Raw genomic sequence first — 57,671 nt, forward strand, 5'->3', positions numbered from 1 at the left:
CGGGCCAGAGGGGCGAGCGGCGAGGTCTTCTGGCTGCTGGACGGCAAGCTTGCGGCCCAGACCGAGGCCGACGCGGCCTGGCTGCTGCGCTTCACCGAAACAGGTCCCCATGTCCTGACCGCGGTGAGCGGACAGGGCGCTTTCCAGCGTATTTCTGTGGTTGTGCAGTAGACCGGCATTCTGGTATCGTGCCAGCGCTCTGCACCCTGTCTGGCCCGCATTTCCGGCCAGATCTGATTGATCGGATAATACCATGAAAAAATTCATAAAATTTCTGAAGTACAGTTTTCTGTTCTGCTTCATCCTGGGGCTTTTGCTTGCAGCGGGCGGCGCCTACTGGCTCTACTACCAGATTGTGAAGGTCCCGGCGCCTGAAATGACCGAGGCCAACATCAGCGCCATTCTGGGCCGGGAAAGCCCGGTATATTACAGCGACGGCGTGACCCAGTTCGGCGTCCTGTTCGAGGATGTGCACCGGCAGTACGTCAAGTACGATGAGATTCCAAAGCACTTCATCCAGGCCCTGATCGCAGCCGAGGACGACCAGTACTTCAACCACTTCGGCGTGGATCCCATGGGCATTGCCCGGGCGCTGCTCGCCAATTACCGGGCCGGCAGAGTGGTGCAGGGCGGCAGCACCCTGACACAACAGACCGCCAAGAACCTGTTCAAGCGCGAATCCCGCAGTCTCAAGGCCAAGATCAAGGAGCTGATGCAGGCCTTCCGGCTGGAGTATTATTTTTCCAAGGAAAAAATTCTCGAATTTTACTGCAACCAGTTCTACGTGAGCGGCAACGGCCACGGCCTGGGGGTGGCGGCACGCTACTTTTTCGACAAGGAGCCCGCTGAACTGACGCTGGTGGAGGCGGCGTTCATCGCGGGCTGTGTCAAACAGCCCAACTACTACAATCCCTTTCTGAAGAAAAACCGGGAAGACCCGATCGAGGCCAGAAAACGTGCCATGATCCGGGTGCGCTATGTGCTGGGCCAGATGCGGGAAAAAGGCATGCTCTCGGCCGAGGACTTTGCTGTCGCCCGTACCACGGAACTCGAATTCCGCCAGGGTAAGATGTCCTACGGGCAGAACGCCACCATGGATCTGCTCAAGGAGGGCCTTGGCTCGCCCATCCTGATGGAATTTCTCGAAGAAAACGGGATTTCCAATATCTCCACCTCAGGCGCGCGCATCATTACCACCCTGGACAAGGACCTGCAGGATCAGACCGTGTACGCCCTGCGCCGGCACCTCTCCCGGCTGGATGTCCAGCTTCGGGGCTACAGGCGTGAGGCTGTGCAGAAGGAATATGCGGAACTGGAGTATCAGGGCGATGAGGAGATCGTGCCCCGCGCCTTTGTGTTCGGCACTCTGGGGGCAGTGGATGCAGACAGCGGTCTGTTCACCGTAGAGCTGGCCGACGGCACCCAGGGGCTGCTGGCGCGGGACGGGCTGGCCAAAACGGCCAAAGGCCAGCTCAAGCCAGGCGACAGGGTGTACGTCAGCGTGCAGGACAAGCGGGCCGAGAATGGCGAGTTCCTGCTGGATCTGGAGCGCTATCCCAAGGTGGATGGCGGCGCGATTGTGCTGCAGAAGGGCGCGATCCGGGCCATGAGCAGCGGCATGTCCAACGTGCACTTCAACCGGGCCACCAGCGCGGCCCGCAACATGGGTTCCACCTTCAAGACCCTGGTGTATGCCGCAGCCATTCAGCTCGGCTGGAGTCCGGCGGATCTGCTCAACAACCGGCCCAACACCTTTACCTTCAACGGCGCTGTCTATACGCCCGCGGCCAGCCACCGCGGCGCGGCCCCGGATGTCACCATGAGCTGGGCCGGCGTCAAGTCGGAGAACCTGGCCAGCGTCTGGCTGCTGTATCATCTGACCGACAAGGTGGATAAGCCGGGGCTCAGGGAAATGGCCCTGCAACTGGGCATGGCGCCCTGGGAGAACGGCAGCAGGCAGGAGACTGTGGCCCAGTACCGGGCGCGGCTGCATAACCGCTTTCACTTCAACCTGAAGGTTTCCGACAGCATGATGGAGCAGGCCGTCTACGATACGGCCGTGCGGGCCCTGAAGGCGGATTTCCTCTTTGCCGGTCATCAGGAGGAATACGATCGTCTGAGCCGGCTGCCCTACGATGCCACCAGCGCTTTCGGCGGGGAAGACGGCAGTTTTCTGCGCATCCGCCAGTGTCTGAAGGACATGATCGCCTACCGGCAATACCTGGAACACTATCAGCCCATTGATCCGGATCAGGCTTTTGACATGCCGGATTATGTGCTCTCCATCGGCGAGAGTTCCAGGCAGGAGGAAAGGGATGCTGCCCGGGAAAACGCCTTCAGCCGGGGTGGACTCTACCGGAGCAGCGACGGTGCCTTGATCTTCAGCCTGCACGGCAACATGGCCGAAGGCTGGCAGTTCATGCCGCCCGGCGAAGTGCAGCGGCTGCTGACCGGCAAAAGCCATGCGGAGGAGCTGGCCTTCTGGCAGGGCGTGCTGCTGGAAGGCTGGATCAACGCCGAGTCGGTTGCCGAGGTGGAAGAGCAGATCAAGGTGGAACGGCAGCGCTTCGACAAGCGCAACCTCTACTCCCTGAACGTGCTGTGCGAGATTCGGGAGTTTCGGGTCATGGTCGGCCTGCAGTATCTGATGGCCCTGGCCCGGGCCTGCGGCGTGGACAGCCACTTCGAGCCGGTGCTGCCCACGGCGCTGGGCGCCAATGTGGTCACGCTGTCGGAAATCGCCCGCATCTACGAGGCCATGGTGACCGGCAACCGTTATGACCCGGCGGACGCCGCTTCCATGGAACGTCTGGAAGGGGAAAACCGAAGCGATCGCGACGGCCTGTCGATTATCGAGCGGATCGTCACCCCGGACGGCCGTGAAGTGTACACGCGGAGTCCCCACGCCACCCGGGTTTTTGACGGCCGTACCTCGGCCGCCATTGGCAGCATTCTGCAGAACGTGGTGCGTTACGGCACCGGCAGGAGGGCGCAGGCGGTGCAGCTGCACGCTCAGGATGCAGACCAGAGCGCCAGACTGGCCAGACTGAAGCACCATCTGCCCCTTCTGGGCAAGACCGGCACAGCCAACGAAAACCGCAATGTCGCTTTCCTGGGCTATGTCCCGGTGCTGGCACAGGACGACAGCTCGGTGCTGGCCCTGGAAAACGGGTACACGGTTGGGGTGTATGTGGGCCATGACCGGAATCAGAAGATGTCCCGGGGCATTGACGGCGCCCACGGCGCCCTGCCGGCCTGGACGGTCATTGCCCAGGCCCTGGTCGACCACGAACAGATAGGCGACAAGGCGGATCCGGTTGACCTGCAGTTCAATTCCGGCCTGCCGCTCCGCTATCCGGATGTGGGACAGGTTTTCCTGCCGGTGTCCGAACAGTCGGGCGTGCCAAGCGGCCCTCCCGGCAAGCATCAGTTGATTGCGCCGGACTATGCGGCGATTCTGGACGTGGGCGGGCAGGAAAAGGGCAGGTTCGCGCCACAGCGAAATTTCCTGCCCTTCTGGCGCCTGCCGGAAGAGAGCAAGGCTGAAAAATAGGGCAGTGAGCCTTCTGGCTCCCATTCTTTTCATGTGGAGCGCCTCCTGCAGTCCGGTATACCGGGCTCTGCGAACAGCCTGATAAAACCGGCAATTCGCGGTTCAGGTGCCCTGACCATGTCACGGGGCGCTCCGTGCAGGGCACCCGGCTGCCGAGCTGGGCTGGTTGGGCGCGGCGGATGTTGCTGTTCCGTATTCTGTTCCTGGCGCCGGACAACCGCGGACTCTGGCCTGGTTAATGCCATCATGGGCCGCAGCCTTGATATGTTGAAAATCAGAGAAGGTATCGCAAGCAGTGTTCCGGCGATGAAACAATAAAATTTGTTCAGATATTTGTATAGAATAAAGGTTAAAGATTTTAGTTACGCCTTAAAATATTTTATGTCTCTATTATTTACCCGCAAAAAAATAAAATAATGATTGAGGATTGTCAGAAAGCGTGTATACCTATCTCATGAAAGAAATGCATGGGTCCATATAATCGGGTGACCCAATCTGCATTGTGCAGGCAGGCAGTCAGGATTCGCACGGGGCCAACAAAGAGACGGAGGAGATTGTCGGCATCCGTGACAATCGGCCGGAAGCGTAAAAAGGTTCGTGGTCCTGAATCATTTGTCGTGCACAGTCCCTGCATATCTGGACTGCCTGTTTCACTGCGCAAACCCCTGCCAAAGGGCCCTGCGAGCATGAGGCGGGAGCCAAAGCTCTGACCAGGATTGTCCGGGGATTGCCACCCGGACGAAGCGAGGGAAGGCGGAGATGCCTTGGGGGGAGAAGGAACCCGAATGTTCGTGAAAATTTTACTGCGAGAACCTGCCACATCAGAAATTGTTTCGTGCCTTGGGTACTATGCTGCATGATTTCGATATGTATTCACTCGAAGTAATGACAACCTGTGAACCGTACTTCCAAAGGCCAGTCTTGGCCACAGTGCGATGAACAGGAGGGGCGCATCGCTCCGACAGGATGCCCCCGTGGTCTGTTTTTGTCCTGATGCCTGGGACAAAAAAACTTTCAATGTTACCTCTTGAGGAGGAGAATGCCATGCAACAATTCACAAACCCGAGATTTGTCTATCACGGAGAAGATGCCCTGAGCACTCTCAAGAAGCTGAAGGGTAAAAAGGCCATGATCTGCATTGGCGGCGGTTCCATCAAACGGAACGGCTTTCTGGAACTGATTGAGAAGAACCTGAAGGAAGCCGGTTTTGTGACAAAACTCTTTGAAGGCATTGAATCCGACCCGTCCGTGGAAACCGTGAACAAGGGTGCAGCCGCGTTTCAAGAATTTCAGCCGGACTGGATCGTCGCGGTGGGTGGCGGCTCACCGATCGATGCGGCCAAGGCCATGTGGGTCAAGTACGAATACCCGGACATCACTTTCGAGCAGATGTGCACACCGTTCGGCCTGCCTGAGATGCGGAAAAAGGCCCGTTTTTGCGCCATTCCCACAACCTCGGGTACAGGAACCGAAGTGACGGCCTTTGCGATCATCACCGACTACCAGAAGGGTATCAAGTACCCAATGGCCGATTTCGAGATTACCCCGGACGTAGCCATTGTTGATCCGGCCCTGGTGCAGAAGCTGCCGGCCAAGTTGGTAGCCTTCACCGGCATGGACGCCCTGACCCATAACATCGAAGCCTACGTTTCCACCGCGCACTCCTGCTATACCGATGCCATGGCCCTGCACTCCATCCGCATGATCCAGGAGAGCCTTGTATACTCCTATGCAGGCGACCCTGAGGCCCGCAGCGCCATGCACGATGCCCAGTGCCTAGCTGGTATTGCCTTTTCGAGCGGCCTTTTGGGTATTGTCCATTCCATGGCCCACAAGACCGGTGCAGCCTTCAAGAACGGGCACATCATCCATGGTGCAGCCAATGCCATGTATTTGCCCAAGGTTATCAAGTTCAACGCGGGTCGACGAGAAATCGCCCTGCGTTATGCCCAGATCGCAGACGCCATCAATCTGGGTGGCTCGACCGTGTGCGACAAGGTGGATAATTTGATCGGCTTTTGCCGTCGACTCAACACGGAACTGAACATCCCGATGGCAATTCAGAGTTATGGCGAAGGCGGTCTGAAGGTCGAGGCGGGCAAGGGGATTGTGCCGGAAGACGAGTTCCAGGCCAAGCTCTCCGACATTGCGGCCAACGCCCTGACCGATGCCTGCACCGGCTGCAACCCGCGGCCCATCAATCAAAAGCAGATGGAGCAGATGCTGAAATGCTGCTATTATGATGAAGACGTGCTGTTCTGATTAACCTGTTTTTTTCGTTGCAAGGAAAGGGCCTGCCTTACGCAGGCCCTTATAAAATTCCGTGTTTCAATTCACGCCCCTGTGAAGGGGCGACTGGTCAAGGAGCCAATTTCGAGCCGGACGCATGGGTTTCAATTCACGCCCCTGTGAAGGGGCGACCAGCCTACCCTGCATGCTGACCATCAGCAGCCTGTGTTTCAATTCACGCCCCTGTGAAGAGGCGACGTCCCTTGACCTTTCCAGCTTGTGAGTCATCTCCTTGTTTCAATTCACGCCCCTGTGAAGGGGCGACTGCATCCTGTAAGGCAATATGAGCAGGTTTGAATGTTTCAATTCACGCCCCTGTGAAGGGGCGACCACAACCCGTCTTTTGTTGCCCTTGCCCAGCACTGTTTCAATTCACGCCCCTGTGAAGGGGCGACGATGGCTGGCATATCTGCGCCACCTGCGCCAGAGAGTTTCAATTCACGCCCCTGTGAAGGGGCGACCCTGCAGGAATTTTTCCATTTCTGGGAATTCCCAGTTTCAATTCACGCCCCTGTGAAGGGGCGACGATGGATTTGTCCGAGAAGCATGTCAGCAAGCTCTTGTTTCAATTCACGCCCCTGTGAAGGGGCGACTGGGCCAGCATATAGAACTGAAACGGCAGCAGGAGTTTCAATTCACGCCCCTGTGAAGGGGCGACGATCCCGCACGTTTTTGGTCTGGACAAATGTCGGCGTTTCAATTCACGCCCCTGTGAAGGGGCGACAATTCCCGGAATCCTTCAAAGCGGAAACAGGGGCGTTTCAATTCACGCCCCTGTGAAGGGGCGACTTAGACCTGCTGCACATCCCCCGCTGACACTTCGGGTTTCAATTCACGCCCCTGTGAAGGGGCGACCATGACCGTGCCAGGTTTTGTCCGGTACCGGAGGGGGTTTCAATTCACGCCCCTGTGAAGGGGCGACAGGTCTCCCCGGTGTACATGCTAGGCTCAGGCCTCATTAATCGAGATAGAATATGACGGAAGCCGCGAGGCATAGAGCTGAAAAGAAGGTATGTGCGCAGCGGTCATAACGCATGGCTATTCTCCGCCAGTCCTTGATCCTGCCAAACATGATCTCGATCTTGTGCCGCTGTTTATACAGATTTTGATCGTACGAGCAGGGTCGCTTCCGGCTCCTTCTGGGCGGGATGCAGGGCGTAATGCCTCTGGCACGCAGGGCATCACGGAACCAGTCGGCGTCATAACCACGGTCCGCCAGCAGCGCCCTGGCCTCGGGCAAAGCATCTATGGCATCCATAAGCAGGGCGGCTCCTTTGTAGTCGCTTACCTGGCCTGCCGTGAGCTTCATGGCCAGGGGCCTGCCGTGGCCGTCGCAAAGGGCATGGAGTTTGGAGTTCAGCCCGCCCTTTGTGCGGCCGATGCAGCGGGAAAGAGCCCTTTTTTGAGCAAACTGGCGGCGGTACGATGCGCCTTGAGGTGGGTCGCATCGATCATCACCTGGCCATCCTGTCCCGCTGTTTTTGCCAATTCGGTAAAAATGTTGTTGAAGATGCCCATCTGGCTCCAGCGCAAAAAACGATTGTAGAGCGTCTTGTACGGGCCATACTCGCGCGGCGCATCTTTCCACTGCAGGCCATGCTTGATGACATAAATGATGCCGCTGATGACTTTCCGGTCATCGACCCGCGGAATACCATGTGAACGTGGGAAGAAGGGCTTGATACGTTCGAGTTGTTCGGCAGAAAGGTAGAAAAGTTGGCTCATGGCGTCCTCCTTGAGCACAACTAACCAACTTTTCTGCTTTTTGGCAATTAATGAGGCCTGAGCCTAGAAAATACTGCCGCAAAAGCCCGTTGCTGTTTTCGTTCGTCCCACGTTGCCACGGGGCATGTGGTTTACAAAAATACGTGCGCAGGCCAGTGGCTGCCTCCAGCGCCCTGAAGCCTGCCATTTCCGAACCATTATCAAGCGTCAAGGTCTGCCGCAGCTTTGACGGCACAGCACGCAGGCAGGGAATGAGTGCCGCATTGAAGGACGCGGCTGTCTTGTCTTGTACCTTGGCCAGCAGGAGAAAGCGGCTTTTGCGTTCGGTACAGCTGAGCAGCGCCGCTTTTCCTCTGGAGGCACAGACAAGGTCGGCTTCCCAGTCACCAAAGCGAGTTCCGAGTTCCACAATCCCCGGGCGGCAGCTGATATCAATACGCCCGGGAAACAGGCGCCGGCCCTGGCCATACCTGCTTTGCCGCCTCCGGCCTTTGTGGGCGCGGCGCAGATGGCGGTAGCTGGTATCGCCAAATTGTGCCGCTGCATAGACCCGGCGGTAGATAGTCTCTGTACTGATACGCATGCTTTGATCCTCTGGATACTCCAGACGGATGCGGCCCGCAATCTGTTCGGGAGACCAGTTTGCACGCAACTTTTCATCGGCCCAGGCAACCAGTTCGGGCCGATTCATACAGCGGTAATGCCTTGCTCTCTTTCGTCTTTTGTGGGCACGCCGCTCTGCGCACGATAACCTTTTTTTGCAGAGCCTGCGTTGCGGCGCAGCTCCCGGGAAACAGTGCTGTGACTCCTGCCCAGGCGTCTGGCCATTTCCCGGCAGCTCAGGCCCATGGACACAAATATTTTGATACTGATGCGTTCTTCCAGAGTAAGATGGCTATGGGACATGGCGGGCTCCTTCTGGCTGAGTGGTTGTTGGTGCTGCCAACTCGACCAGAATCCCGCCCTGTCCTTTAACTCTTCATGCCCCTACCAAGTGGTGCGTTTGGAATGAGAATCTACCCCCTACCACGTGGTGCATTTGGAATGAGAATCTACCCAGCAACGAGAACGAAGGTGGTCTTTTGCGACAGTATTTTCAAAAGGGTGCTTCTGCTTAATCATGTTATTTAACGGCCTACTTGCAATTTGAAGGCACCATACTTTATTTCAATGAGCACATTTTAGGGGTAAACCCATGGTTTCAGGTAGAAGATATAAAGCTATAATTTGTGTTGTAAATTTTTTGAAAAAGTTAGATTATTTACGCCGTTTAGGATTTCTTATAGGATTTTTTGCAGTTTTATTTATATTTTCAAATGGAATAAGTGAATTCTCTACCGCCTAAAGGCGGTAGCTTCGAACCATTGCCGCCTGCAAGGCGGCTTACGGAGCCAGGGTAAAATCGTCATCGTGGGCTCGCTCCTCCAAGTCCTGCTCTGCAATATATTGCATGATGACATCGTCTGTGACATTGCCTGAACTGGCGGCAAAATATCCGCGACCCCACAGATGACGGCCCCAAAATTGCCCGGACAAACGTCGGTTTTCTGCAAGCAGCTTGCGTGAGGTTTTCCCTTTTATGCGGCCAACCAATTTACTCACAGAAATCTGTGGAGGAAGCGAAACAAACAGATGTACATGATCTTTGGAGACGTGCCCTTTCAAAATATCTATATCCATGGATCGGCATATTTCTCGTATCAGATCCCGTAAACGCACGGCCACGTCTCCAAAGAGAACCGGTTTGCGATACTTGGTAATCCATACAATATGGACCTTGAGGGAATAAATTGAATGCGAGCCTTTGCGATACGCATAGTCATCCATAGTATCGCAAACCTACTGAAGTCTTCGCCTCAAGGCGAGGGATTTTCTCCCATTCCCAGAAAGAGACATTAAAGAGAAGCTAGCCTTCCAGCCTTTATTATGGACTTATATCCTTTATAGTGATACTTAGTGTGCAGTGCTATCAAATGTAATCTTGTCATTTCTAAATGAAAATCATGCAACAATAAAAACACTTTGAGACATTTGTACAAAAGAACAACGATTGGCAATTGTTTATTGTATTGAACGATTGCATAAAAAATTTTTATCAGATCGAATGCCCTTAAATTTTGAAAGTGGCTTAGATCTTTCTGAAGAAATTGAAAGAGTTTCTAGCGTATTAGAATTTTGGAGGATCAAGCACCAATGAAGAGTTCACCGGCTTGCCCGGTGTAACGGCTGGCTGCATTACGCGAGCCGTTCAGGAGGACTGTGGCGCGGGATATTGCGGCATTGATGAAATCAAGAGGGAAGAGCGTGCATTCAGTTCAGGTGGACGTGGTCCAGAAACAGTGCCAAAGGCGCTTTCTGCTGCACCACAAAGAGGCTGAAGCCCGCTATGTGGCTCATGTCCATGCGCCGGCCTTTGGGCGCTTTTTCCGCCTCTTCCAGGTCAATTGCCAGGTCGTTCCACCCGGGTCTGAGCACGAGCTGGGTGTTGAAGCGGTCGCTGTAGGGGCCATGCGTGCGCCGGTGCCGGCTGTCGTCCAGCCGGCAGTTCAGTTCGAGCGGGCCGTTCAGCGGGTTATAGACGCTGAAGCGCAGCCAACGATAACCATGCCAGTCGTGCGGAAAATGGAGCAGGGTCACGCCGGAGATCCTGGCGGTTGAGAGCTGCACCCGGGCCGAACAACTGCCGTGGCGCACGATGCCTTTTTCCTGCCGCAACTGGTTTGCGTGGTACCAGCGGCTCAGCTCCCCCTTGCTTTCAAAATCCGCCAGCACCGGGAATTCCCGCCAGGCCCGGTCTTCATCCCGCACGCTTCTGAAAAGAGGCCAGAGCGCGCAGCACAACAGGACGAGTGATGCCGCCCGCAGGACTCCGAGGCAGAGCCGCTGCCGGGACTCCTGCAGCGGCCAGCACTGGAACACCAGCACCAGCAGGATGCCCAGCGTGTTTCTGAACAGATCGTCCATGCCGGGCCTGCGCCCGTTTACGGCAAATTGCAGACACTCGATGATGAGGCCCGCGACAAAGGGCAGCAGCACGAGGAGGGCCAGACGCCTGCCCCTGGACAGCGCCGCCTGCCAGTCCGAGGCCAGACCGGTCAGCCACAGGGTGAAGAGGCCAAAATAGAGGATATGGCCCAGATCCCAGAGATGCACCCGGGAGCGGGCCGAATAGAAGCCCGGCCCTCCCACAAAGAAGAAGGGCAGGCCGATGACGAGCAGTACCGGAATGCTCCGTCGTACTAGCGTGTGCAAAGCAGATACCTGCCTCTGGACTGCCGCGCCGGACACCCCTGCCCTTTCGCAGCGAACCATGAACATTCAGCGGGAGCTATCATACCGCATTTGCCGGGGCTTTGCCAGCGGGCCCGGGGCACTCGTCCGGATCACCCGAACTTGCGTTTCAGGGCCGCTTCCACATGTTTCGGCACCAGTCCCGTGATGTTGCCGCCAAAGCGGGCCGCATTTTTGATAGCCGTGGAACTGATGTAAATCCAGCGGAAGCCGGTCATGAGGAAGACCGTCTCCACCTGTGGCGCCAGACGGCGGTTCATCAGGGCGAGCTGGAATTCATAGTCGAAATCCGAAATGGCTCGCAGCCCGCGGATAATGGCGGGAACATTGTGTTCCAGGGCATAGTCCACCACCAGTCCGCTGGTCCAGCCCACCGTCAGCCGATCATGCAGGTCCGCAAAGCACTCGCGAATGAGCTGGCAGCGTTCCGTCAGCTCGAAGAGCGGTTCCTTGTTCACGTTGATGGCGACCAGCACGGTGATGCGGTCAAAGAGGCGAAGACCGCGGTGGATGATGTCCAGATGGCCGTTGGTGATGGGATCAAAGGTGCCCGGGTAGAGGGCATGGCGGCTTTGCCCCGGCTTCAGGGCGGCTTGGGACAGGAGAGTGGCGTCCATGATTCATGCTCCGTTGGGCTGGCAGACCGTGTAGAGCCACAGGCTGCTGGCTCCGTACCGCCGTCTGTCCTGCAGCCGCAGGGCGCCGACGCGCCGGGGCAGCAGGATGCTCTGGTGTTCTTCGGCGACGACCAGCGCGTTCGGTGCGAGGAAATGTGCGCCTTCTACCACAGGCAACAGGTCAGCCGCCAGATTTTTTCCATAGGGCGGATCCATGAAGACCAGATCGAATCGGTGCGGAGGCGGGATGTGGCCGCTCAGGAAGGCGAGTTCGCTTTTTTTGTCCAGATGCAGGCGGAGAAAACCTGCCTGCACGCCCGCGTTCAGGCAGGAGCTGACATTTGTGGCAATGAGGCGGCCGGATGCCATGGCTTCATCGATGAACAGCACGGCCCGGGCGCCCCGGCTGAGCGCCTCTATGCCCCAGGCGCCGGTGCCGGCAAAGAGTTCCAGCACCACGGCATGGCGCACCCGGCTGCCCAGGATATTGAACAGCGCCTCCCGCACCCGGTCGCAGGTGGGGCGGAGCAATTGCTGGTCGCCTTTGGGCCCCAGCAAACGCCGCCCTCTGGCCAGACCGCCGGTGATGCGCATCAGGACATGCCCGTTTTGCCGCCCGGCTTCCTGCCGAATTTCCAGGGAATTTTATCGTGCTTCTGGAGCAGGCGCCAGCCGTCCAGCACCGGGCCGCTCAGCATGTAGAGCAGGAAGCTCACGCAGAGGGTAATGGGGGGCTCGGTGGCCAGCAGCATCAGGAGGAGAATCAGGCCGGCCAATACCTGGAAGCGCTTTTCCCGCGGGATGCGCACATGCTTGAAGCTCGGGTAGCGATGGGTCGAGATCATCAGGTAGGAGAGCAGGTAAACCAGGAACAGCAGCATGATGTGCCGTACCGGGTCGCTGTTCTTGAGCACGACCGTGGTGAACAGCACGGCCGAGGCGATCATGGCGGCCGCGGCCGGACAGGGCAGACCGGTGAAGTTGCCATCCGTTGCGACTTCACTTGAGGCCTGCACGTTGAAGCGCGCCAGTCGCAGGGCGGTGGCGGCCAGATACAGGAAGCCGGCCAGCCAGCCGTAGCGGCCAAAGGGCGTGAGCGCCCAGAGATAGGCCAGTAAAGCCGGGGCCACGCCGAAGGAGACAATGTCGCAGAGGGAATCCAGCTCCATGCCAAAGGGCGAGGTGGAACGAGTCAGGCGGGCCACCCGGCCGTCCAGCCCATCGAAGAGTCCGGCTACCATGATAGAGGCGGCTGCGGCCTGAAAATGACCGTTGATGGCTGCGACCATGGCATAGAAGCCGCAAAACAGGCTGCTGATGGTCAGCATGCAGGGGAGGATGAAAAGGCGGGTGTGCGCCCGCTTCTGGGTATGATACATGACAGTGTTCAGGATGTTGTTGCGGCCGGACCAGCCTGAACCGGCCAGTGACCAAGGAGGCTTTCGCCGGCGCGAACCCGGTCGCCGATCTGCACGGCAATCGCGGTGGCAGGCGGCAGATACAGGTCGAGCCGGGAGCCGAAGCGGATCAGGCCGTAGCGCTGGCCCGCCCTGAGCTGGTCGCCTGTTTCGGCCCGGCAGACAATGCGGCGCGCCACCAGCCCGGCCACCTGCACCACGGCATAGCGGCCGCCGTCCTGCGTGCCCATGAGCAGGGCGCAGTATTCGTTGTGCAGTTCGGCCTTGATCCTGTCGGCCGCATAAAAACGCCCGGCCTGCAGCCGCACCGCCTCCACCGTGCCGGCATAGGGTATGCGGTTCACGTGGACGTTGAACAGGTTCATGAAGATGGAGACCTTGAGCGCCTGCCCATGGAGAAAGCGGTTGTCCGCCACCTCCTCCACCCTGATGATCCTGCCGTCAGCCGGCGAAACAATCGTGTTTTCGCCCTCGGGCAGCACCCGCACCGGATCGCGGAAAAAGTAGAGCACAAAGCCGCTTGCCGCCAGACAGATGAGAGCCGGCACGCTGTAGCCCAAGAGGGCCAGGACCAGGGTGCTCAGGGCCCCCAAACCCAGAAAGGGCACGCTTTCCCGTGCCACAGGGATCTGTTCGCTTTGCATGTTATTTTTTTGGCGTTCGTTTGCTGGCGATCTTTCCGGTACGGATGACCTCCTTGATGCCCAGGGGGCGGAGGATATCGAGCACGGCGCTGATCTTGGACTCCTGGCCGGTGATCTCCAGGGTGTAGGTACTGGGGCTGACGTCCACGACCTTGCCGCGGAAGATGTCGATCACGCGGAGAACCTCTGCCCTGGTCTGGCCGTCCGCCCTGACCCGGATGAGTACCAGCTCGCGTTCCACATACTCGCCCTCGCTGGTGTCGCTCAGGGTCACCACGTCGATCAGCTTGTGGAGCTGCTTGGTGATCTGCTCCACAATCGCGGCATCGCCCGTGGTCACGAGTGTCAGGCAGGAAAACTCCGGGTCCATGGTTTCGGCCACGCAGAGACTTTCGATATTGAAGTTGCGGCCCGAGAACAGGCCGGTCACCCGGGAAAGGGCGCCGGGTCTGTTGCGCATGAGGATGGAGAGGGTGTGCTTCATTGTTTGCCTCCTTCAGACCAGGAGCATTTCGGTGGTGGCCTTGCCGGCCGGAACCATGGGGAAGACGTTTTCCTCCCGGTTGATGATGAAGTCCATGACCACCACGTTGTCGGTGGCCAGGGCCTCCCTGATCACCGGCTCGACTTCCGCCCTGGTGGTGGCGCGCAGGCCGCAGGCCTGATAGGCCTGCGCGAGGGCGACGAAATCCGGTTCAAACTCCATGACCGTGGCCGCGTAGTGGCGCTTGTAGAAAAGTTCCTGCCACTGGCGCACCATGCCGAGGTAGTGGTTGTTGAGGATGGCGATTTTGACCGGAGCGCCGTTTTCCTTGGCCGTGGCCAGCTCCTGAATGTTCATCTGGATGGAGCCGTCGCCTGCAATGTCGATGACCGTTTTCCCGGGAAAGGCCAACTGCGCGCCGATGGCTGCCGGCAGACCGAAGCCCATGGTGCCGAGGCCGCCGGAGGTGATGAGGTGACGCGGGTGCTTGAAGTGGTGGAACTGGGCCGTCCACATCTGGTGCTGGCCCACTTCGGTGGCGATGATGGCCTCGCCTTTGGTCAGCTCCTGCAGTTTTTCGATGACGTACTGGGGCTTGATGACCTCGTCCTGATCCGTATAGGCAAGGGGATGCGCCGCCTGCCAGTCGGCGATCTGCCGCCGCCACGGGGCCAGCTGCTCCTGCACGGCGTGTTCCCCGCCATCGCCCTTGCCGTCGAGCCAGCGGTTTATGGCGGAGAGGGCCAGGGTGCAGTCGGCCACGATGGGGATGTCGACCGTCACGTTCTTGCTGATCGAGCTGGGATCCAGATCGATGTGCACGATTCTGGCCTCAGGCGCAAAGGTGTCCAGCCTGCCGGTGACCCGGTCGTCGAAGCGGGCACCCACGGCAATGAGCAGATCGCTTTTGGCAACCGCCATGTTGGCGGCATAGCTGCCGTGCATGCCGAGCATGCCCAGGGAGAGCTCGTCGGTGCCGGGGAAGCCGCCCAGGCCCATGAGGGTCATGGCCACGGGGATGCCCAGCCGGTGGGCCAGTCTGGTCAGTTCGGGGCTGGCGCCGGAGAGCACGACGCCGCCGCCCACATAGAGCACCGGTCTTCTGGCCTTGAGGAGGGCCTGGCAGAGCCTGTCGACCTGCCTTGGGTGCGGGATGGTATGGGGCTGGTAGGTCGGCATTTTGATGGGGGTTTTTTCCGGGTACTCGATGTTGTGGGCTGCGATGATGTCCTTGGGCAGATCGACCAGCACCGGGCCCGGGCGTCCGGAGGCGGCGAGGTAGAAGGCCTCCCGGAGAGTGGGCACGAGATCGGCTGTTGAATTGACGAGGTAGTTGTGCTTGGTGCAGGGACGGGTGATGCCCACGATGTCCACTTCCTGAAAGGCGTCGTTGCCGATCAGCTGCCGTGGCACCTGGCCGGTCAGGACCACCAGGGGGATGGAGTCGCAGTAGGCGGTGGCAATGGCCGTGACGCCGTTGGTGGCGCCTGGGCCGGAGGTCAGCAGCGCCACGCCGGTCTTGCCGGTGGCGCGGGCATAGCCGTCTGCCGCGTGCACCGCACCCTGCTCGTGACGCGCCCGTACCTGACGGATGGGGCTTTTGTAGAGTGCGTCCAGCAGGTCGATGATGGCTGCGCCGGGGTAGCCGAACATGAGTTCCACGCCCTCTTCCTGCAAACACCGAATAATGGCTTCAGATCCTGTGATTTTGCCCATGCTGTGTCCTCGTAAGCAAGTCTTGGCCCAAGGCCTCATTTTTTTGGCGTTCGTTTGCTGGCGATCTTTCCGGTACGGATGACCTCCTTGATGCCCAGGGGGCGGAGGATATCGAGCACGGCGCTGATCTTGGACTCCTGGCCGGTGATCTCCAGGGTGTAGGTACTGGGGCTGACGTCCACGACCTTGCCGCGGAAGATGTCGATCACGCGGAGAACCTCTGCCCTGGTCTGGCCGTCCGCCCTGACCCGGATGAGTACCAGCTCGCGTTCCACATACTCGCCCTCGCTGGTGTCGCTCAGGGTCACCACGTCGATCAGCTTGTGGAGCTGCTTGGTGATCTGCTCCACAATCGCGGCATCGCCCGTGGTCACGAGTGTCAGGCAGGAAAACTCCGGGTCCATGGTTTCGGCCACGCAGAGACTTTCGATATTGAAGTTGCGGCCCGAGAACAGGCCGGTCACCCGGGAAAGGGCGCCGGGTCTGTTGCGCATGAGGATGGAGAGGGTGTGCTTCATTGTTTGCCTCCTTCAGACCAGGAGCATTTCGGTGGTGGCCTTGCCGGCCGGAACCATGGGGAAGACGTTTTCCTCCCGGTTGATGATGAAGTCCATGACCACCACGTTGTCGGTGGCCAGGGCCTCCCTGATCACCGGCTCGACTTCCGCCCTGGTGGTGGCGCGCAGGCCGCAGGCCTGATAGGCCTGCGCGAGGGCGACGAAATCCGGTTCAAACTCCATGACCGTGGCCGCGTAGTGGCGCTTGTAGAAAAGTTCCTGCCACTGGCGCACCATGCCGAGGTAGTGGTTGTTGAGGATGGCGATTTTGACCGGAGCGCCGTTTTCCTTGGCCGTGGCCAGCTCCTGAATGTTCATCTGGATGGAGCCGTCGCCTGCAATGTCGATGACCGTTTTCCCGGGAAAGGCCAACTGCGCGCCGATGGCTGCCGGCAGACCGAAGCCCATGGTGCCGAGGCCGCCGGAGGTGATGAGGTGACGCGGGTGCTTGAAGTGGTGGAACTGGGCCGTCCACATCTGGTGCTGGCCCACTTCGGTGGCGATGATGGCCTCGCCTTTGGTCAGCTCCTGCAGTTTTTCGATGACGTACTGGGGCTTGATGACCTCGTCCTGATCCGTATAGGCAAGGGGATGCGCCGCCTGCCAGTCGGCGATCTGCCGCCGCCACGGGGCCAGCTGCTCCTGCACGGCGTGTTCCCCGCCATCGCCCTTGCCGTCGAGCCAGCGGTTTATGGCGGAGAGGGCCAGGGTGCAGTCGGCCACGATGGGGATGTCGACCGTCACGTTCTTGCTGATCGAGCTGGGATCCAGATCGATGTGCACGATTCTGGCCTCAGGCGCAAAGGTGTCCAGCCTGCCGGTGACCCGGTCGTCGAAGCGGGCACCCACGGCAATGAGCAGATCGCTTTTGGCAACCGCCATGTTGGCGGCATAGCTGCCGTGCATGCCGAGCATGCCCAGGGAGAGCTCGTCGGTGCCGGGGAAGCCGCCCAGGCCCATGAGGGTCATGGCCACGGGGATGCCCAGCCGGTGGGCCAGTCTGGTCAGTTCGGGGCTGGCGCCGGAGAGCACGACGCCGCCGCCCACATAGAGCACCGGTCTTCTGGCCTTGAGGAGGGCCTGGCAGAGCCTGTCGACCTGCCTTGGGTGCGGGATGGTATGGGGCTGGTAGGTCGGCATTTTGATGGGGGTTTTTTCCGGGTACTCGATGTTGTGGGCTGCGATGATGTCCTTGGGCAGATCGACCAGCACCGGGCCCGGGCGTCCGGAGGCGGCGAGGTAGAAGGCCTCCCGGAGAGTGGGCACGAGATCGGCTGTTGAATTGACGAGGTAGTTGTGCTTGGTGCAGGGACGGGTGATGCCCACGATGTCCACTTCCTGAAAGGCGTCGTTGCCGATCAACTGCCGGGCGACCTGGCCGGTCAGGACCACCAGGGGGATGGAGTCGCAGTAGGCGGTGGCAATGGCCGTGACGCCGTTGGTGGCGCCTGGGCCGGAGGTCAGCAGCGCCACGCCGGTCTTGCCGGTGGCGCGGGCATAGCCGTCTGCCGCATGCACCGCACCCTGCTCGTGACGTACGCGGATATGGCGGATGGGGCTTTTCATCAGCTCGTCGTACAGATCGAGCACCGCGCCCCCAGGATAGCCGAAGACGAGTTCCACGCCCTCTTCCTGCAAGCATTGGATGATGGCCTGGGCTCCTGTGAATGTAGTCATGATGTGTCCTGTAAAGATGCGGAAAGGTCTGCCGGGCTATGCACGCCGAAGGCGGGACCGGGCGAGCGGCGCCGACCGTTCTGGAACAGTGAAGCAAAGTCTCCTGTATATGCGGCAGCGCTGGGCCTGTCAAGCAGAACTCGCCCCGCCGGCCTGGCCTGCGTTTTTGCTTGTTCCCATGCGCATTCCGGGTCATAACATGGGGGCATGGCAAAACGGAGGAGCGTATGGGGCAGGCCCTGCGGACCTATCTGCAATTCGAACTCAGGGGCTGGAAGGCGATCGAGGTGGCCTGGCTGGGCGTCGCGACGGCCGTGATTCTGGGCCTGTCGCTGCGCTGGCGGGACGATCCGCTCAGCCTGAGCGCCGGCCTGAGCGGGGTCTGGTGCGCGATTCTGGCCGGCAAGGGCAAGCGTTCCGCTTTCCTTGTCGGCGCCGTCAACGTGTTCTGCTATGCCTGGGTCGCGTTTCGGGCCGGATACTACGGCGGGGTCATCCTCAACCTGCTTTGCTACCTGCCCATGCATTGCACTGGCTGGTTCGCGTGGCGGCGGCACATGAATGCGGTCAGCGCCGAGGTCGTCAAGCGCCGGCTGCCGCCCGGGCAGGCTTTGGCGCTTTACGGCCTGACCGCTCTGGCCGTTCTGCTGTACGGCTTTCTGCTGCAGATGCTGGGCGGCCGGCTGCCCTATGTGGACGCCCTGGGCACGGTGGTCTCGCTCACCGCGCAGGTGCTTCTGATCCGCCGCCTGAGCGAGCAGTGGCTGTTGTGGATTTTTGCGGATCTGGTCATGATCTTCATGTGGGCCCTGCACGTTGCCCGGGCTGGGGAGAACGTCGCCACCCTGGGCATGTGGATAGTGTATCTGTTGAATGCCCTCTTCATGTACCGGCGCTGGAACCGGGAAGCCAGAGACTGAGCCGTTGCCCTTCCCTTTGCCTTCCCGGAGGAATTTCGGTAGTATGCTGAGCAGAATTTTGTCTCCCCCATGCCTGTTTGTTTTGCACTGTCATGCCCAGCACCATTCTGATTATCGACGATGAAGCCGCCATCCGCAGCTCCCTGGCCGGCATCCTGGAAGACGAAGGTTTTCTGCCTCTTGCCGCCGCCAGCGCGGAAGAGGGCCTGCACATGCTGGACGAGCGGGATGTCAGCCTGGTGCTGCTCGACATCTGGATGCCGGGCATGGACGGCCTGGAGGCCCTCAGGCAGATCAAAAGCCGCTTCGACCTGCCGGTTATCATGATCTCCGGCCACGGCAGCATCGAAACCGCGGTCGAAGCCACAAAAAACGGGGCCTACGACTTCATCGAAAAGCCGCTCTCCTACGACAAGGTCGTCCTGTCCATCAACAAGGGCCTGCAGTTTGACCGCCTCACCAGGGAAAACCTGCTGCTCAGGGAAAAGGGCCAGGGCATCGCGCGCATCACCGGCGAGAGTCAGGCCATTGGGCTGTTGCGCGAGGATATTGTACGGGTCGCGCCTACCGGCGCCTCGGTGTTGATCCTGGGCGAGCACGGCACGGGCAAGGAACTGGTCGCCCAGACCATTCATCGCCTGTCGCCGCGGGCCGGCATGCCAATGGTGGAGGTCAACTGCGCGGCCATTCCCGAAGAGCTGATCGAGTCCGAGCTTTTTGGCCATGTGAAGGGGGCCTTTACCGGTGCGGTGGAGACCCGGAAGGGCAAGTTCGACCAGGCCGACGGTTCGTCGCTGCTGCTGGATGAAATCGGCGATATGAGCCTGAAGAGTCAGGCCAAGGTGCTGCGCATTCTGCAGGAGCACCGCTTCGAACGGGTCGGCGGGGCCAAGACCATCGAGGTGGATGTGCGCATTCTCGCTGCCACCAACAAGCGACTGGACGAAGAAATCGAGCACGGCACCTTTCGGCCCGATCTGTACTACCGCCTGAACGTGGTGCCCATCAAGGTGCCCAGGCTGGCCGACCGGAAAGAAGATATCCCGCTTTTGGTCATGGATTTTGTCGAGCAGTTCCGCTGCAAGGGGATACGGCCCAAGGCATTCATGCCGGCTGCCCTGGCCATGATGCAGCAGCACGACTGGCCCGGCAATGTGCGGGAATTGAAAAACCTGGTCGAAAGACTGCTCATCATGAGCGACGGCAACGAGGTGGGAGAGGCGGAGGTGGCGCTCTTTCTGGGGCGGAGCGGCGCAAAAACGCCGCCGCCCACGCCGCCGGCCGTCCCGGACTACGTGCGGCTGCCCTTCCGCGAGGCGCGCCAGCATTTCGAGCGGGACTACCTGGCGGCGCGGCTGCAGGCCAACGAGGGCAATGTCTCCAAAACCGCGGAGCAGATCGGCATGGAGCGCAGCCATCTGCACCGCAAGCTGAAGGCCCTGGGCATCGGCATGAAATAGGCCCTGGCCACGATCTGCGGCTTTGCGTGCCTGCTCCTCCCCTGTACCGCTTTGCGGCCATGGCAGCCCCCCAAGGGCATGCGTTTGCGCCCTGCCCTCTTTGGCTGGCGCAATCGGGCCCGGAGGCAAAAGCGCATCGTTCGCCCGGCCTGCGCACAGGGGCCTGCTGCTGGCTTCCGCCCTTTCAGGCCCGGTTCACCTGTGCAGCAGCCGAAAGGGTACGGCATCGTCCCCGGGCCGGAATTCCAGATGCTGGCGGAAGAATGGACGGTGCTCGTCCTGCCGGTGGCTGATGTAGAGGATGGTGCTCAACTGTTCTGCGGCTGTCTGCTCCAGAAAATCCAGCAGCGCCCTGCGGTTGGCCTTGTCCAGGCCCTCGGTGGGTTCGTCCAGCACGAGCAGGCGGGGTTTCTTGATGAGGGCCCGGGCCAGCAGCACGAGCCGCTGTTCGCCGTAGCTCAGGCGGCGGAAGGGCAAGGCCGCCTTGTCGGCCAGGCCCAGCCACTCCAGCCAGGAGCGCCCCAGAACCCGCTGTTCGCTCGTGGGCCGCTGGTACAGGCCGATGGAGTCGAACAGGCCGGAAATCACCACGGCAAGCGCATTGCCGTTAATCCGGTGGCAACGGTGCAGGTCATTGCTCACAATGCCCATGTGGCGTTTCACGTCCCAGATGGTTTCGCCGCCGCCCCGGCGCCGGCCGAAAATGCAAAGGTCGTTTTGGTAGCAGAGCGGATGGTCGCCGGTGATGAGCTGCACCAGGGTGGATTTGCCGCAGCCGTTCGGCCCGGTGATGAGGGTGTGCTCGCCCGGACGGATGCTCAGGCTCAGCCCGCTGAAAACCGCCACCTCACCGTAGCGGGCAAAGCCGTTTCTGAGCGCAATCAGCGGCTCGTCCGCACCGGCCTGGCTGTCCGTCCCCCTGAGCGCGGCCGTGCCCGCCCGAAACAGCGCCTGCCTGCGGCCCCCGCTGCCGCCCATCAGTATCCGGATGACGTCGGCCGGACCGGTGAAGTGAATCAGCCCATCCTGTAACAGCGCCAGATGCGTGCACCAGTGGGGCAGGTCGGCAATGTCGCTCAACAGAAAAAGCAGGGTCAGCCCGCCGTCGTGCAGGCGCGACAGACTGCGTGCGAGTTCCCGGCAACTGGCCGGATCGAGCCCGTCAAAGGGATGCTCCAGAGCGAGCAGTTGCACGCCTCGGGAAAGCTCGGCCAGGATGGCGATCTTCATGGCCTCGCCGCTGCTCAGGTAGCGGTAACCACGGTCCAGAACATGCTCCAGACGCAGCAGGCGCACCAGCTCCCGATGGGTCTGCTTCCCGGCGAGCAGGCGACCGGCCGGGGTGCCGGGGTCGGGCCGGTTGAGGAAGTCGGTGTCGTCGTTTTTCAGCTCACGCTCGAAGCGCTCCTGCTGTCCGGCAAAGCTGACCAGGCCCAGCTCCCGTGGCAGCACGCATGCACCCGCGCGCACCGGCGCGAGGTCGCCTGCCAGGATACGCGCTAGCAGCTCCATCCCCGCGCCGGTCTCGCCCAGGATGCCCCAGGCCTCGCCGGCGCACACCTCCAGATGGTCGATCGCAAGCGAACTCGCCGCAGTCTGTGCCTTCAGGCCGCGCAGGCTGAGCAGCGGTTTTTTCGGTGTCTCCATGCTGTCCCCTATCGCTTCCGGAGTCATTTTTTATCTCTGGTGCAGACCGGGCCTGCCACAGGCGGCCGGGCTGGCCTTCCGGCTCTGCACGCGGCCCCGGCTTGGCCGCGGCCCTTCAGAATGCGCCCGCGCTTTTCAGGAGCGTGAGGGTGTAGGCCACATACACTGCCAGTAAGAGCGCGCCTTCCAGGCGATTGATGCGGCCCGCCCGATCCTTCGGCGCCCAGCCCAGCAGGAAGAGCGCTGCGGTCAGGACGGCCATGACCGGGATGTCCCGGAGGAGGATTGCAGGCTCTGTCTGCATGGGGCTGATGCCCGCGGCCAGACCCACCACGGCCAGGGTGTTGAAGAGGTTGGAGCCCAGAATATTGCCCAGGGCCAGCTCGTCTTCGCCCTTGCTGGCCGCCACCAGGGAAGAGGCCAGCTCCGGCAGCGAAGTGCCCACGGCCACGATGCTCAGCCCGATGATGAGGTCGCTCACGCCGAAATGCCCGGCAATCGTCACCGCGCCCCAGACCAGAAGCCTTGAACTCGCCACCAGGACCAGGAGGCCGGCCAGCACGTACAGCAGGGCCCTGGGCAGCGACAGGGCAGCGATAGGTTCCGGCTGCGCTCCGGATGGCCCGGGTTCCGGCGCGGCCGGCATCTGGCGGCTGCGCAGACCCTGCCGGATGCTGACAAACATGAGGATGGCGAACACGATGAGGAGCGTCAGGCCGTCGATCCGGCTCAGGCTGCCGTCCCGGGCCTGCCATGCGGCCAGACCGGTAATGGCCAGCAGAATGGGCAGCTCGTGCTTCAGCGCCCCCTGCTGCACGGCAATGGGCCGGATGAGCGCGGTCAGCCCCAGGATCAGCCCGATGTTGCAGATGTTGGAGCCATAGGCATTGCCCAGGGCAATGCCCGGATCGCCCTGGAGTGCGGCCAGAATCGACACGGCCATTTCCGGGGCCGAGGTACCGAAGCCCACCACCACCATGCCGACCAAAAGCGGCGGCATGCCCAGGTGCCGGGCGCAGGCGGCGGAGCCGTCCACGAAGTAGCGGGCGCTTATGACCAGAAGAATCAGACCGCAGATCAGAGCCAGGGTGGCAGGCAGCATACAGGTTTTTGTCGGTAAGAGGGAAAATCCGGCCCTGCCGGAATGACAGGGCCGGAGCGCACAGTAGTGTCGAATGGGGAAAAGAAAAGGGCTCCCTATCGGTTCCTGGGCAGAGCGCAGGCCGGGGCCGGGGTCGCGCCTTCGGCCTGCAGCGGGGCGTATTCCGGATGGCGGCGCAGAAAAAGCTGGGTATAGCTGCACTGTGGCCGCACCTTTTTGCCGGCCTGGCGCACATCGTCCAGGGCAAAACGGGTCAGCCTGCCGGCAATGTTCTGGCCGCGCAGGGCCTCGGGCACAAAGGTATGGGTGAAGACCAGCACTTCGCCTTCGCTCTCGTATTCCAGCACCGCGGTCGCGCCGCCAGCAGAGAGTTCGTAGCGCGAAAGTTCGGGTTTGTGCACCAGCTCCATCACGAGATCCCCGGCAGATCGGCCTGATTCTGCGAGCCTGCCGCCGGCTGGGCTGCTGCGGGCGTCTGCCCGCCGCCTGCCTGGCCATTGTCCACCGGCATGCCGAAGGCCAGCCGCAGCTTGCGATCCAGATCGGCCATCAGCTCCGGGTGCTCTTTCAGATATTTCTTGGCATTTTCCCGGCCCTGGCCGATGCGCTCGTCGTTGTAGGTGTACCAGGCGCCGCTCTTGTCCACCATGCCGTTGTTGACCGCCAGATCCAGCAAATCGCCGGTACGGGAGATGCCCTCTCCGTAGACGATATCGAACTCCGCCTGCTTGAAGGGCGGTGCCACCTTGTTCTTCACCACCTTGGCCTTGGTCTGGCTGCCAATGACCTCCTGCCCGTCCTTGATCTGCGTGGTTTTGCGGATGTCGACGCGGATGGAGCTGTAGAATTTGAGGGCATTGCCGCCGGTGGTGGTTTCCGGGTTGCCGAACAGCACCCCGATTTTCATGCGGATCTGGTTGATAAAGATCAAAACCGTATTCGTGCGGTTGATGAGGCCCGCGAACTTGCGCATGGCGTGGGACATCAGCCGCGCCTGCAGACCCACGTGCTGCTCGCCCACATTGCCGTCGATTTCCGCCCGGGGCACGAGCGCTGCCACGGAGTCGATGACAATGACGTCGACGCCGCCGCTTCGCATCAGAATCTCTGTAATCTCGAGGGCCTGCTCGCCGTAATCCGGCTGGGAGATGAGGAGGTTGTCCACATCCACGCCGAGCCGCTCGGCATAGCTGGTGTCAAGCGCGTTTTCCGCGTCGATGAAGGCCGCGTTGCCGCCCCGGCGCTGGGCCTCCGCAATGACGTGCAGGGCCAGGGTGGTCTTGCCGGAGGACTCCGGACCGTAAATCTCCGTGACCCGGCCACGCGGCAGGCCGCCCACGCCGAGGGCCATGTCCAGCGAGAGCACGCCGGTCGAAATCACCGGGATATTTTCCCGCTCGTTTGTGCCCAGGCGCATGATGGCGCCCCTGCCGTATTGCCGCTGAATCTGGGCAATGGCGTTCTCCACGCTCTTGAGCCGGTTTTCCTGAAGGTCGCTGCGTTCCGCCATTTTTACTCCTTATGCTGTGCTGATGAGAGCGCGGCGCACCGTATCCAGCGCCCGCTGCATGGTCTGTTGTTGAATTTCCGCCCGGGCGCCATGGAGGTGCAGAAGCTGCACCTGTGGCCCGGAACCGTTTTTGGCGGCAAGGGCCAGATACACGGTGCCGACCGGCTTCTCCGCGCTGCCGCCTGTGGGCCCGGCGATGCCTGTGACGGCAACGGCGATGTCGCCGCCAAGCCGGGCCAGCGCGCCCGTGGCCATGGCAGCGGCACATTCGCGGCTGACCGCGCCGAAATGGTCCAGAATATCTTTGGGCACACCCAGCACCCGCTCCTTCAGGCGGTTGGAATAGACCACCGCGCCGCCCTCGAACCACCTGGAGCTGCCGGGAATGGCGGTGAGGCTCGAGGCCAGCAGTCCGCCCGTGCAGGATTCGGCCAGCACCAGCCTTTTGCCGTGCCGCTCCAGGAGCCGGCCCACGACTTCCGGCAGGCTGTCGTCGCTTTCGCCGAAGATATGGGCGCCCAGTCTGGCCCGGATCAGGCTGTCCGCCTCCTGAAAGAGGGCTTCGTTGGCCGCGGCGCTCCCGCCCCTGAGGGTCAGACTCACGTCCACGTTAAAGCCGATGGGGTAGTAGCCCAGGTGCAGCCCGGGCCGGCCTGCCAAGGCTTTCAGGCGCGCGTTGATGTCCAGCTCCGGCAGACCGCAACTGTGGTAGAGATGCTGGCGCAGCGGCGGCTGGGGAAAGCGGCCCTGCAGTTCGGGGATCACCCTGTCTTCCAGGAGGACCGCCATCTGTGAGGGCACGCCGGGCAAAAACCAGATCGGCTTGCCCCGATGCTCCAAGAGGTAGCCGGCCATACGTCCCTCCATGTCCAGGGGCTCCGCGCCTTCCGGCAGCACGGCGAAGCGGGAGAAGAGCGGCAGGTCGAAGTCCCGCCCCTCTGCGGCGAGCCTTTCCCGCAGACGCATGGCCAGCACCGGGTGGCTTTTGGTCCCGAGTCCCAGGGCGTCGGCTGCCGCCGCAGTGGTGAGGTCGTCGTCCGTGGAGCCCAGGCCGCCGGTCACCAGGACAAAGTCCGCATGCTCCAGCGCCCCGCGCAGGGTTCTGCCGATCAGCGCCGGATCGTCACCGATGCACTGCATGACCGCGAAGTCGTAGCCCAGAAGGAAGAGCTTTCGGGCCGCGAGACGGCTCGTGGTGTTGGCGACCCGGCCGCAGGTCAGTTCGTCGCCGATGGCGATAATTTCTCCTGCAACGTTTTTGTACATGGCAGCTCCTTGCTTCCCGGCCAATGTACCCGTTTCCGCAGCTCGGCTCAAGCCCCGGTTTCCAGGATACCGAACGGGCCGCCTGCATCCACCCGCAAAAGCCGCACCGCAGCGATTTTCCCGACGAGCGCCTCCGGCCCGGCCAGGCGGACGGGGATATAGTTCTCGCTGAAGCCCTCCAGCATGCCGTCTGCACGGCGGCGCTCCACCAGAATCCGCAGCACACGGCCCAGATTGGCCGCATAGAAATGCCGGCGCAGATCGGCGTCCAGTTTGCGCAGCAATCCGGCGCGCTCGCTTTTGCTGCCGGCTGGCACCTGGTCTGGCATGCTGGCGGCCGGGGTGCCGGGGCGTCTGGAATAGGGGAAGACGTGGAGAAAGCTCACAGCGCATTCCTGCAGAAGCGCACGGGTGTTCGCCGCCTGGGCCTCCGTCTCGCCGGGAAAGCCCGTGAGCACGTCGCAGCCGACGGCGGCCAGCGGGAGGCGGGCGCGCAGGGCCTGAACCCTGCCGGCGAAATCCGCGCTCCGGTACCTGCGGCGCATGGCGGCCAGGACCCGGTCATCCCCGCTCTGCAGGGGAATGTGAAAATGGGGCATGCAGTTCGGATGATCTGCGGCCATGTCCAGAAGCGCTGCGTCGATTTCCGGTGGCTCGATGGAGCTCAGACGAAAGCGGATCTCCGGGAAGGCTGTGCAGAGGCGGGCCAGCACCGTGACAATGGTTTCGTTTTCCGCCAGGTCCAGACCGTAGCGGCCCACGTTTATGCCCGTGACCACGATTTCCCGATAGCCGGCTTCCGCGAAAAGCCCGGCCTGCTGCATCACCTGCTGCAGCGGCAGACTGCGGCTCCGGCCCCGGGTGTAGGGCACGATGCAGTAGGAGCAGAAATTGCTGCAGCCGTCCTGAATGCGCAGAAAGGCACGGCTGTGGCCGGGAAAATGCCGTACCGGCAGGGCGAAGACGCCCTGTTTTTCGGCCATGGGCACAAGCGCGGGCGCGGGCGCCCTGCCCAGCGCCACGGCAACGAGTTCTTCCTTGTGGCTGTTGCCGATCAGCAGCACCCGCGGGTCAATGGCCCGTAGGGTATCGGCTGCAATCTGCGCATAACAGCCCGTGATCAGAACCCTGGCTTCGGGGTTCCGGCGCAGCGCGTTTCTGAGCACCTGCCGGGACTGCTGCCCGGCCCGGGCCGTGACCGCGCAACTGTTGACCACATAGATATCCGCCTGCTCCCTGAAATCGACCAGCGCACAGCCTGCGGCCGCAAAGGCGTTGTCCAGCGCCGCGCTTTCCACCTGATTCACCTTGCAGCCCAAGGTGGTGATGGCCACTCTGATCTTCACCCTGCCTCACCTGCCGCAACAATGGCCATTGACGTTGATAATGCCCGCCTTGCCTGCCCGGGACAGGGGCCCTGCCGGCCTCCGCCACGGTTCAAAAAAACTCCACACTCTTCCGCTGCCAGGGGGCGCGTCAGTGGGCGCCGTCGCGCGCAGGGGTTTCATGCCCGGATTCTTCTGCCCCCTGATCTGCAAAAGGACAGGGCTGAGACAGCACAAAAAAAGCCGCCCGATTTCCAGGCGGCTTTTTGACCAGAAACAAAAGCGGCGTCACATCAGACGCAACCAGTCGGTTTGGGCAGGCCGGCCATTTTGCAGGCTCCTTTGCCGGGGCCCGACGGGAACAGCTCATAGATGCGCTTCAGCGGGAAGCCGGTCGTTTTGGACAGGATGCGGACCATGGGAGCGATACCGTTCTTCTTGTAGTATTCCTGCAAGGCATCGATAACCTTCTGATGCTCGTCGGTGACCTCAGAGATGCCTTCCACTTTCTTTACGTAGTCAACCCAGTTCTCATCCCATTCTTCGTTGCCCTTGATCAGGAAACCATCTTCGTCAACTTCATAGGTTTTGCCGTTGTGCTCAAGCGTCGCCATGACATCCTCCAAGCCTAATTTTGATAGTAGTGTCAAAAGTAGCCAAAACAAACTTGGATATCGTCTCTACTATACGCCACTATCTTTGTCAAGCGCAGGGGCTCTTTTTTTCCCGTTGGCGACGGGCCCGGACGCTGCCCCTATTTTTCGCTGGTAACTTCAGAATAAATGGCCCATAATGCGGCCCTTGTCGTTTCCGGGCTCATCTTTGTCACTGTTCCGAGGTCATTTCATGCTACGCAGTATCCGCAATCACGTGCGTTCGCCCCTGCTTCTGGCGGCCCTTCTGATCATCGTGGTGGTTTTTGTCTTCTGGGGGGTGGGCACCAACCTTGGCCCTGGCGGCGGCAGGGTGGCCACGGTGGATGGTCAAGAAATCTCCGCCGCTGCCTTTAACCGCACCTATAACAATCTCCTGGAGAGCTACAGGCAGCAGTTCGGCGGGCAGGTGCCGGAAAGTCAGATGAACACCGCGGCCATCAGGCAGCAGGCCATCCGGCAACTGGTACAGAAGGCACTGGTGCAGAAAGGAGCCGGCGAGCTGGGCATCGTGATCAGCGACGCCGAGGTGCAAAGGGCGGTGGCCGCCATTCCGGCCTTCCGGAAGGATGGCCGTTTCGATTTGGCGGTCTACAGGGAGGTGCTGGCGAAAAACAGGCTGGCCGAAACCTCGTTTGAAGACGGGTTGCGGGCCGATCTGCTGCGTGACCGGGTCATGGCCGCCATTACCGATTTTGCGGAGGTTTCGGATCAGGAACTCGAACAGTGGCTGAGCTTTGCCGCTCTGGAGCTCAGGGTGGCCTGGGCCGCCTTCGCGGCGGAAGCCTTTCGCGACAGGGTGCAGGCAGATGACAAGGCGCTGGCCGCCTGGTTCAAGGACAGGAAGGAGCAGTACCGGCCCGCGCCGCAGTACAGCCTGAGCTATCTCTTCTTTCCCTTTGCCGCGGGCACGGAAGGGACGGCGGCCAGTGAAGAGGAAATTCGGGCCTACTACGGTGAGCACGCCCAGGACTGGCGTAGGCCGGAAGAGCGGCATCTGCGGCACATCCTGTTCCGTTTTGGCGAGGAGGATTCCGAGGCTGTGCGGGCAGCCAAAAAGGACAGCGCGAATCGGGTGCTCGATCTGGTGAAGGCGGGCGGCGATTTTTCTGAACTGGCCAATACCTACACGGAAGATCCAGCTGGCAAGGGCAAGGGCGGCGATCTGGGCTTCATGCCCCGCGGCCGGCTGGTGCCCGAGTTCGAGACCGTGGCCTTTGGGCTGAAAAGCGGGGAAACAAGCGGGGTGGTGGCCAGCCCCTTTGGCTATCACATCATCAGGGTTGAGGAAATTCTGCCGGAAAAGACGCCGACGCTTGAGGAAAAACGGGCAGAGATCGGGCGCCTGCTGGCCCGGCAAAAGGCCCGCGCTGCGGCCTTCAAACAGGCAAGCGCCGCCTATGAGGCGGTCGTGGGTGCCGGCGGTCTCGTAAAGTACGGCGAGGGCGGCGCAGCCATAGGGCATACCGGCTATATTGCCCAGAAGAATGTGCCGGACAATCTGGCTCTGCTGCGCGATCCGGCCTTTGCCAAGGCGGCCTTTGCGCTCGGCAAGGGAGAACTCAGCTCCATTGTCGAGGGCACGGAGGGCTATGCCATCTTCTCCGCCGATGATGTGAAGCAGGTGGGGGTGCCGCCTCTGGAGGAGATCAAAGCGCAGGTGGTGGCCGACTTCACTCAGGCCAAAAGCGCCGAACTGGCGCGCAAGGCGGCTGATGACGCCCTGAAGGCCCTCGAAAAGGATGGCAAATGGCCGCAGGGCGTAGCGGTGCAGACAAGCGATTTCCTCCAGCGCAACACACCGGCAGGCGAGCTGTCGCCGCTTGTGCTGCAGGACGTCTTCAGCCAGATCGGCAAAAGCCGGCTGCCTGCCGAACCTGTGGATGCAGGCGATCGGTTGCTGGTCTATCAGATCGTGGCCCTCCGCCAGGGGAACTTGCCTGAGGCCAGCCAGTTCCGTCAGGGTTTGCAGGCGCAGATTCTGCAGGCCAAACGCAACCAGATGTTCAACGACTGGCTGAATCAGGTGCGCCAGGGCAGCAAAATCTGGGTCAATCCCGAAATGCTCAAGTAAAGTTTTCGTGTGGCCGTCTGCCTCCGGGGCAGACGGCCCCGAATCATCATCGCGCGTTTTGGCGTTTTCCTGTCCCCGGTGCAGTGGCAAGGCATGGTCAGCGACAATCCCCAAGACCTTTTCGCACAAACCGGTGCCCTGCGGGATGAGGAACGGCTTCTGCTGCAACTGGCGGCCATCATCTATGAACCGGTGTCCACCAGTTTCCTTTGCCGTGCCTATATGGCCTTGCACCAGTTTTTTCTGGGCGAACGCCGCGTGCGCTACGACGAAATCTCCGCCAGCCTGACCCAGCTCCGGCGTCAGGGCTTTCTCTCCGGGCAAAACCAGTGCGATCCGGTGCTGGCCGAGCTTTTGGTGCGCCAGAGCATACGGGAAAAGCGCTTTGCCCGGCTGGTCGCCTTTGTGGAGCAGAGCGCACCCATGGAGTACCAGCACGGCCGCCTGCAGGCCCGCTACTGGCGGGCCCTCAGGCAGTTCCGTATCGGCCTGTACAGCCAGAACAGCCAGATGATCGAGGACGCGTTGGCCTTTCTGGCACAGGGCGAGTGCCGCGCACTGGCGGCGGAGATGCCAACGCTCATCCAGATTCTCACCTGCGCCTTTGACCCGGCCTGGTTTGCCGCCATGCCGGTTTTCCTGCAATTCCTCCTGCTGGATCATCTGGTGCATGCGGGCATCGCCACGCTGACCGCCCTGCCGGACATCAGCAACTATCTGCAGAACGAGGTGCCGGCCCGCATCGCCCATGCCGAACGGATTCCTTTTCTTCGGCTGCTGGCCACGCTCTACATCATGCAGGGCAAAAACGAGGCCCTTGCCCAACTGCTGCAGCATGACGGCGAAATCTTTGCCGGCACCGGCCTTGCCGGCACGGTGGCCCTGCTGGCCGGCCAGATCGGGCGGGCTCGGGAGCTGTTTCAGCAGGACCTGAATTTTTTGGGCCGCCTGCTCAAGAGCAAAACGCCCGTCCTGTTCGGCCTGCCCGGTTTCTTCTCTGTGCTTTGCCTCCTCCATGCAGGCGATCAGGACAGGCTCGCCCTGGCGCGGGCGATGCTCGTGCAGATGCTGGCCCGGGCAGGTGCAGACGGACCCGAGACCCTGCCGCTCCGCTGTCTGTCCGCCTTCTGCGACCATCTTCTGGGTGAACGGCCGGATCTTCTGTCCCTCTCCTCTGCCCTGGCTGCAGAGGAGCGCCGCAGCGCCCTGGTTCTGGCACTGATCGTCTTCTACTGGCTCGGCGTGGAGATCGCCCCGGAATTTCTGCAGCGCCTGCAGCAGATCGCGCAGGAGGCGGCAGCGGCTGGCTATTGCTGGCTGGCCGGGGAAGCCGCAACCCTGCTGGAGGCCCTGGGCCTGGAAGCTGCGTCCGCTGCGGCAGGCTTCCGCGATGCCGGCTCTCCTCCGGCCCTGTGCCGGCTCTTCAAGCCCGATGCCGACTGGCAGCACAGCCTGGCCGGGCTGATCGAAGCCCTGCACGCGGTGCAGCCACCGGACGCCTCCAGACGTCTGGCCTGGTTCGTGGACTACCAAAACGGCGCGCTGGCGCTCCTGCCCAAGGAGCAGCGCCGGAGTGCCCAGGGCCGCTGGAGCGCGGGCCGGGCCATTCCTCTGGCCCGGCTGGCCGCCGAGACGCAGCCCTGGTTCACCCAGCAGGACTGCGAGCTGCGCGCGGCCCTGAAGCCGCTACAGCCCGGAAGCGGCCCGAGCAACCAGGAATGGGCCTTTGACCCGGAACAGGCCCTGCCGGCCCTGATCGGCCATCCGCTGGTCTTCCTTCGGGAATCGCCCCGGGTCCAGGTGGAAATCGTGGCAGCCGAGCCGGAACTGATGGTGGAACGGCGGGGCGATTCGCTGTTCCTGCACTTTTCTTCGCCGGTTGGTCGGGAGCGGTTCAGCGTGTGGCCGGAGACCGCAACCCGCTTCAAGGTGGTGCGCATCCGCGAGGAGCACCGCCGGGTGGCGGCCATCACCGGGCCACAGGGCCTTTGGGTGCCGCTTTCCGCCAGTGCCGAGGTGCTGGCCACCATCGGCAGGCTGGCCTCCTTCATGACGGTGCATTCGGCCATCGACATGCCCGGCGCGGATGCCGTGCTGCCGGAGCTGCAGGGCGACGCCACGCCGCATCTGCAGATCATTCCGCTGGGCATGGGCTTCCGGGTCGATCTCTTTGTACGGCCCTTTGGCGACAAAGGCCCCTACCTCAAGCCCGGAGCCGGTGCGGCCAATCTCATCGCCGAAATCGACGGCAAGCGGCTCAAGGCCAAACGCGATCTCAAGGCAGAACTCGAACGGGCGCGTGAGGTGGAGGAAAGCTGCCCCATGCTGGATCTGGCGACGGACATGGAATCCGGGATCCGGCAGGAGTGGTTCCTTGCCGAGCCGGACGAATGCCTGCAGGTGCTGTTGGAACTGGACGCCATCCGCGACCGGGTGATGCTGGAATGGCCGGAAGGCGAAAAGCTCGCCATCCGCCGGAGCGTGGGCACGACGCTGCTCAACCTGAACATCCGCACCATGCAGCAGGACTGGTTTTCCTTTTCCGGCCAGGTGCAGGTGGACGAGGCCACCGTGGTGGAACTCCGTTTTCTTCTGGAACAGGCCCGGCAGTCGAAAAGCCGCTTTATCCCGCTGGGCAGGGGGCAGTTTCTGGCCCTGACCCAGGAGTTTCGCAGGCGGCTGGACGAGCTGTTGTATTACGGAACCCTGGACAGCGGCAAGGACGGCATCCGCGTGCACGCTCTGGCCGCGCCGGCGCTGGAGGAGCTGGGCCGCAGCGCCCAAACCACGGCGGACAGGGAGTGGCAGAAACGGCAGCAGGCGGTGCACAGCCTGGAGCATTTCGAACCGGAACCGCCCGCCACGCTCAAAGCCTGTCTGCGTGACTACCAGAAGGAAGGCTTTGTCTGGATGAGCCGCATGGCGGCCATGGGCTTCGGGGCCTGTCTGGCCGATGACATGGGCCTGGGCAAGACCTTGCAGTCACTGGCTCTGATCCTCTCCCGTGCCAAGGACGGGCCGAGCCTGGTGGTTGCGCCGACCTCGGTGTGCATGAACTGGCAGGCCGAGATTCGCCGTTTTGCCCCCACGCTGTCCATGCGGATGCTGGCCGAAATGCCCAGGGGCAGCGCCGGCGCCTTTGCCCCCTTCGAGGTGCTGATTGCCAGCTACACCCTCCTGCAGCAGGAACGGAAGCTGCTCGCGTCGGTGCGCTGGCAGACGATCGTGCTGGACGAGGCCCAGGCCATCAAGAATGCGGCCACCAAACGCTCCCAGGCGGCCATGCAGCTCAACGGCGCCTTCCGCCTGATTACCACGGGCACGCCGATTGAAAACCATCTGGGCGAATTGTGGAACCTCTTTGCCTTCATCAATCCGGGGCTGCTCGGCACCTTCAAGCAGTTCAACCGCCGCTTCGGCATCCCCATTGAAAAGCACCGCGACCGGACGGCCCGGAAGATGCTGAAAAAACTCATCCAGCCCTTCATGCTCCGCCGCATCAAGGCCGAGGTGCTGGATGAGCTGCCGCCCCGCACCGAAGTCACGCTGCGGATCGAACTCAGCCAGGCCGAACGGAACTTCTACGAGGCACTGAGGCAGCAGGCGCTGGAAAACATCGAAAACGACCGGGATCAGGCGGTGCGCCAGATCCGGATTCTTGCCGAAATCATGCGGCTTCGGCGGGCCTGCTGCCACCCGAAACTGGTGGACGAGAGCACGGAAACCAGCTCCAGCAAGGAGCAGGCCTTTTCGGATCTGGTGGACGAGCTGGTCGGCGGCGGCCACAGGGCCCTGGTGTTCAGCCAGTTTACCGGTCACCTCGCGCTCTTGCGCCAGCATCTGGATGGCCGGAGCATCAGGTACTGCTATCTGGACGGTTCAACCGCCGCGGCCCAGCGCGAGCGTCAGGTCAAAGCCTTCCAGTCCGGCGCGGCGCCTCTTTTCCTCATCAGTCTCAAGGCCGGTGGTCTGGGGCTGAATCTGACTGCCGCCGATTACGTGATCCACATGGATCCATGGTGGAATCCGGCGGTGGAGGATCAGGCCGCCGACCGGGCGCACCGTATCGGCCAGACCCGGCCGGTGACCGTGTACCGCCTGGTGACCGTGGGCACCATTGAAGAGAAAATCGTGCAACTGCACCACGAGAAGCGCGATCTGGCCCATTCGCTTCTCGAAGGCGCCGATGTGAGTGCCCGCATCGGCCTGGAGGAGCTCCTGGAGCTGATTCGGGGCCGCTAGGCCCGGCGAGGAACCAGCGCCGCCCTAGCCCCCGAGCTTACTTGTAGCGGTAATAGGTCAGGGTCACCGTGACAGGTACATATTGCAAATGTCGGTGCGCGAGCAGGTTGGTCAGCCGTATCCTGTATCGGCCGGGTCCCAGGTCCATTGTCCGGCTCAGGCTGGCCTTTTCGTATGCTTCATGGATATATTCATCCATTATGGCTTTCGTCCCGCCCGCCGTCTTTTTGCTGACCGTCAGATGCAAGGGGATAATGGTCCCCGCTCCCTTAGTGCAGTCGCCCCAAAGGTCGCCCAGGTACTTCGAGACTTCGTTGTTCTCTTTGTCCCTGCTGGTCTCAAAATTCAACTGCATCCGGTATACGTCAGGCACCTTCACAATAAATTCGCTTTCCGCCACACTGCCCGCCTGGGACAGGTCAATAGGCATCTGGACCCTCACCGGGAGCACCAGAGGAACGAGCGCATACCTGCTCAGGTAGGCCACGCCACAGGAAGAGAGCGCGGCAGCCGTCAGGGCCAGCACCATTGCCAGAATTCCGCGTTTTACTGTTGACTGCATGGTCCACTGCCCTCCCACACGCAGGTAATTTGCCCGCAGGACGACACGAAATAGTACTTGGTGACGTCCAGATTGAAGTTGTCCACCCTGCCCCTGGCCAGGGCATACGCCCCGCCCTGACCTGCATCCAGCGTGAAGTCCACGTCGTGGTAGCTGACCCGCAGAAAACGCAGTTTCCCCATATCGAGCGTCTTCCGTAACTCGGGCGACAGGTAGGAATCATCAAATACATCCGCATCGATGATCCACTGTGCAAGCCGTCTGCGCAGGTCCTGTACTTCAGCCTCGGCCTCATCACGGTTCACCAGACGGCAACAGTCTGGTCCGTACCAGCGGATGGAGCTGCCACGCTTGAAGAGCACCGCAAAATTCGCCCGGCCGTCCGCATGTTCCGGCAGATACAACTGTTCCCTGTCCGGATGACTGACCCTGCCCTGCAGGAGTTCCCCCACAATCGCATCGTAGATCCAGCCCCCCGCATGCCTGCCCGGCTGGTCAAAGCCATGTTTCGCCCCGAACTCGGGCACAGCCTTGAGGCGTTCCGTCAGCCTGTCCAGCGTGTTATACTTATCAAGCCGAAAGGGATAGCAGGTGTCCCGCTCAATGTGCAGGGGCTGGCCCGCTGTGTCCCGAATCAGGCCGCAGTCGCTGTCTGTCACGTGGATATTGCCGTTCGCGCCGGGATAGTTATGGTTCAGCGACTCGTCCTTCCCCCACAGCGCGTGCATCTCGCGTTGCCAATAGTCCTGCATGGCGCGGGCAAAAAGTTCGCCGTCACTCAGGGCCGGCTCTGCCTCCCGACAACGGATCGCCTCTACAATCCGCTGAGTCCGCGCGTTCTTTTTCTGTTCCCACTCCTGCTGCGGCTGCGGCCTGCCCTGCTCTCCCTGCAGCCCATCTGCCGCAGTGCAGCCCGTGGCCGCCGCTGTGCCAACTGTGGCCAGCAGGACAAGCGCCCATCTGTAACACTGCCGTCTTCGCATAATTGATCCTCCCATGGGATGGTGCAATATTTGTCCGAAGGAAGCGGACGTTTTTCAGACTATAAAACTATTCTTCTAAATTTTCAATATTTTATTCCCCCTTGCCGCACCTCTCCGGAAAAAGGCACGACAGCCCTGCAGACACCGCTTTACGACCCGGGGTATTGGCGGGTCTTATGATCAGCGCCCGCATCGGCCTGGAGGAGCTTCTGGAGCTGATTCGGGGGCAGTAGCGGAACATTCGCGCTCCCGGCACACAGGGTGCGAAAGACAAAAAAAAAGGGCGGCTCCTATGAGCCGCCCTTTCCGCTCGATTGCGGAGCCGGATTTCAGTCTGCCCGAGTGGCGTCCGGCCTGTCCGTCGGGTGTTCCTTCCCTGCCCGGCTTGTGTTCCCACTCGCTGCCGGCGGAGAGGCATCCTGGACTTCGACCTCCTCCTGTTGTGCCTCTGCACTTTGCTTTTGCTCCGGCGGCACACCGTGCAAGGGCGACAGCACGCCCACGATCCTGGCCGGCAGCCCTGGCATGCCGCTGATCAGGGAAACCAGCACCGCCGCCAGATAGGGTACGGCCTGGATGGCCAGCATGGCGCACCACACCCTGACATCCAGCATCATCGCGTCTTTTCGCACGGTCAGCAGCGCAAGGATGCCAAGCAGCAGCGCCGTGGCAAAAAGTGCTTCCTCCCGGGCGTCGGCCAGGGCCTTCATGAGGGCATTGGCCTGGGCCTTCTTGGGCGTGCGGAAAAAGCCAATGCCGCGGGTGATGAAACCGGTCAGCATGGCGCGGGCAATGGTGTGCGACAGGGCCAGACCGGCCAGACCGGCGCTCAGGCTCTGCCGCCAGGAGGCGGCAACACGCTGCCGGTAGAGGAAAAGCATTTTCAGGCTTTTGAAAAAGAAAAGCGCCACGGGCAGGCAGGCAAAGATGATATGCGGCGGCGTGGTATTCTCGGGAAAAATCGCCATGCCCAGGGTCCAGCCGATGGCCAGCAGATTGAAGAGCATGTTGACGCCGTCGGCAAACCAGGGCAGCCAACCGGCCAGAAAATGATAGCGCTGACCGCTTGTGAGCCTGCTCGGCTTCAGGCCCAGTATCTCCATGAGGTGGTGGCGCAGGATGAGCACCGAGCCGTAGGCCCAGCGGAAACGCTGTTTTTTGTAATCCACAAAGGTATCGGGCATGAGGCCGCGCCCCAGGGTGCGCGGCAGATAGCTTGCCTCGTAGCCGCGCTCGAAGATACGCAGGCCCAGCTCTGCGTCCTCGGTGATGCACCACTCCGACCAGCCGCCCACCTCCTCCAGCACGCTCCTGCGCACCATGGTCATGGTGCCGTGCTGGATAATGGCGTTGCGTTCGTTTCTGGTAATCATGCCGATCTCGAAGAAACCGCGGTATTCGGCCAGACACATGGCCTTGAAGGCGTTCTCGTCGCCATCCCGGTAGTCCTGCGGGGCCTGCACGATGGCCATGTTCGGCTGGGCAAACTGCGGGCACAGGGTGCGCAGCCACTGGGGGGAAACCTGATAGTCGCTGTCGATGACTGCCACCACTTCGGCGTCTGCAGCCGTATGACGCAGGGCGAAGTTGAGCGCTCCGGCCTTGAAGCCGGAGAGCGGGTCCACATGGTAGAAACGGAAGCGGCGGCCCAGTTCCTTACAGTAGGCTGCGACCGGTTGCCAGACCTCTTCCCTCTTGGTGTTGTTGTCAATGACCAGCACCTCGAAGCGCGGATAGTCGAGCCGGCTCAGGGCCAAAAGCGTCTGCTTCAACATGTCCGGCGGCTCGTTGTAGCAGGGCACATGCACAGAGACAAAGGGCAAGTCCTGGTCGGGCACGTGCTGCGGCCCGGCCGATGGCAGGCGATGCCATTTGCGGATCCAGAGCGCCTCGGCCCATTCGTGGGCCTCGGCCAGGATCACCAAGATCGCTCCGGAGGCGGCAACCAGCAGCATGATGCCCACCACCAGGGAAGACATGGTCAGATACTGGCGCTGGAAATCGTAGACCAGCCACACGGCAAAGGTGGCGATGGCATAGGCAACCAGGGCCAAAAACTCGCGGCCCCGGGCCAAAAGGCCCCGGCTGTCCCGGAAGAGACAGAGCAGCAGCAGGGTGGCAAAGGCCACGCTCAGAATCGCCAGCGTCCGCCACTGGGGCAGACGCTGAACCGGCTGGGTGAACTCGAACTTGGGCTGGCGCTTGTCGTTGTAGACGCCCCAGTAGGCGCCTGCCTGGCCTTCCAGCTCCAGGCCCTTCCAGCGCTGGTCAAAGGCCTCCATCAGGTAGTAGGTGTAGCCCTGTTCCTGGGCATATTTGAGGAAGCGGCGGAGAAAGGTGGCCTCGTTCGCCACCGAGGGCACTGCGCCGTTTCTGATGCGCCCCGCGCTGGGCCAGCCGATTTCGCCGATGATAATAGGCTTGTCCGGGTAGGCTGCCTTGAGCTTGTTGTACTGCTTGATGCAGTAGTCCAGGGCATGCTCGTTGGGGATGTTTTCCCAGTAGGGCAACAGGTGGACGGCGATGAAATCCACCTTGTCCACCAGATCCGGATATTTCAGCCAGATATGCCAGGGTTCGGCGACGCTCACCGGAGCCCACACCTTTTCCTTGACCCGCCTGATGTAGTCGATGGTCTCCTGGAGCGTGATCTTCTCGAGGAGCAGTACCTCGTTGCTGACAATGACCCGCACGATGTTCTGGTAATTCTGGCGGTACACCTCGGTCAGCCGGGCGATCTGCCTTTCATTGTTTTCCCGGTCAGTGTCGATCCACGCGCCCAGGGTGACGTTGATGCCGTGCTTTGCCGCCAGTCGGGGGATTTCCGCGAGCGTGCCCTCGACACTGTAGGTGCGCACCGCGTGGGTCTTGCCTGCCAGCAGAGCCAGATCGGCGTCTATTTCCTCGACAGTGGGCAGGATGTGCTTGATGGGGGTTTCTTCGCCATGATAGGGCGAAAAGGAAAAGCCCTGAATGGTCTCCGGCCAGGGGGGTTCCATGTTGGGCGCGTTGACCATGTGCCACAGCAGGGCTGTCAGACAGCCCATGAGCACGGTGATGATAAAACCGGAACGATTCATGATGACAATGAAGAGACGGCCCGAACCTGCGGATATGCGGCGGGGCACAGATGGATGGGCGAAAATGGCAGGGCTTCATCGGGCAGACCCGCAGTCTGCCCCTGCTTAGAGCACTTTCCCGTGCCTGTCAAGCATGATTGAAGCCCTGGTTTCGGAGCCGGCGCCCTCCCCCGCAAGCAGCCGTCTGAGCACTGGCCAGGCGTGCAGGTCGCTCTGCAGCAGGCACTGGGAGTACGCATGCAGCAGGTCCAGAGCTTCCACCAGACAGCGCGATGGCGCCTGGAGTTTGTGCAGGCTGTCCAGACTGCTGTGCTGGGCATAGCCGGCCATGCGGATGCTTTGCAGAGACAGGGCCGCTTTCGGTGGCCCTGGCAGACAGCGCTGGCACACCAGAATGGCGCCGCCGGGTTCCTGCCGGCCCGGATCAAAGCAGGCCGGACCGGTCAGGGGCCGGCCGCAGCGGTGGCATACGGACAGATTGGGCGTATAGCCGGCCAGTTCCAGCAGCTTCAGTTGGAAGAACAGGGGATAGCGAAAGAAGCGGCTCTGGCCGGTCACGGCATCCACGGCCCAGACCAGGAGCTGGAAGACCCGGGGATCGGCGTCCAGTTCGCGGGTGAAGCGGAGACAGAGTTCGGCAATGCAGCTTGCGGCCAGAAAGCGGGGATATTCCCGGCGAAGCGCAAGGCCCGGGCGCACAAGCTCGGCGTCTTCCAGAAAGTACAGACCAGAGGGACTCCGGGGCGGTCGCCAGAAGAGGCGGAGCTGCGAAAAGGGCTCCAGTTTGTTCATGAAGCGCTTTTTGCTCTTCTGTGCGCCTTTGGCAATGGCCGTGACCCGGCCCAGACGGGCGTCGTACCAGGTTGCCAGCTTGTCGCTTTCGCCGTGCGGGGCTATGCGGAGCATCAAGCCCTCACTTGCGACGAGGCTCATGATGCGGCAGGGGCCACCCTGAGCCGGATCTTGTAATGACCGTTTTTGGACAATGGAAAGCCCAGGGGCTGGCCGTTGAGGCGCAATACCGCGCTGGAGGGTTCCGCGAACTCGATGCTGAGGCTGGCATCGGCCTCCCAGTTGGCGGTACTGGCCCGGGTGTAGATGGCCCGCACCTCGTTGCCGTTGTCCAGTTGCAGCACGACCTCCGTATCCTTCAGGAAATGCGCCTCCAGATTGATGGCCTTGGCGGTGGCTGCCACGCTGGTGCCGGGATGGGCGGGATGATAGCTCTGTTCCGGCACGGCAGTCGCCCGCAGTTGGCCCCAGAAGTAAGCCAGAGGATTCCAGCCGGTATAGCCGCAGAAAATGACCATGGTCAACATGATGGTCGACAAGAGGGCCAGAGCGGCTGCGGCAGGGGCTATCAGAATGGGAGCGGCCAGTGTGCTGACATCCGAACGACGAAACCAAAACCAGCAGCGCTTGCGGCCGCCCTGATGACTGTCGCGCTCGTGCAGAAACTGCCGGGCCAATGTCTTGCCGTCCAGTCCCAGTTGGCGGGCATACATGGCGACAAAGGCGCTGGTATAGGCATCGGCTGGCAAATGCTCGTAATCGTCAGCCTCGATGGCCGCAAGGTTGCCCCGGGTGACACGGATGGCCGCATAAATGCGGTCCAGGCTCAGCCCCTGCCGCTGGCGTTCCTGGCGCAGCAGCCATCCGACTGTCGGTACGGCCGTCACCGCAGCCGCCTGTATCCCCCCGGCAGCGGACTCAGCCAAAGACGGCGGCACGGGGGCAATGCTTGTTTGCTTTCCAGACGAATCGTCCCGCATGCCCTGTTCCTAGAAAATTTTGATATAGGCCTTGCTGCGCAAGGTCTTCATCCACTGGTCGTACTGCCTGTCCAGCTCCTCCTTGTACAGTTCCTGCCGGATGCGCTCCTTTTCCTCGGGGCCGGGCATGCCGCTCAGCCGCTCTTCCGCCTGTACGTCGTTTTGCCCCTCAGCACTGCCCAGGCGTTTGAAAATCAGAAAACTTGGCTCCTGTTCCACAAGCCCGCTGATGCCGCCGGGCTCCAGTTTGGCCACTGCTTCGCGGATGGGGCCGGCCATTTCCTCAAGGCTCAGGCTGCCCAGAGTGCCGCCATCCTCGGCGGAGGGCAGATCGGAGTGTTTGCGGGCCAGATCCGTAAAGCTGGTGCCGGAAAGCGCCTCCTCTCTCAGCTCTTCCGCCTTTTCGCGGGCCTGCTCCCTGGTCAGAACCGTGCCGTTCCTGCCAGGCAGACCCCAGGTCACACCGATTTGCTGGAGCTGGTAGCTGTTGGCGGCAGGGGCTGTTGCAGCGGCTCCGGCGCGGCTGTGGTGGCGGGCCCTGATTTGCTCGTCCGTAATCAGGATCCGCGAGCGCAGCTCCGCATTGATCACCTTGCTGCTCAGAATCTGGTCGCGCACTTCGCCCCGGTACCGCTTTTCGCTCATGCCCATTGCGGCCAGTTCTTTCTGAAATTCCTCATGGTTGAGATTCCGGTCGCTCACGAGCTGCTGCAGGGCGCGTTCCAGCTCCTCGTCACTGACTTTGAAATTGTGCTTCAAAGCCTCCTGCGTCACCAGTCGTTTTTCAATGAGCCGCTCCAGAACCAGACGCCGGGCCTTGGCCATGTCCTCCGCGACTTTGTCCGGCGGCGCATTGGCCCGGATCTGGTCGAAATAGGGTTTGGCCAGTTCGTTGACTTCCTGGAGCGTAATGGTGTCGCCGTTGACAATGGCCACATTGCGGTCCACTAGTTTTCCAAAGCCGGATTGCGGCGCGAGCAGAGCTGCAAACAGCAGCAGGCAAAACAGGGAAAGGAACGATTTCTGCATGGAGAAACACTGGGCGTTGAGAGCGGATAAGACAGGCAACTGTGACTGCTGGCGTAAAAGTGTACCGAATAGAACGGCGCTCCGCAATGACTTTACGCCGCTGCTGTTGCTTCTCGCCTGTGACGATGCCGGATGGCCAGTCTTTCCGGGGCCCGGACTTGACGGCATGCACATCGCGCTTATGGTATCCACCGGATTTAACTGAATTATTTCATGGAGATAAGGAGAAGGCCATGCAGCTTGACAAATTTACCCTCAAATCACAGGAAGCCATTCAGGCTGCCCAGGGCATTGCCCAAAACAGCCACAATCAGGAATTGCAGCCCGAGCATCTGGTCAAGGCGCTTTTGGAGCAGCCGGGCGGTGTGGTGGTGCCGGTTTTACAGAAGATGGGTCTCACGCCCAGCATGGTGCTGGCCGAAGTCAATGCCTGCATTGCCCAGTTGCCCAAGGTGAGCGGCGCCGGCGCGATGCAGACCTATGTTTCTCAGAAATTCCAGTCGCTTCTGGAACAGGCCTTCAAAACCGCGGCCGGCATGCAGGACGAATACGTCAGCCAGGAGCACCTCTTCCTGACCGTGCTGGCAGATGCCTCCCTCAAGGTCACGGCGGCGCTGAACAGGCTGGGTATCACCGGCGAGCACTTCCTCAAGGCCCTGATGAGCGTGCGCGGCAACCAGCGGGTCACCGATCCCTATCCGGAAGAAAAATACCAGGCGCTCGAAAAGTATGGGCGCAATCTCACCGATGTGGCGCGCCTGGGCAAGCTGGATCCGGTCATAGGCCGCGACGAGGAAATCCGCCGGGTCATACAGGTGCTGTCCCGCCGCACCAAGAACAACCCGGTACTCATCGGCGAGCCCGGCGTGGGCAAGACCGCCATTGTGGAGGGGCTGGCGCTGCGCATTGTGAACGGCGACGTGCCGACTTCGCTTGCAGGCAAGCAGGTCATTGCCCTGGATCTGGGCGCTCTGGTGGCCGGCGCCAAATACCGGGGCGAATTCGAAGACCGGCTCAAGGCGGTTTTGAAAGAGGTGGAGAAGCGCTCCGGCGAACTCATCCTTTTTATCGACGAGATCCACACGCTGGTCGGAGCGGGCGCCGCCGAAGGCTCCATGGATGCCTCCAACATGCTGAAGCCGGCCCTGGCCCGCGGCGAGCTGCACTGCGTGGGCGCCACCACGCTGGACGAATACCGCAAGTACATCGAAAAGGACGCGGCCCTGGAGCGGCGTTTCCAGCCGGTCTTGGTGCTGGAGCCGAGCGAGGAGGACACCATCGCCATTCTGCGCGGTATCAAGGAAAAGTACGAGGTGCATCATGGCGTGCGCATTCAGGATGCGGCCACGGTGGCGGCGGTCACCCTGTCCAGCCGTTACATCACCGACCGTTTCCTGCCGGACAAGGCCATCGATCTGATCGACGAGGCCGCCTCCCGTCTGCGCATGGAAATCGACTCCATGCCCACGGCAATCGATCAGCTTGAACGCAGGCGGGTCAAACTGGAGATCGAGCAGGAGGCCCTCAAGAAGGAGACCGACAAGGCCAGCCGGGAACGGCTCAGCCATGTGCAGAAGGAAATGGCCGATCTGGATGATGAACTGAAGGGCATGAAAGGCCAGTGGACGCTGGAAAAGGAGAGCATTCAGGCCATCCGCGACATCAAGGCCAAAATCGATCAGGCCCGCATGGAGGAACAGCGTGCCGAGCGCAGCGGCGATCTGAGCAGGGTGGCGGAAATCCGCTACGGCCGCATTGTGCAACTGCAAAGGGAACTGGAGACGGCCAAGACCCGCATGGCGGAAATCCAGGGCGAGCAGCGCATGCTGAAGGAGGAGGTCAGCCCCGAAGACGTGGCAGCGGTGGTGGCCAAATGGACCGGCATTCCGGTGGATAAACTGCTGGAAGGCGAAAAGGAAAAGCTGGTGCACGCCGAGGACATTCTGGGTCGGCGGGTCATTGGCCAGAAAGAGGCCATCGTGGCGGTGGCCAATGCAGTGCGCCGCGCCCGCGCCGGTCTGCAGGACCCGAACCGGCCGCTCGGCAGTTTCATCTTCCTGGGCCCCACGGGTGTGGGCAAGACCGAACTGGCCAGAAGCCTCGCGGATTTCCTCTTTGATTCCGAACAGGCCATGATCCGCATCGACATGTCGGAGTACATGGAAAGGCACAGCGTGGCCCGGCTGATTGGCGCGCCTCCGGGCTATGTGGGTTACGACGAGGGCGGGATGCTCACCGAGGCGGTGCGGCGGCGGCCCTATTCGGTCATCCTTCTGGATGAAATCGAAAAGGCGCATCCGGATGTGTTCAACGTGCTCCTGCAGGTGCTGGACGACGGCCGCATGACCGATGGCAAGGGCCGGACCGTGGATTTCAAGAACAGCATCCTGATCATGACCTCCAACCTCGGCAGCCATGTCATCATGGAGCTGGGCCAGATCGATCCGGCCGAGATGCGCAAGCAGGTGGACACGCTGCTCAGGCAGCAGTTCAAGCCGGAGTTTCTGAACCGGGTGGATGAAATTATCACCTTCCACGATCTGGGTCGGGAGGAACTCCTGCAGATTGTGGACATTCAGGTGAACCGCCTGGCCAGGCGTCTGGGCGAAAGCAGGCTCAGGATCACCCTCACAAAAGAGGCCAAGCGCTTTCTGATTGATACCGGCTATGATCCGGCCTTTGGCGCCCGGCCTTTGAAGCGGGCCATCCAGCGGGAAATCGAAGATCCCCTGGCCATTGAAATTCTGGAGGGCAAATTCGCGGAGGGTGACCATATCCTGATCGATCACCGGGAAAGTGACAGGGGTATGAGCTTCAGCAGGCAATAGGGGCCGGAAAAGACACGGCAAAAGGGCGGCCCTGTTGGGACCGCCCTTTTTTCATGTCCCCGAGCATGGATCAGGGCAGAGCGGCCCCGGTATGGCACGAGGCCCGCTCTCACCCTCGCTCCACGCACCTGCGCTACGGCGTCAGCATTTTGACACCTGTCCACCAGAGCGCCGGGTCCTGCGCCAGATGCACCCTGAGCGCCTTGTCCGCAGGCGAGGCCTCCCGGGCGAACACCAGCGCGCCCAGGGGCAGAACGCGACATTTGCCCATGGCCAGTTGCATGTGCATGTCTTCCCGCAGCTTTTCCGGATCACCATTCTGGTCAACACGTGCCAGGGCCCTGTAGTCGTCCAGCGCAACACAGGCATAGGCATGGCCGGTCACGGTGAACTGGCCGCCAGCCTCCTGGCCCGCATGCTCCGGTCCGGCCGGATCAGGGACCTCTTTTTTGGTGCCGCCCAGAAACGAGAAGATGGCCAGAGCGGCAAAAAAGAGGAGCAGACAGAGGCAGCCGCAGCCCGTGCCCAACAGGGTCTTGAGCAGCCTGGACCGCGGCGGGACCGGCCCATGCGGTGGGCGCCGCTGCCTGTCATTGCCCAGAGGCTCGCCGCAATGTGGACAAAAGGCGGCATTGGGGGCAAGCCGCCCCTGGCAGGCCGGGCAGAGCCCTGGCGGCTCCTCTCCTCTCGGCCTCGCCCCGGCACTGGAGACCGAGGCCATGCGCGCCAGCAGATCCGCCGCTTCCCGCTGCGTTGCCGGAAGCGGCCCCTGTTCATCCATGATTGCCGCTCCGGAGCCGTGCGCGCCGCAGTCAGGGCAAATCAGGGCCCTGCCCGGGATATCGACGCCGCACTGTGGACATGTTCTCATTGCCTTCCCTTCTTGTTGGCCCCTGCCCGTCAACAAAATTGGCGGGCGCTTCATGGCTCTGTCTTTCCGGCGCACCGGCAGGCATGCTCAGCCCCCTTTCCGCGCCAGTTTCCGTTGTGTCTGCCCTATGCCAGCCGCTGGACTTCAGAAGATCTCAAATGCAGGGTCATGCTCCTTGCCGTGCCCTGTGCCAAAGATTTCCGTTTTGCCAAAGCACTTTTCGCAAAGGGGGAAGTACTTCACCCCGTCCTCCTCGGGGTGGATAACCAGACCTATTTCCCGCTGCAGAGCCTTCAGCTCTGCCGTGCTTAGGCTCAGTTCAAATTTGGATTTCTGGGCGCGCTGGCCGTAATTCTCCAGAATTTTTGCTACCCGGTTCAGGCGCTTTGGATCGGCGATGTCATAGATGATAAAGTATTCCACTCTGCCCCCGCCTCAAACAAATCAGAAAATTTGGTAATGCAGTTGCACCACCTTGATGCCCAGGCCCTGCACCTCCGCCTGCTCCGCGCAGTGACGGCACAGATGGTAGATATTCAGCCGGTCTTCTCCGAGATTCAGACCTGTGCGCGCGAAGCGGCGCAGCGCCTCCAGCTCTTCCGGACTCACCTCGCATTCAAACACCGACTTTTGGGTATTGAGTCCCAGTTCCCGCAGAAAGCGGTGCATTTTTGTCCGGCGCCGGTTGCGGACAATATCGTAGGCGACAATGATTCTCATCGCAGCAGCAGCGGCGTATACACGCTCTGACTGCCCTCGACACAGCGGCGATATTGCCTGGCCTGGCGCAGCATGGCTTCGCTGTAGGTGATTTTTCGGTCCTCCGGCTCATAGGTGAAGCTGGTGGCGAGCTTGCGTTCGAACTGGGCGATGACCTTTTTCATGGCCTCGGGTCTGAGCAGCACAGGTCTGCGCGCCGTTGCGGATAGCGGGGGCAGGGCTGGCATGCTGAAGCGCTCTTCCATCCTTTGCACCGCTGTGTCGAAGAGTTCGTTGCCGGATTCGCCCGCCTGTTGCGCCAATGCCCTGGCCGCGTCTTCTTCATTTTCTTCGGTTTCACTGTCGTCGCCTGTGATGAAATCCTCCCCTTTCTTCAGGATACCCATGTTGAAGAGGGCAAAGACCAGCGTATCGACAATGACGGGCCGGAATTCCTCCATCAGATCCAGCACCAGGCTGCAACGGCCGTAGTCGGGTGTGTGCAGATGGCCCAGATAGGGATCCAGATGCACCTGGCGGATCGCGCTGTACACCTGGTTGTACAGGAAGGTGTACAGGAGAGAGAGCACCGCATTGACCGGGTCGGTAGGCGGCCGCCGCACCCGTTTGACAAAGCCCTGATCCTGGTCGAAACCCAGGTTGAAGACCGCAAAATACAGGGCACTGCCCTGGCCCTCATAGCCCCTAAGGGCGTCCATGTTGTCCGCCGTGGCGCTTTGGGCGATCATGCCGCGTATTTGCCGGGTTTGTTCTGCCAGCCGCTGGTTTCGCAGCTTGCGGTGAATGCGCATGAGCACCGTGGCCAGATTGGCCAGCTTTCCAGCCACGATGGCCTGGGCGATCCCCAGAGCAAACGCCGGCTCCTCTGCCATTCGGAACTGCCGGCGGCGCAGATCGATGTTTTTGGGTTCATACTGGGCAAATCGGCCGAGATAGCGTCCGTTCCTGGTGAGAAAGACCGTGTCGATGCTGTTCCTGAGCAAGACATTGCGGGCCGGTGGGGTCAGGGTGATGTTGCCGCAGAGGACCACCTGACTCACCTTGTGCACGAAGATGGTACGGTGGACGTCGTTGCCGCATTTTACCAGAAGATGCTTGTCCTCCTTGACGATGCTGGCGCCCTGGGTGGTGACATAGATGCGCATGAAGTACCTCCGGGTTCGCGCTGCCTGTGGCCTGGCCGTCATGTTTTGGCATTTTGGCGACCAGCATTTGCATCTGGCGTGGGTGGTGGAGCGGGCAGGCACTGTCCGCTTTGCCACGGTTGATCCGGATGCGGCGCAGTAGATTTATTGTACATGTAGAAAGTCCAGAGTCCAATTTTTTCCTCTCGCCTGGTGCCAGCACACCCATTATCACTGAACACAATCTTTATTTTTTCGAATTTTCCGCCTCGCTTTTGATCAAAATGAAAGTCTCATACTCAATGGCCCTGTCAGTGCCATAACAGCACGGGCTGTTAGGCGACAAGTTGCCCTTTCTGTTCGGCAATGCCGATTTCCGCAATTGCGCCTGAGTTGAACTGCAGGAAATCCTGCTCCATGCCGTCGCTGAAGATCACCCCGTCCTCCGGCATGAAGGAGACAACGCGCAGCCGCTCGCTGCCCGCAATCTTGCCGAACACGAGTTCCGCACCGGTGGACGCGCTGGGGAAGGGTTCACGAACGGTGAAGTAGAGGTATTCGGCATGCCAGTCAAATCTCCTGATCTCGGGCACGCCTCTGACGCCGCAGGCCCGGTCGATGCCGCTTGCGCCCGCGATGACGCTCTTCAGCCAGCCGGTGGAGCCCAAACCGGTGGAGACAATGATGCCGCTCGATGACTGCGCCTCGCTGGCGCCCTGGATGCTGATCTCGTAGCGCGCCGAGACGTGGGTACGCCGGCCGATGAAAAGATCGTTCACTCCCAGCAGGCGTTGCCCATCGTTCAGCGATGCCTGGGCCAGGGTCACATCCCTGACCGGGCGTTTGCCCGCGTAGAGTTCCGGCACGATCCGCGGCAGCTCAGCGGCGGCAAAGGGCACAAGCACGCCGTCCCAGCGCCTAGGGTCCGGATTGACCCCGACCAGTTTCTGCGTGGACAGATACTTCAGCACGTTGGCCACCAGTCCATCACGGCCAAGCGCGATCACCAGATCGTTCGTGCCGAAGAGGTAGTTCGGCATGTAGGCGCGATCCACCGTTTGCAGACGGCCGTAGCTTTCCAGAAAAGCGGCGGCTCGCTGCAGGGCGGCCTGGTAGGCGGCGTGCTCCCTGGCGTAGTCGTCGAATTCGCCGCCGTGATGCTCGATGTAAAAGCGGGCCTGCTCCACCGTGTTGTAGCGACGCACCAGTTCCTGCAAGCGGGTCTGCTGGGTCACCAGCACAATTTTATGTTCAGTCGCCCGCACCATTGCCCTTGCTTTTCAGCACGCTTGCCAGCAGATCGGGGGTGATATTGAGCTGGCCGATCTTTTCGCTGTTGAGGGCCAGCTTGTCAAAGGCCTGGGCGATCAACTGGCCGGGTTCCATGTTCAGGGCAGCCAGGGCAACCAGCACCTCCGGACTGAGCCTGCCGTAGGCGGCCATCACCGAGGCAATGCGATAGGCTTCGCCGTCCGCCGCCTTTTTGGTGTTCTCCAGTCTGAGTTCGGCCAGTTCCCGCCGTTTGCGCTCCAGTTCCACCTCGGCGTCGATGCGGATGCGCTCCAGCTCGCTTTCCTTTTCCAGTATCATGCGGCGGGTGGCGATTTCCGTTTCCCGAATCTGTTTCTTCTTCTCCTCAACGGAAATTTCGGTATTCAGCTCGTTCTCCTTGACCCGGCGCTCCTGCTCAATGGAGGCGTTCCGGCGTTCGTAGAGGGCGTCATCCGCCTGCTTCAGAATTTCCTCCCGGGTTTTGGCCTCAAGGGCGCGGGCGGTCTCCTGACTGGCCGCAACATTGAGAATGGCAAAGCCGGCGACGGCAAGGCCCAGGGCCTGGAGTTCCGCGTGGCTCTGCAACTCCGTCATCACCTGGGCGGCCAGAGTCCGGCTGCAGCGCAGAGACTCGGTCAGAGACATCGTGCCAATATGACTTTTGACCAGCACTTCAACCAGATTGACCACCCGCTTGGCCAGCTTGGGCATGGGGTCGCTGGTGTACTGGCGGGTCCTCAGATCGACCGTGAAATCCAGGGATTCGGCAAGCTTTTTGTAGTCTCCGGCCCGCCAGGTGACTTGCCCCTGCACGGATACCCTTTGGAAATCGTTGGTCATTTCCTCAAAGATAAAATCCGTATCCGTATTCGCAATCGGAATGGCGCAGGCAGAGCTGTTCAGATCCAGAAAGAAGAAGGACAGCCCCGGCCCTTCGGCGACGAGTCTGCCGCCTCTGTAGCGGAGCACATACTCACTGGGCAGGAATTTGACGTATACCATCGGACCGCTCCCGGGGCGCATTGGCCCCTCGCTCTGAATGAATTATTCACATCTCCTTGCCGGCGCAGGCGAATTCCACCTGCGCTGCCAGTTTGCCGTCCACACGCACCGTGCCTTTCATCAGCCAGGCCTGGGCCAAGCGCTCCGTCAGTTCGGCACCGATTGCCAGCGTGTCGCCGGGATGCACCTCCCGCTTGAATTTGGCGCCAAAGATACGGGTCAGAACCGGCACGCCGCCCTTGTGGCCGCCTGCCGCGGCTCCGGTCTGCCGCAGTCTTTCGGCAAGCAGGAGCGCTCCGGCCTGAAAAACCGCCTCGCAGAGCAACACCCCAGGCACGAGCGGATAACCGGGATAGTGCCCCTGGAAGAGCGGCAGATCTCCAGGCACATGCTTTTCCGCGCGGATGGCCGTATCGCTCAGCTCCAGCACCCGGTCGAGCCAGAGAAAGGGCGGCCGGTGCGGAATACGCGCTTCGATAAAGGCCAGTTCCATCATTACAGTCCTCCGGTGATTTCCAGCACCGCGCCGTTGATATAGGCCGCCTTTTCGCTCAGCAGAAAGAGCACGGCACTGGCCACCTCCTCTGCGGTGCCGAAGCGGCCGGCGGGCACCATCTTCCGGTAGCTGCCGAGCTGTTCTGCGGGCAGCCCGGCGATGAAGTCGGTATCGATAAAGCCCGGTGACACGCAGTTCACCGTGATACGGCGCTTGGCCACCTCCCTGGACAGCGACTTCATGAGCCCGATCTGGCCAGCCTTGGAGGCCGCATAGTTGGCCTGACCGGCAAAGCCCAGATGCCCCATGGGCGAGGTGATGAACACGATGCGGCCGTATTTCTGCCTGAGCATGAGCGGCAGCGCGGCCTTGCTCGTATTGAAGCAGCCCGACAGGTTCACGTCCAGCACCCGCTGCCAGTCTGCATGCTTCATCATGGGCGTGACCGCATCCCGCCGGATGCCCGCGCAGTTGACCAGCATGTCGAGCCGCTCCCACTCTGCCTCAAGCTGCCCAAAAAAATCTGAAATGGCCGGAAAATCCGCCACATCGAGCTGCCGGAGCCTGAGTCGTCCACCTGCTCCCCGTTGCGCGGCCTCTTCCCGAAGCGCTCCGGCCGCCTCCTGATTGCCGCCAAAGAGCCCATAGACCTCGGCGCCTTCTGCGAGAAGAGCCAGGGTGACGGCCCGGCCTATGCCGCGGGTCGCGCCCGTAACCACTGCTTTTGCGTTGGAAAAATTCATGGCAGACAGGGGGAAGAAGAGGGCGTCTCGTGCAGCCAGCCGTCCACGTCGTTGGCCACGATGACGCCGTAGTTGATGGCTCCGAGCCAGCCGCTCATGATGATGCCGACCGAGCCGGTGTGAAAGAGGCCGCCCAGCTCCCGGAAGAGCGAACGGGAAAGGTCCAGCCCCTCGAACTTGGTGCCAAAGGAGCTGCCGCGTTCGTGCAGGGTGTAGCGTTTGAAGGTGCGCGGCGTGGCGCTTTCGATCACGTCGATTTTCTCCCGCACGCCGGGCAGGTAGCGTTCGAGATCCACGAGGCAGCGCTCCACGAGCGCCCTTTTTTCCGCTGCGTAGGCCGCGTCGTCCAGCTCCGCCCAGTCGTCGTAGTTGGCGTTCATGGAGGCCACGATGGTATGGTCCGGCGGCGATTCGGGCCGGGTTTTCGGATAGTAGACGCTGAAGGTACGGCTTTTGGTGTGCAGATCGCGCAGGGCCTCGGAGCTGAAAGCCGCTTCGGTGGAGGTGAAGAGCAGATCGCCGATGTCCGGGATGCTCTCGCCCTTTCTGATGCCGAAATACACCTGGCAACTGGAGTTGTTGACCCGCACCTGACTGAATTTCCGGCGAAATGCCTCGGAAAATTGCTCCGGTCCGGCCATGCGGATGGTATTGGTGATGCCTGCATTGGAGACGACGGCCCGGGCGGGAATGAAGGCGCTTTCCGCGCCACTTTTGACCTGCACGCCTGTGACCCGACCCTTTGCACTCACGATGCGCTCCACCCGGCTTGCTGTGCGGATGGCGACGCCCAGGTGCTCCAGCTCCGCCCGCATCAGGCCGATCAGCCTGTCTGTGCCGCCCTGAAAGGTGAAGACGCCCCGGTTCATGAAGTTCGAGAACACGATGCCATAGGTGATGGCCGGTTCGTCCAGGGTGGAGCCGTTGGCATAGCTGATGGGTTCCAAAAGCAGGCGGTGGATGTCGCTTCGGCCCGGAAAGAAGCGCTCGAAGAGTTCGCGGGTCGTGAGCTTTTGCTCATCGTAGAAGTTCATGCCCTCGATGCAGGCAAAAAAATCGCGCACCGTGCTCTCCGCCGCGCCGAAACGCTCCTGCAGGATGCGGATGAAATCGTCCTTGCTGAAGGTGGTTTTGAGCGAAAACTGCGGGTTGTCGAAGACAATCTGCTTCAACTGGACAATGGCGCTCTGGATGGTCCTGCCCCAGTATTTTTTGCAGGTTTTGACCATGCCGTAGGGGAAACCGTGCAGGGACACGTCGAAGGTATGGCCGCCACGCCTGAACCAGGTCGCAAGCCCGCCCAACTGAACGTGCTGCTCCAGCAGCAGCACCCGGTGGCCTGCGTCGGCAAGGCGTTTGGCGCAGGTCAGGCCGCCCAGGCCCGCGCCGATGACAATGGCGTCGAATGTGTTGCTTGCGGATATGTGCATTGTGGATCCTTGCAGAAAAAGGCATTTTTGGCCTCGAGCGGCCAGGCTGCATGGGTGTAGGCGCCTGGCGCCCCATATCTGGGCGGCGATTCCGGGGCAGCATGCCGCTGTCTGCCCTGTCAGCGCAGAATATGCCGGTTCACGATGCTGACGCCGCTCAGCATGGCGCCGACGATACCCAGATAGCCCTGGTCAGTGCCGGCAATGAACAGGTTGGGCCAGGGTGTGGTGCCATCGGCAATTTTGACCGGACTGCCGTAGACCGCGCCCTGGGCCTTGCGGGTGAAGCGCTCGATGGTCAGGGGGGTGAAGCTGTCCTGATAGCGTATGGCCTGACTGTAGGTCCCGGTCAGGGCTTCGCTGGCGCTGACGGCTGCCGCCCGGCATGCAGCCTTGGCGTTTTGATAGTCCTGTGCGGAGCGCTCCCGCAAGTCCTGCCACAGGGGAAAGGAGGCGGGATTGGTGATGCGGATGGCAAAGCAGTCGCCGCTCCTGTCGCCTGCCGCGCCGGCAAAGTGCTCGGGAAAGCAGATGACGCCCCAGGAGCTGTCCTGCAGGGCCTGCGGCCGCTGATAGCAAAAGCTGTTGCTGGTGTTGTAAAAGATCAGGGTGCGGTCCTGCCGGAGCGGGAGTGTGGCGCGGGCGCTTCGCGGAATCAGGGCAATGGTTTCGGTGAAGCTCATCCTGCCGCTGTATTCGGCCGGGGCGGCCGGCCGGGATGCGCTGACCTTCTCCTGGCGGGTCAATCGGATGCTTTCCGGGATTCCGGCCGTGGACAATACCTTGTCGGCGCTGATTTCGCTGCCGTCTGTGAGCCGCAGCGCGCAGATCCTCTCGTCTTGCCGCACCAGTTCCGCCACATCGGCCCGGAAGCGGATTTCGCCGCCAAAGCGCCTGTACTGTCCCAGCAGGAGTTCCAGAAGCCGCTGAATCCCGCCGGCCGGCCGGAACAGCCCCTCGGCAAACACGGCCCGGAACATGATGACAAACTGGGCCAGCGCCATGTCGTGCTCTTCCGCATTGCCATACAGCATGAGCGGCAGAAAGAGCATGTCGGCAAGGGCCGGTTCCGGCACAAAGGTCCTGACAAATTCCCGGGCCGACTGCCAGGGTGCGTCGGCAAAGGGATCATAACCGGCAACCGCCCGCCACAGGCGCAGAAAGCCTGCAGAGGAGGCGGGAAAGGCCCGGGCGACTTCCGTCTGCAGGAGTTCGGGATTGTTGGAGAAGCGCAGACTGCGGCCGGGGAAGACGATTTCGCTTTCCCACTGCTCCTGTACGGGAAATTCTCTCCGGGAAAGCTGCAACTGGCGGAACAGCAGGTTGAGCGGCGCCTTTTTCCGCTCCGGCGGAGCAAAATTGGTCATGGCGTGCAGCCCGGTTTCCAGAAGATGCCCGTGGAAAGTGTACCAGGAATTCAGACCGCCGGCCCGGTGGTGCTGCTCCACGATCAGGGTCTTGGTGCCAAAACGGGCGGCCCGGATGCCGGCCGCCAGCCCGGAAAGACCGGCGCCGATGATAACGAGCTGATAATCGGCCATGGGCGGGCGGGTACAGAGTGCTCAGATATCGCGCAGTCTGGGTTCCAGATACCTGATGCAACTGTTCAGGGTCACGAGTTCCGGGTATTCGTCTTCCGGAATCTGCAGCTTGTAGCGTTTGCGCAGCTCCATGACGATATCCAGAAAATCCATGGAATCCAGCTCAAGCTGATCACGAAGCGGCTTGTCCCCGTCCAGCGAGGCCAGATCCGCCTCTTCGTCAATATCGCCGATAATTTCCAGAAGCGCGGCCTTAATTTCGTCATGGTTCATGGCAAATCCTTGAAAATATGGGGAAAAGAGCAGGAAAAATCTATTGAATGTACCACGGCCGACACACTCACGCCAGAAATCTCTTGACGACCAAAACGGAATTGATGCCCAGCATGCCAAACGAGTTGTTCAGGATGGCATCGAGCTGCGGGAGCTCCCGGGCTCTGCCGTACACCAGGTTGGGCAGCGCACAGGCCGGGTCGAGTTCGTCGATGTTGATGGTCGGGTGCGCCAGGTGGTCGGTGAAGGCGGGCAGATTGCCGGCCAGCTCCAGCACCCCGGCCGCGCCCATGGCATGACCGATCAGCGACTTGGTGTTGTTGACGCAGGTGTTGGGACAGTCGGCAAAGGTCGCGCGGATGGCCTTGCACTCCTCGATATCGCCCTGCCTGGTGCCGGTGGCGTGGGTGTTGATGAGAGCAATGTCCTGGGGCCGCATGCCGGCCCGCTTGAGGGCCAGCTCCATGCATTCACTCTGCCGGGGCGCATGGGGGAGCACAAAGTCCCTGGCATCCGAGTTGATGGCGTAGCCTGCGATTTCGCCGTAGATTTTCGCCCCCCTGGCCAGGGCCGCATCCAGCCGCTCCAGGGTGAACATGCAGCCGCCCTCGGCAATGACAATGCCGTTTCGGCCCAGATCGAAGGGCCGGCTGGCCCGGGTCGGGTCTGCATGCGCAGCCAGTGCGCCCTGGGCCCGGAAGCTCGCGAAGATGCCGAAGGAGCCCACACATTCCGACAGGCCGCCGCAGAGCGCCAGATCGACCTCGCCCAGCCGGAGCATCTGCAGGCCCTGGATGAGCGCCGCATTGCCGGCCGCGCAGGCCGCGCCAATGGCGTAATGGGGCCCGGTGATGCCGAAGCACATGGTGATTTCGCCGGCCGGATTGTTGAGCACGGTGCGCGGGTTGTGGTGGTGGGTCCAGTAGTCCACGTTGTGATCGTACCGGCCGATGTTGTAGACCTCGTTTTCGGTCTCCACGGTGCCGTGCTCGGTCAGGCCCACGTAGATGCCGGTGCGTGCCGCCGCGTAGTGGGTGCCGATATCGATGCCGCTGTCCTTGAGCGCCTCGCCGGTGCAGTATACGCCGATGCAACCGGCCCGGGTGCCGCGCTTGTTGTCCTTCTTCCTGCGATACCTGGTCTCGTCGAAACTGCAGATGCCCGCCGGATGCAGGCCCATGTAGCGCAGCTCAACGGTGGCAACGCCGCTTTTCCCGGCCAGCAGGTTGGCGCGGAAGGCGGCCAGGGTGTCGGCTCCGGGCGCGGCCAGGCCTATGCCGGTGATGACGATGCGAGACTTGTCCATGTCCTGCCTACAGCATGTCCAAAACAATGTCCGGCACAGCCCGGATGGCCTCGTTCAGTTTGTCGGGCATGGTGCCGCCTGCCTGTGCCATGTCGGGCCGGCCGCCGCCTTTGCCGCCCACCATGGCCGCAATCCGGTTGACCAGGCTGCCTGCCTGGAGCCGTTTGCTGTACTGCTCACTGACCAGGGCAATGAGCGCGACTTTGCCCTCGCATTCGCCGCCCAGGACAATGATGCCGTCTGGCATTTTCCTGCGCACCCGGTCGCCGATTTCCCGGAGCGTCTTCACCGAGTCCAGCGGCACCCGGCGGGCCAGAAGGGCGATGCCGCTGACCTCGCGTTTTTCTGCCAGGAGCTGGTCCATATCGGCCAGCGCCAAATTGGCATTCAGGGCGGCAATCTGCTTTTCCAGCTCTTTCTGGTGTTTGATGAGCGTCTGAATCTTGTCCGGCACGGCCTCCAGCGGCACGCCCGCCGCCTCGCTGGCCGCGTTTGCCGCGTGCATCATGTCTTCAACCCAGCGCAGGGCAGCGGTGCCGGTCAGCGCCTCAATGCGGCGCACCCCTGCGGCAATGCCGCTTTCACTGACAATCTTGAAAAAGCCGATGTCGCCGCTGCGGCGCACATGGGTGCCGCCGCAGAGCTCCCTGCTGAATTCGCCGATGCGCACCACCCGTACCCGGTCGCCGTACTTTTCGCCAAAGAGCGCGGTCGCGCCGCTGGCAATGGCGCTTTCCCGGTCCAGCACCTCGGTGACAACCTCGCTGTTGCGTCGGATCCGGTCGTTCACCATCTGCTCGATAGTGAAGATTTCGCCGCGGCTGAGCGGTGAAAAATGGGTGAAGTCGAAGCGCAGCCGGTTGTGATCCACCGAAGAGCCGGCCTGCTGCACGTGCGGCCCCAGTATGTGCTTCATGGCCGCGTGGAGCAGGTGGGTCGCGGTGTGGTTGCAGGCGGTCTCCTGCCGCCGGGGCGACACCTCCATGCTCACCGTCATGCCGGTTTCGACCTCGCCCTGGGCCAGCCTGCCCTCGTGCAGGATCAGGCCTTCGATGGGTGCGCTGGTGGCTGTCACCGCAAAGCGGCCTCCGGGCCAGGTGATCTGCCCCTGATCCCCTTCCTGACCGCCGCGCTCGGCATAAAATGGCGTTCGATCGACCAGAATCTTCAGCTCCGCGCCCGCCCCGGCATGGGTGATCAGTACCCCGCGTTCGTCCACCATGCCCAGAATTCTGGCCGGGCCGCTCGTGGCCTCATAGCCGGTGAATTCGCTCTTCAGGCCCTGCTGGTCCAGCTCCAGAACACCAGCCTCCAGATGGGACACATCCGTGCCCTTCCACGACTTGCGCGACATTTCCCGCTGCCGCTCCATGGCCCTGTCAAAGCCCTGTTCGTCAAGGCTGATGCCCCGCTCGATGGCCGCGTCGCGTACGATGTCCACCGGGAAACCGTAGGTATCATACAGCCTGAAGATGAATTCGCCGTCCAGCCGGGCCTGGTCGCCCTGTGCCTGCTTGAGCCGTTCGATTTCCTGGTCGAGCCGCAGGAGACCCTGATCCAGGGTGGCGCCGAAGCGGCTTTCTTCGTGGCTCGCCACCTGCTGCAGGAGCCCGGCGGTGTTTTTGAGATGCGGATAGCTGGGCGCCATGAGTTCGGTGACCAGGGCGCAGGTGTCGTGAAAGAAATCGGAAAGCCCCAGCGTCCGGCCGTAGCGGATGGCCCGGCGCATGATGCGGCGAAGCACGTAGCCGCGCCCTTCGTTTGCGGGCAAGACCCCATCGGCCACCAGAAAGGTGGTGGCCCGGGCGTGATCGGCAATCACCCGCATGGAGATGTCGTCCTGCCCGTTTTCATGGTAGCGCCGGCCCGAGATCTCCGCGATCCGGTCGATGATCGGCGTGAACAGGTCGGAGTCGAAGTTGTTGTGTTTGCCCTGCAGCACGGCGGCCACACGCTCCAGCCCCATGCCGGTGTCGATGGAGGGCCTGGGCAGTCTGGTCATGGTGCCGTCGGCTGCGCGGTAGAACTGCATGAAGACCAGGTTCCACAGTTCCAGAAAACGGTCGCAGTCGCAGCCCAGGCGGCAGTCCGGCCGGCCACAGCCCACCTCCGGCCCCTGATCCAGATGAATCTCCGAACAGGGGCCACAGGGCCCGGTGTCGCCCATGGCCCAGAAATTGTCCTTTTCGCCCATGCGCACAATGCGGCCTTTGGGCAGATCCTCCACCTCCTCCCAGAGCCGACAGGCCTCGTCGTCGTCCTGGTAGACCGTCACCCAGAGTTTTTGTGGATCCAGGTGCAGCTCCTTGGTGAGAAAGTCCCAAGCAAAGTGGATGGCCTCCCTTTTGAAATAGTCGCCAAAGGAGAAGTTGCCGAGCATCTCGAAAAAGGTGTGATGCCGGGCCGTGTAGCCCACGTTTTCCAGATCGTTGTGCTTGCCGCCGGCCCGCACGCAGGGCTGGGCCGTGG

At 61.6% G+C, this 57,671-nt stretch carries 46 protein-coding genes, 1 pseudogene and 1 CRISPR repeat array (2 of these 48 running past the window's edge); of the genes and pseudogenes, 9 read left to right on the forward strand and 38 right to left on the reverse strand.

What is annotated here, in order from left to right:
* The 3 genes from pbpC to CAY53_RS10190 all read left to right on the forward strand — a co-directional run.
* Positions 1-171 carry the final stretch of a penicillin-binding protein 1C gene (gene pbpC / locus CAY53_RS10180; protein ID WP_104937006.1) on the forward strand. Its footprint begins 2,160 nt before the window's first position, so only the last 171 of its 2,331 coding nucleotides appear in the window; its start codon lies beyond the left edge, outside the window; it ends in the stop codon at positions 169-171.
* A gap of 82 nt (positions 172-253) precedes the next feature.
* Positions 254-3,553 carry a transglycosylase domain-containing protein gene (locus CAY53_RS10185; RefSeq protein WP_104937007.1) on the forward strand — a complete coding sequence of 1,100 codons (3,300 nt, stop codon included), beginning with the start codon at positions 254-256 and terminating at the stop codon, positions 3,551-3,553.
* Positions 3,554-4,597: 1,044 nt separating this feature from the next.
* Positions 4,598-5,815, forward strand: coding sequence for an iron-containing alcohol dehydrogenase (locus tag CAY53_RS10190; protein WP_104937008.1), 1,218 nt, complete (start codon positions 4,598-4,600; stop codon positions 5,813-5,815).
* 63 nt (positions 5,816-5,878) lie between these two features.
* Positions 5,879-6,764: direct repeats of the CRISPR family, unit length 31 nt; unit sequence GTTTCAATTCACGCCCCTGTGAAGGGGCGAC.
* 36 nt (positions 6,765-6,800) lie between these two features.
* Here CAY53_RS10190 and CAY53_RS10195 read toward each other — a convergent pair.
* The 12 genes and pseudogenes from CAY53_RS10195 to ilvB (CAY53_RS10255) all read right to left on the reverse strand — a co-directional run bounded on the left by CAY53_RS10195 (position 6,801) and on the right by ilvB (CAY53_RS10255) (position 17,971).
* Positions 6,801-7,567 (reverse strand): IS5 family transposase gene (locus tag CAY53_RS10195; RefSeq protein ID WP_245874806.1). Its coding sequence is split into 2 segments (ribosomal slippage): positions 6,801-7,234 and positions 7,234-7,567, totalling 768 coding nucleotides; the frame shifts between segments, so codons are not numbered across the junction.
* 67 nt (positions 7,568-7,634) lie between these two features.
* A pseudogene (locus CAY53_RS10200) lies at positions 7,635-8,473 on the reverse strand (IS30 family transposase); the annotation flags it as partial.
* A gap of 477 nt (positions 8,474-8,950) precedes the next feature.
* Positions 8,951-9,394 (reverse strand): IS200/IS605 family transposase, encoded by a 444-nt coding sequence (tnpA, locus tag CAY53_RS10210; RefSeq protein ID WP_104935414.1) that lies wholly within the window; start codon positions 9,392-9,394, stop codon positions 8,951-8,953.
* Positions 9,395-9,877: 483 nt separating this feature from the next.
* The gene (locus tag CAY53_RS10215) at positions 9,878-10,819 is read right to left on the reverse strand and encodes a VanZ family protein (RefSeq protein WP_181040273.1); all 942 of its coding nucleotides are present in this window, start codon (positions 10,817-10,819) and stop codon (positions 9,878-9,880) included.
* Between the two features lie 131 nt (positions 10,820-10,950).
* The gene (gene coaD / locus CAY53_RS10220; RefSeq protein ID WP_104937012.1) at positions 10,951-11,475 is read right to left on the reverse strand and encodes a pantetheine-phosphate adenylyltransferase; all 525 of its coding nucleotides are present in this window, start codon (positions 11,473-11,475) and stop codon (positions 10,951-10,953) included.
* A gap of 3 nt (positions 11,476-11,478) precedes the next feature.
* Entirely contained in the window at positions 11,479-12,069 is a 591-nt protein-coding gene (gene rsmD / locus CAY53_RS10225) for a 16S rRNA (guanine(966)-N(2))-methyltransferase RsmD (RefSeq protein ID WP_104937013.1), read from the reverse strand.
* Positions 12,069-12,854: a CDP-diacylglycerol--serine O-phosphatidyltransferase gene (gene pssA / locus CAY53_RS10230; protein ID WP_104937014.1), complete on the reverse strand. Its 786-nt coding sequence runs from the start codon at positions 12,852-12,854 to the stop codon at positions 12,069-12,071. The genes rsmD and pssA overlap by 1 nt, the downstream gene beginning before the upstream one ends.
* Positions 12,855-12,862: 8 nt before the next feature.
* On the reverse strand, positions 12,863-13,537 hold the full coding sequence (locus CAY53_RS10235) for a phosphatidylserine decarboxylase family protein (RefSeq protein WP_104937015.1): 675 nt from the start codon (positions 13,535-13,537) through the stop codon (positions 12,863-12,865).
* A gap of 1 nt (position 13,538) precedes the next feature.
* Positions 13,539-14,021, reverse strand: coding sequence for an acetolactate synthase small subunit (gene ilvN, locus CAY53_RS10240; RefSeq protein WP_104937016.1), 483 nt, complete (start codon positions 14,019-14,021; stop codon positions 13,539-13,541).
* Positions 14,022-14,033: 12 nt separating this feature from the next.
* Positions 14,034-15,737 carry a biosynthetic-type acetolactate synthase large subunit gene (ilvB, locus tag CAY53_RS10245; RefSeq protein WP_104937017.1) on the reverse strand — a complete coding sequence of 568 codons (1,704 nt, stop codon included), beginning with the start codon at positions 15,735-15,737 and terminating at the stop codon, positions 14,034-14,036.
* 35 nt (positions 15,738-15,772) lie between these two features.
* Positions 15,773-16,255 carry an acetolactate synthase small subunit gene (gene ilvN, locus CAY53_RS10250; protein ID WP_104937016.1) on the reverse strand — a complete coding sequence of 161 codons (483 nt, stop codon included), beginning with the start codon at positions 16,253-16,255 and terminating at the stop codon, positions 15,773-15,775.
* A 12-nt stretch (positions 16,256-16,267) separates the two neighbouring features.
* Positions 16,268-17,971 (reverse strand): biosynthetic-type acetolactate synthase large subunit, encoded by a 1,704-nt coding sequence (gene ilvB / locus CAY53_RS10255; protein ID WP_104937018.1) that lies wholly within the window; start codon positions 17,969-17,971, stop codon positions 16,268-16,270.
* A 227-nt stretch (positions 17,972-18,198) separates the two neighbouring features.
* On the opposite strand from ilvB (CAY53_RS10255), the gene pnuC reads away from it, so the two are divergent.
* Positions 18,199-18,891: a nicotinamide riboside transporter PnuC gene (pnuC, locus tag CAY53_RS10260; RefSeq protein ID WP_104937019.1), complete on the forward strand. Its 693-nt coding sequence runs from the start codon at positions 18,199-18,201 to the stop codon at positions 18,889-18,891.
* Positions 18,892-18,983: 92 nt separating this feature from the next.
* A complete protein-coding gene (locus CAY53_RS10265) occupies positions 18,984-20,351 on the forward strand; it encodes a sigma-54-dependent transcriptional regulator (protein WP_104937542.1) in 1,368 nt (455 codons plus the stop codon).
* A gap of 195 nt (positions 20,352-20,546) precedes the next feature.
* Here CAY53_RS10265 and CAY53_RS10270 read toward each other — a convergent pair whose 3' ends face one another.
* The 7 genes from CAY53_RS10270 to CAY53_RS10300 all read right to left on the reverse strand — a co-directional run bounded on the left by CAY53_RS10270 (position 20,547) and on the right by CAY53_RS10300 (position 27,815).
* Complete coding sequence (locus tag CAY53_RS10270) at positions 20,547-21,998, reverse strand: ATP-binding cassette domain-containing protein (RefSeq protein WP_245874807.1); 1,452 nt, start codon at positions 21,996-21,998, stop codon at positions 20,547-20,549.
* A 115-nt stretch (positions 21,999-22,113) separates the two neighbouring features.
* A complete protein-coding gene (locus CAY53_RS10275; RefSeq protein WP_104937021.1) occupies positions 22,114-23,100 on the reverse strand; it encodes a calcium/sodium antiporter in 987 nt (328 codons plus the stop codon).
* A 95-nt stretch (positions 23,101-23,195) separates the two neighbouring features.
* On the reverse strand, positions 23,196-23,510 hold the full coding sequence (locus CAY53_RS10280; protein WP_104937022.1) for a GNAT family N-acetyltransferase: 315 nt from the start codon (positions 23,508-23,510) through the stop codon (positions 23,196-23,198).
* Positions 23,510-24,610, reverse strand: a complete 1,101-nt coding sequence (recA, locus tag CAY53_RS10285; protein WP_104937023.1) for a recombinase RecA — start codon at positions 24,608-24,610, stop codon at positions 23,510-23,512. Before recA ends, CAY53_RS10280 begins: the two co-directional genes overlap by 1 nt.
* 9 nt (positions 24,611-24,619) lie before the next feature.
* Positions 24,620-25,876 (reverse strand): CinA family nicotinamide mononucleotide deamidase-related protein, encoded by a 1,257-nt coding sequence (locus CAY53_RS10290; protein ID WP_104937024.1) that lies wholly within the window; start codon positions 25,874-25,876, stop codon positions 24,620-24,622.
* A 47-nt stretch (positions 25,877-25,923) separates the two neighbouring features.
* The gene (mtaB, locus tag CAY53_RS10295; RefSeq protein ID WP_104937025.1) at positions 25,924-27,222 is read right to left on the reverse strand and encodes a tRNA (N(6)-L-threonylcarbamoyladenosine(37)-C(2))-methylthiotransferase MtaB; all 1,299 of its coding nucleotides are present in this window, start codon (positions 27,220-27,222) and stop codon (positions 25,924-25,926) included.
* Positions 27,223-27,494: 272 nt separating this feature from the next.
* A complete protein-coding gene (locus CAY53_RS10300) occupies positions 27,495-27,815 on the reverse strand; it encodes a TusE/DsrC/DsvC family sulfur relay protein (RefSeq protein ID WP_104937026.1) in 321 nt (106 codons plus the stop codon).
* Positions 27,816-28,047: 232 nt separating this feature from the next.
* Between CAY53_RS10300 and CAY53_RS10305 the strand changes: the two genes are divergently transcribed.
* Positions 28,048-29,928, forward strand: coding sequence for a SurA N-terminal domain-containing protein (locus CAY53_RS10305; RefSeq protein ID WP_181040274.1), 1,881 nt, complete (start codon positions 28,048-28,050; stop codon positions 29,926-29,928).
* Positions 29,929-29,937: 9 nt separating this feature from the next.
* Positions 29,938-34,170: a DEAD/DEAH box helicase gene (locus CAY53_RS10310; RefSeq protein WP_245874808.1), complete on the forward strand. Its 4,233-nt coding sequence runs from the start codon at positions 29,938-29,940 to the stop codon at positions 34,168-34,170.
* A gap of 37 nt (positions 34,171-34,207) precedes the next feature.
* Here CAY53_RS10310 and CAY53_RS10315 read toward each other — a convergent pair whose 3' ends face one another.
* The 6 genes from CAY53_RS10315 to CAY53_RS10340 all read right to left on the reverse strand — a co-directional run bounded on the left by CAY53_RS10315 (position 34,208) and on the right by CAY53_RS10340 (position 41,596).
* Positions 34,208-34,699 carry a DUF5625 family protein gene (locus tag CAY53_RS10315; protein ID WP_104937028.1) on the reverse strand — a complete coding sequence of 164 codons (492 nt, stop codon included), beginning with the start codon at positions 34,697-34,699 and terminating at the stop codon, positions 34,208-34,210.
* 17 nt (positions 34,700-34,716) lie between these two features.
* Positions 34,717-35,715 carry a hypothetical protein gene (locus tag CAY53_RS10320; RefSeq protein WP_104937029.1) on the reverse strand — a complete coding sequence of 333 codons (999 nt, stop codon included), beginning with the start codon at positions 35,713-35,715 and terminating at the stop codon, positions 34,717-34,719.
* Between the two features lie 329 nt (positions 35,716-36,044).
* Entirely contained in the window at positions 36,045-38,795 is a 2,751-nt protein-coding gene (locus CAY53_RS10325) for a glycosyltransferase (protein WP_104937544.1), read from the reverse strand.
* 105 nt (positions 38,796-38,900) lie between these two features.
* Positions 38,901-39,728 carry a DNA repair protein RecO gene (recO, locus tag CAY53_RS10330; protein WP_104937030.1) on the reverse strand — a complete coding sequence of 276 codons (828 nt, stop codon included), beginning with the start codon at positions 39,726-39,728 and terminating at the stop codon, positions 38,901-38,903.
* Positions 39,725-40,567, reverse strand: coding sequence for a helix-turn-helix domain-containing protein (locus CAY53_RS10335; protein ID WP_104937031.1), 843 nt, complete (start codon positions 40,565-40,567; stop codon positions 39,725-39,727). The genes recO and CAY53_RS10335 overlap by 4 nt, the downstream gene beginning before the upstream one ends.
* A gap of 9 nt (positions 40,568-40,576) precedes the next feature.
* Entirely contained in the window at positions 40,577-41,596 is a 1,020-nt protein-coding gene (locus CAY53_RS10340; protein WP_181040275.1) for a peptidylprolyl isomerase, read from the reverse strand.
* Between the two features lie 233 nt (positions 41,597-41,829).
* Between CAY53_RS10340 and clpB the strand changes: the two genes are divergently transcribed.
* On the forward strand, positions 41,830-44,424 hold the full coding sequence (clpB, locus tag CAY53_RS10345; RefSeq protein WP_104937033.1) for an ATP-dependent chaperone ClpB: 2,595 nt from the start codon (positions 41,830-41,832) through the stop codon (positions 44,422-44,424).
* A gap of 133 nt (positions 44,425-44,557) precedes the next feature.
* Here the strand turns inward: clpB and CAY53_RS10350 are convergent, their stop codons facing one another.
* The 4 genes from CAY53_RS10350 to cas1 form a co-directional block, all read right to left on the reverse strand.
* Complete coding sequence (locus CAY53_RS10350) at positions 44,558-45,349, reverse strand: zinc ribbon domain-containing protein (protein ID WP_104937034.1); 792 nt, start codon at positions 45,347-45,349, stop codon at positions 44,558-44,560.
* Between the two features lie 90 nt (positions 45,350-45,439).
* Positions 45,440-45,718: a CRISPR-associated endonuclease Cas2 gene (gene cas2 / locus CAY53_RS10355; protein WP_104937035.1), complete on the reverse strand. Its 279-nt coding sequence runs from the start codon at positions 45,716-45,718 to the stop codon at positions 45,440-45,442.
* Between the two features lie 21 nt (positions 45,719-45,739).
* Complete coding sequence (cas2, locus tag CAY53_RS10360; RefSeq protein WP_017866601.1) at positions 45,740-46,015, reverse strand: CRISPR-associated endonuclease Cas2; 276 nt, start codon at positions 46,013-46,015, stop codon at positions 45,740-45,742.
* Positions 46,012-47,160 (reverse strand): CRISPR-associated endonuclease Cas1, encoded by a 1,149-nt coding sequence (gene cas1 / locus CAY53_RS10365; protein WP_181040277.1) that lies wholly within the window; start codon positions 47,158-47,160, stop codon positions 46,012-46,014. The genes cas2 (CAY53_RS10360) and cas1 overlap by 4 nt, the downstream gene beginning before the upstream one ends.
* Between cas1 and CAY53_RS13010 the strand changes: the two genes are divergently transcribed.
* The gene (locus CAY53_RS13010; protein ID WP_181040278.1) at positions 47,159-47,302 is read left to right on the forward strand and encodes a hypothetical protein; all 144 of its coding nucleotides are present in this window, start codon (positions 47,159-47,161) and stop codon (positions 47,300-47,302) included. The two genes, cas1 and CAY53_RS13010, sit on opposite strands and share 2 nt — an antisense overlap.
* Before the next feature lie 172 nt (positions 47,303-47,474).
* Here the strand turns inward: CAY53_RS13010 and CAY53_RS10370 are convergent, their stop codons facing one another.
* The 9 genes from CAY53_RS10370 to alaS all read right to left on the reverse strand — a co-directional run.
* Complete coding sequence (locus CAY53_RS10370) at positions 47,475-48,407, reverse strand: NAD(+)/NADH kinase (RefSeq protein WP_104937037.1); 933 nt, start codon at positions 48,405-48,407, stop codon at positions 47,475-47,477.
* A complete protein-coding gene (locus CAY53_RS10375) occupies positions 48,391-49,413 on the reverse strand; it encodes an SPFH domain-containing protein (protein ID WP_245874809.1) in 1,023 nt (340 codons plus the stop codon). The genes CAY53_RS10370 and CAY53_RS10375 overlap by 17 nt, the downstream gene beginning before the upstream one ends.
* Before the next feature lie 46 nt (positions 49,414-49,459).
* Positions 49,460-49,909, reverse strand: a complete 450-nt coding sequence (locus tag CAY53_RS10380) for a 3-hydroxyacyl-ACP dehydratase FabZ family protein (protein ID WP_104937039.1) — start codon at positions 49,907-49,909, stop codon at positions 49,460-49,462.
* Entirely contained in the window at positions 49,909-50,652 is a 744-nt protein-coding gene (gene fabG, locus CAY53_RS10385; protein WP_104937040.1) for a 3-oxoacyl-ACP reductase FabG, read from the reverse strand. Before fabG ends, CAY53_RS10380 begins: the two co-directional genes overlap by 1 nt.
* A complete protein-coding gene (locus CAY53_RS10390) occupies positions 50,649-52,082 on the reverse strand; it encodes a phytoene desaturase family protein (RefSeq protein WP_104937041.1) in 1,434 nt (477 codons plus the stop codon). The genes fabG and CAY53_RS10390 overlap by 4 nt, the downstream gene beginning before the upstream one ends.
* Before the next feature lie 119 nt (positions 52,083-52,201).
* The gene (locus CAY53_RS10395; RefSeq protein WP_104937042.1) at positions 52,202-53,623 is read right to left on the reverse strand and encodes a phytoene desaturase family protein; all 1,422 of its coding nucleotides are present in this window, start codon (positions 53,621-53,623) and stop codon (positions 52,202-52,204) included.
* A gap of 21 nt (positions 53,624-53,644) precedes the next feature.
* The gene (locus CAY53_RS10400; protein ID WP_104937043.1) at positions 53,645-53,896 is read right to left on the reverse strand and encodes an acyl carrier protein; all 252 of its coding nucleotides are present in this window, start codon (positions 53,894-53,896) and stop codon (positions 53,645-53,647) included.
* A 67-nt stretch (positions 53,897-53,963) separates the two neighbouring features.
* The gene (locus tag CAY53_RS10405; protein ID WP_104937044.1) at positions 53,964-55,202 is read right to left on the reverse strand and encodes a beta-ketoacyl-[acyl-carrier-protein] synthase family protein; all 1,239 of its coding nucleotides are present in this window, start codon (positions 55,200-55,202) and stop codon (positions 53,964-53,966) included.
* A gap of 7 nt (positions 55,203-55,209) precedes the next feature.
* Positions 55,210-57,671, reverse strand: partial view of an alanine--tRNA ligase gene (alaS, locus tag CAY53_RS10410; RefSeq protein ID WP_104937045.1) — the 3' portion only. The gene runs 181 nt beyond the window's last position; 2,462 of the gene's 2,643 nt are visible here — the last part of the coding sequence; its start codon lies off the right edge, out of view; the stop codon is at positions 55,210-55,212.

The organism is Desulfobulbus oralis (genome assembly GCF_002952055.1).
GTDB lineage: Bacteria > Desulfobacterota > Desulfobulbia > Desulfobulbales > Desulfobulbaceae > Desulfobulbus > Desulfobulbus oralis.

Excerpts from the sequence above, each read along its gene's own strand:
- CAY53_RS10185 (WP_104937007.1), top strand. The coding sequence starts at position 254 with ATGAAAAAATTCATAAAATTTCTGAAGTACAGTTTTCTGTTCTGCTTC.
- CAY53_RS10190 (WP_104937008.1), top strand. The coding sequence starts at position 4,598 with ATGCAACAATTCACAAACCCGAGATTTGTCTATCACGGAGAAGATGCC.
- tnpA (WP_104935414.1), bottom strand. The coding sequence starts at position 9,394 with ATGGATGACTATGCGTATCGCAAAGGCTCGCATTCAATTTATTCCCTC.
- coaD (WP_104937012.1), bottom strand. The coding sequence starts at position 11,475 with ATGGACGCCACTCTCCTGTCCCAAGCCGCCCTGAAGCCGGGGCAAAGC.
- rsmD (WP_104937013.1), bottom strand. The coding sequence starts at position 12,069 with ATGCGCATCACCGGCGGTCTGGCCAGAGGGCGGCGTTTGCTGGGGCCC.
- pssA (WP_104937014.1), bottom strand. The coding sequence starts at position 12,854 with ATGTATCATACCCAGAAGCGGGCGCACACCCGCCTTTTCATCCTCCCC.
- CAY53_RS10235 (WP_104937015.1), bottom strand. The coding sequence starts at position 13,537 with ATGCAAAGCGAACAGATCCCTGTGGCACGGGAAAGCGTGCCCTTTCTG.
- ilvN (WP_104937016.1), bottom strand. The coding sequence starts at position 14,021 with ATGAAGCACACCCTCTCCATCCTCATGCGCAACAGACCCGGCGCCCTT.
- ilvB (WP_104937017.1), bottom strand. The coding sequence starts at position 15,737 with ATGGGCAAAATCACAGGATCTGAAGCCATTATTCGGTGTTTGCAGGAA.
- ilvN (WP_104937016.1), bottom strand. The coding sequence starts at position 16,255 with ATGAAGCACACCCTCTCCATCCTCATGCGCAACAGACCCGGCGCCCTT.
- ilvB (WP_104937018.1), bottom strand. The coding sequence starts at position 17,971 with ATGACTACATTCACAGGAGCCCAGGCCATCATCCAATGCTTGCAGGAA.
- pnuC (WP_104937019.1), top strand. The coding sequence starts at position 18,199 with ATGGGGCAGGCCCTGCGGACCTATCTGCAATTCGAACTCAGGGGCTGG.
- CAY53_RS10265 (WP_104937542.1), top strand. The coding sequence starts at position 18,984 with ATGCCCAGCACCATTCTGATTATCGACGATGAAGCCGCCATCCGCAGC.
- CAY53_RS10270 (WP_245874807.1), bottom strand. The coding sequence starts at position 21,998 with ATGGAGACACCGAAAAAACCGCTGCTCAGCCTGCGCGGCCTGAAGGCA.
- CAY53_RS10275 (WP_104937021.1), bottom strand. The coding sequence starts at position 23,100 with ATGCTGCCTGCCACCCTGGCTCTGATCTGCGGTCTGATTCTTCTGGTC.
- CAY53_RS10280 (WP_104937022.1), bottom strand. The coding sequence starts at position 23,510 with ATGGAGCTGGTGCACAAACCCGAACTTTCGCGCTACGAACTCTCTGCT.
- recA (WP_104937023.1), bottom strand. The coding sequence starts at position 24,610 with ATGGCGGAACGCAGCGACCTTCAGGAAAACCGGCTCAAGAGCGTGGAG.
- CAY53_RS10290 (WP_104937024.1), bottom strand. The coding sequence starts at position 25,876 with ATGTACAAAAACGTTGCAGGAGAAATTATCGCCATCGGCGACGAACTG.
- CAY53_RS10300 (WP_104937026.1), bottom strand. The coding sequence starts at position 27,815 with ATGGCGACGCTTGAGCACAACGGCAAAACCTATGAAGTTGACGAAGAT.
- CAY53_RS10305 (WP_181040274.1), top strand. The coding sequence starts at position 28,048 with ATGCTACGCAGTATCCGCAATCACGTGCGTTCGCCCCTGCTTCTGGCG.
- CAY53_RS10315 (WP_104937028.1), bottom strand. The coding sequence starts at position 34,699 with ATGGTGCTGGCCCTGACGGCTGCCGCGCTCTCTTCCTGTGGCGTGGCC.
- CAY53_RS10320 (WP_104937029.1), bottom strand. The coding sequence starts at position 35,715 with ATGCGAAGACGGCAGTGTTACAGATGGGCGCTTGTCCTGCTGGCCACA.
- CAY53_RS10325 (WP_104937544.1), bottom strand. The coding sequence starts at position 38,795 with ATGAATCGTTCCGGTTTTATCATCACCGTGCTCATGGGCTGTCTGACA.
- recO (WP_104937030.1), bottom strand. The coding sequence starts at position 39,728 with ATGAGCCTCGTCGCAAGTGAGGGCTTGATGCTCCGCATAGCCCCGCAC.
- CAY53_RS10335 (WP_104937031.1), bottom strand. The coding sequence starts at position 40,567 with ATGCGGGACGATTCGTCTGGAAAGCAAACAAGCATTGCCCCCGTGCCG.
- CAY53_RS10340 (WP_181040275.1), bottom strand. The coding sequence starts at position 41,596 with ATGCAGAAATCGTTCCTTTCCCTGTTTTGCCTGCTGCTGTTTGCAGCT.
- clpB (WP_104937033.1), top strand. The coding sequence starts at position 41,830 with ATGCAGCTTGACAAATTTACCCTCAAATCACAGGAAGCCATTCAGGCT.
- CAY53_RS10350 (WP_104937034.1), bottom strand. The coding sequence starts at position 45,349 with ATGAAGCGCCCGCCAATTTTGTTGACGGGCAGGGGCCAACAAGAAGGG.
- cas2 (WP_017866601.1), bottom strand. The coding sequence starts at position 46,015 with ATGAGAATCATTGTCGCCTACGATATTGTCCGCAACCGGCGCCGGACA.
- CAY53_RS13010 (WP_181040278.1), top strand. The coding sequence starts at position 47,159 with ATGAAGTACCTCCGGGTTCGCGCTGCCTGTGGCCTGGCCGTCATGTTT.
- cas1 (WP_181040277.1), bottom strand. The coding sequence starts at position 47,160 with ATGCGCATCTATGTCACCACCCAGGGCGCCAGCATCGTCAAGGAGGAC.
- CAY53_RS10370 (WP_104937037.1), bottom strand. The coding sequence starts at position 48,407 with ATGGTGCGGGCGACTGAACATAAAATTGTGCTGGTGACCCAGCAGACC.
- CAY53_RS10375 (WP_245874809.1), bottom strand. The coding sequence starts at position 49,413 with ATGGTATACGTCAAATTCCTGCCCAGTGAGTATGTGCTCCGCTACAGA.
- CAY53_RS10380 (WP_104937039.1), bottom strand. The coding sequence starts at position 49,909 with ATGATGGAACTGGCCTTTATCGAAGCGCGTATTCCGCACCGGCCGCCC.
- fabG (WP_104937040.1), bottom strand. The coding sequence starts at position 50,652 with ATGAATTTTTCCAACGCAAAAGCAGTGGTTACGGGCGCGACCCGCGGC.
- CAY53_RS10390 (WP_104937041.1), bottom strand. The coding sequence starts at position 52,082 with ATGCACATATCCGCAAGCAACACATTCGACGCCATTGTCATCGGCGCG.
- CAY53_RS10395 (WP_104937042.1), bottom strand. The coding sequence starts at position 53,623 with ATGGCCGATTATCAGCTCGTTATCATCGGCGCCGGTCTTTCCGGGCTG.
- CAY53_RS10400 (WP_104937043.1), bottom strand. The coding sequence starts at position 53,896 with ATGAACCATGACGAAATTAAGGCCGCGCTTCTGGAAATTATCGGCGAT.
- CAY53_RS10405 (WP_104937044.1), bottom strand. The coding sequence starts at position 55,202 with ATGGACAAGTCTCGCATCGTCATCACCGGCATAGGCCTGGCCGCGCCC.